Origin of the sequence: Desulfosporosinus acididurans, assembly GCF_001029285.1 — a bacterium.
Classification (GTDB): domain Bacteria; phylum Bacillota; class Desulfitobacteriia; order Desulfitobacteriales; family Desulfitobacteriaceae; genus Desulfosporosinus; species Desulfosporosinus acididurans.
Genome location: NZ_LDZY01000002.1, coordinates 230,686 through 287,723, shown reverse-complemented (window position 1 = coordinate 287,723; position 57,038 = coordinate 230,686). Strand labels below are relative to the sequence as shown.

Sequence of the window (57,038 nt, the reverse complement as noted above, 5' to 3'; positions counted from 1 at the left end):
TTGTGAGCCAACTCCCGGAAGCAAACCCGGCATATACCAAACTTCCGAATATAAGCATGGGGACGTCCACAAAGCTTACAACGGTTATGCGAACGTACGGCGAACTTTTGCCCGCGATTTTGGCGGACAACCATCGATGTTTTAGCCACGCTCTTGAACCTCCCTTTCTTTAATCACGATACGGCATTCCGAATCCGCGAAGCAACTCTCGCGCTTCTTCGTCGGTCTTTGCCGTCGTTACGAAAACTACATCCATACCACGGAGCTTATCGATCTTGTCATACTCAATTTCTGGGAAAATCAATTGCTCCTTGATCCCTAAAGTGTAGTTTCCTCGTCCGTCAAACGCCTTACCTGAAATTCCATGGAAGTCACGAACGCGGGGTAATGCCACACTTAAAAGGCGATCCATAAATTCATACATTCTTTCACCGCGAAGAGTTACCTTGCATCCGATAGGCATACCTTCACGAAGTTTAAAAGCTGCAATCGATTTTTTTGCTCTGGTCACAATAGGTTTTTGCCCTGTAATAATCATCAGATCTCCTACAGCAGAATCAATCGCTTTGGAGTTTTGAACAGCTTCTCCCACACCCATGTTGACCACAATCTTTTCAAGTTTAGGGATTTGCATAACATTTTTATAAGCAAACTTCTGCTGCAGCGCAGGAGCAATTTCACTAATGTATCTGTCTTTTAGACGAGCCACTGGGGTCCCTCCTTTCGCGATTAGTGTTTATCTGGAAGATTCACTCCGCAATGCTTGCAGACGCGAACTTTTCCGTTATCCGTCAACTTGAAACTTACACGAGTCACGGAATTACACTCTTGGCAATATAGCATAACGTTGGAACTGGCCATCGGAGCTTCCTTGGAAATAATGCCGCCTTGAGGCATCGCTTGAGAGGGTTTTGTATGACGTTTAACAATATTAGTCTTTTCAACGACAACGCGGCCCTTTTTCGGGAATACTTCGATTACTTTACCTTTTTTACCGGCATCTTTACCGCTGATGACCATGACATAGTCGCCTTTTTTAACGTGTAGTTTATTAGGTTGTACTTTATGCTTAGTAGCAGTCACTTTCTTCACCTCCATCTGTCATGGGGTCTTAGATAACTTCCGGTGCCAGGGAAATAATTTTCATATAATTATCACGCAGTTCACGTGCAACAGGTCCAAAAATACGTGTTCCACGAGGACTCTTGTCATCTCTGATAATGACGGCAGCATTCTCGCTGAAACGGATATATGAACCGTCGGGACGCCGAATTTCCTTCTTTGTGCGGACAACAACTGCCTTAACGACGTCACCTTTTTTAACAACGCCCCCTGGCGTTGCCTCTTTAACAGAAGCTACAATAATATCTCCAATTGATGCATACCGACGCATTGAGCCCCCGAGCACCCGAATACACATCAATTCTTTTGCACCAGAGTTGTCTCCAACCCGAAGCCTGGTTTGTACCTGGATCATTCCCTTTGACCCCCTTCCGAACTAAATATCAATTGATTAGAGCGCAATAGCCCTTTCCAGAACTTTAACCATGCGCCAGCATTTATCCTTGCTTAAACGGCGAGTTTCCATGATTGTAACAGTGTCACCGATATGAGCTTCATTATTCTCGTCATGAGCTTTAAATTTCTTTGTGCGAGTAAATGTCTTTTTATATAGAGGGTGGCTTTCAGTAATTTCTACAGAGACAACAATAGTTTTATCCATCTTGTCACTGACTACTTTGCCAATCCGAACTTTACGCTGGGCTCTTTCCACGCTAAAAAGCCTCCTTTCTCAACTTAAGAACGTTCAATCTTTAATTCACGTTCGCGCAAAATCGTCTTGCCACGAGCAATTCCTTTGCGGATTTCACGGATTCGCATCGGGTTATCAAGTTGTCCCGTTGCCAACTGGAAACGCAAATTAAACAGTTCGGTTTTGTAATCATCAATCTGCTTAACGACTTCATCATCTGTCAGATCACGGATATCCTTAGTTTTCATTTGCGTCACCTCCTAGTAAATCTGCACGGGAAGCGATCTTACATTTGATCGGGAGTTTGTGCATTGCTAAACGAAGAGCTTCGCGAGCGACTTCCTCAGCAACACCATCGAGTTCAAACATGACACGACCTGGTTTGACAACGGCTACCCAATATTCCGGGGAACCTTTACCACTGCCCATACGAGTTTCAGCCGGTTTAGCCGTAATTGGCTTATCTGGGAAAATCTTTATCCATACTTGACCGCCCCGTTTAATATATCGAGTCATAGCAATACGTGCGGCTTCAATCTGACGATTAGTAATCCAGCCGCTTTCCAGGGCTACGAGACCGTATTGACCAAAAGTAATCGTGGTACCTCGAGTTGCCTTACCAGTCAAGCGACCACGATGCTGTTTTCTATGTTTCACTCTGGTTGGGACTAACATTTAGTTTCCTCCTTCCACCTGAGCGACGACCTTCTTCGCTGGAAGAACCTCACCTTTATAAATCCAAACTTTGATACCAATTTTACCGTACGTAGTATTAGCTTCGGCAAAACCGTAGTCAATATCAGCACGTAAGGTATGAAGGGGCACTTTACCTTCATGATACCATTCTGTTCGGGCAATTTCGGCTCCAGCCAGACGGCCGCTGCATTGAATTTTAATTCCCAATGAACCTTGACGCATGGTCCTGCCGACCGTTTGTTTCATGGCACGACGGAAGGATACGCGTTTTTCCAGTTGTTGGGCGATATTTTCGGCAACTAATTGCGAATCCAACTCAGGCTTTTTAATTTCAACGATGTTAACTGCAACTTGCTTGCCAGTCATGGCTTCGAGCTGCTTCCTTAAATTTTCGACTTCTGCACCGCCGCGACCGATGACAATCCCCGGTTTAGCAGCATAAACTGATATCTTAATACGGCTTGCCGCACGTTCAATCTCAACTTTGGGACAGCCAGCTTGTTTAAGCTTATTTTTAACGAATTCACGAATTTTTAAGTCTTCGTGAAGAAGTTCTACGTAGTTTTTATCTGCATACCATCGGCTTTCCCAATCACGGATTATCCCGATGCGGAGGCCTTTGGGATTAACCTTTTGACCCACAGTTTTAGTCCTCCTTCTTCTCGCCGACAACAACGGTAATGTGACTTGTCCGTTTGCGGATTTGGTCAGCACGTCCCATAGCTCTTGGCTTAATGCGTTTTAAAGTCGGTCCTTCGTCCACACAAATTTGAGTGATTATAAGTTCATCCGTATCCATGTCATAATTATGCTCTGCATTTGCAACTGCTGATTTGAGAACCTTTGTTACATCAGCACTTGATCCCTTAGCAGTAAATTGAAGAATGGCGAACGCATCACTAACCTTTTTGCCGCGGATCAAATTTACAACTTGGCGCACCTTACGAGGAGAGATACGTACATATTTTGCCACTGCTTTTGCTTGCATGTGTCTTTAGCCTCCTCTCGATTTATCGTAGACCGCTGGACTTTTCACTGCCAGCATGACCCTTATAGGTGCGAGTCGGCGCGAACTCGCCAAGTTTATGCCCTACCATATCTTCGGTAATATAGATAGGAACATGTTTCCGTCCATCATGAACTGCAATAGTAAAACCAATCATTTGAGGAAATATTGTTGAGCGTCTGGACCATGTCTTGACAACGCGCTTGTCACCGGATTCGTTCATCGCGTCAACACGTGCGAGGAGACGAGCTTCGACGAAAGGTCCTTTTTTTACAGATCTGCTCATTCATGGGCCTCCTTTCGACTACTTACTGCGCCGTTTCACAATAAAGCGATTCGACAAATTCTTTTTCTTCCGAGTCTTGGCACCAAGGGCTGGTTTTCCCCAAGGTGTAACAGGGTTACGACCGATCGAGTTACGACCTTCACCACCACCGTGAGGGTGATCACATGGGTTCATAACAGAACCACGGACCGTCGGGCGTATTCCCAACCAGCGCGATCGTCCAGCTTTACCAATGTTAATGTTTTCGTGGTCCAAATTCCCAACTTGGCCAATGGTAGCTCGGCATTCGAGCCGAATCATGCGCATTTCTCCAGAAGGGAGACGTAGAGTGGCATAAGCGCCTTCTTTAGCCATTAATTGAGCCGCAGCTCCGGCAGTTCGAACCATTTGGGCTCCCTTGCCGGGTTTCATCTCAATGTTATGCAATAAAGTACCAACCGGTATATTTTTCAGTGGTAATGTATTTCCCACTTTAATATCTGCCTCAGGTCCGGATACGATCATTTGATCGATTTCCAATCCATTGGGGGCAAGAATATAGGCTTTGAACCCATCTCTGTAATTGAGTAAGGCAATATTGGCAGATCGATTAGGATCATATTCAATACTAGCTACCCGAGCTGGAATACCATCTTTATTTCGTTTGAAATCAATTTCGCGATACATTCTTTTATGTCCGCCGCCTTTGTGGCGAACGCTTAAATGACCTTCGCTATTGCGACCGGCCTTCTTGCGCAACGGCTTTAACAAGGAACGTTCCGGCTCAGTTCTAGTAATTTCTTCAAACGTCGATACAGTCATTTGACGTCGACTAGCTGAAGTTGGTTTAAATGACTTCAGTGCCATAGGTTTCTTTCCTCCTTTGCTTTAAGCTGCTTACAGGCCTGCGAAGTTTTCGATTCTATCTCCAGCTTTAAGCGTAGCAATCGCTTTTTTACGATTCGGGGTTTTACCGGCATACTTGCCAACCCGTTTCATTTTTCCACGAACGTTGATCGTGCGAATTTCAACCACTGAAACTTTGAACATTTTTTCCACTGCGGCTTTAATTTCAATTTTATTGGCAGCCGGATTAACCCAGAAGGAGTATTTGTTTTCCTCTACAAGGCCTACGGATTTTTCAGAAATAACCGGGCTTTTGAGGACCTCACGTGCGTCGCGCATTACGCAAACACCTCCTCTGTTTTTGATACGGCAGCCTTGGTCATTACTAAGACATCATGATTGAGTAAATCCAAAACATTCATTCCGGCAACATCCATTGAAATTACACCCTCGATGTTGCGAGCCGAACGGGATACCGCTTCGTCAACCTCATCTGTAACAATCATAGCCTTCTTGTTAACCTGAAGGGCTTTAAGAAGTTTGACGATTTCACGAGTCTTCACTTCCGAGAGGTTCAAATCGTCCAAAATGATGAGTTGCTGTTCTATAACCTTCGAAGAGAGCGCCGAATGCAAAGCCAATCGTCGAACTTTCTTCGGTAATTTAAATCCATATTTCCGTGGTTTCGGTGCGAATATAACACCGCCGCCTCTCCATACCGGGGAGCGTGAGCTACCAGAACGCGCACGGCCAGTTCCTTTTTGACGCCAAGGTTTACGGCCGCCTCCGCGCACTTCACCACGCAGCAGAGCAGATTGTGTTCCTTGTCGAAGAGAAGCCAATTGGGAAACTACGGCTGAATGAAGAACCGGAACATTCGGTACTATTCCAAAGACATTATCACTAAGTTCAATTTCACCAACAGGTGCGCCTTGCATATTTACTACTTGAACTTTAGGCATTGCTTATTCCTCCTTTCTCAGTGCTACTTCGCTTTGTTCGCCTTGACAGAAGGCTTCAGAATGAGCAATGATTTTTTCGCTCCTGGAACAGCCCCTTTGATCAAGATCAAATTTTTATCTAAGTCAACTCGGATAACCTCCAAGTTTTGTACAGTTACACGTTCGCCACCCATTCGGCCTGGCAAAACACGACCTTTAAATACTCGAGCCGGGCCCTTCGCGCCAAGGGAACCTGAACGGCGATGATACTTTGATCCATGAGCCATCGGTCCGCGACTGGCACCATTGCGCTTAATCATACCTTGAAAACCTTTACCTCTTGAAATGCCAACAACATCCACTTTATCGCCGACTGTAAAAAGGTCCGCATTGACTTCTTGACCAATTTCATAATTATCAATGTCATTAACCTTAAATTCGCGGACATAACGCATAGGCTTTAAATTTGCCTTTTGAAAATGTCCTTGGCGAGGCTTGTTCGCCAGGCTTTCACGAAGTACGGAAAAACCCAATTGGATAGCATTATATCCGTCTGAGGCAACCGTTTTCTTTTGAACCACCGGGCAGGGACCTGCTTCCACGACTGTGACCGGAATAACTTTACCTTCACTGGTGAAGACTTGGGTCATTCCTATTTTCTTACCTAGAATTCCTTTTGACACGAATGCCACCTCCTAGACGCTTTGAAGTGCGCCAGAATACTCTGGTGCACGAGAGCGCCGCCTTATTTATCTTACCGCGAATTTCTACACGCTACCGGGTGTTTCTCGCGACAAGCACATCCTATTATATCATAAGTTTTTTCATTAAGCTACAAAAACTTATGATTTTAAAGCTTTAATTAAAGCTTTATTTCAATGTCCACACCTGCAGGCAGATCCAAACGCATTAAAGCGTCGACAGTTTTTGAGGTTGGTTCAAGAATATCGATTAAACGTTTATGGGTCCGCATCTCAAATTGTTCCCTTGAATCTTTATTAACGTGGGGTGAACGCAAGATCGTGTAAACATTCTTCTCCGTCGGGAGCGGAATCGGGCCACTGACCTGAGCTCCGGTACGTTTTGCTGTGTCTACAATACGTTCTGCAGATTGATCTAAAGTTTTGTGATCGAAAGCTTTTAAGCGAATTCTAATCTTTTGACTCATTGTTTCTTCTACCTCCTTAATTCCCGTTACACGGGTCGAGCGCAAAAATTCCCCAGACAAGCGGAGTCACCTACCCAGCAACCTTTTGCACCATGCCAGATATCAGAGATCAGATGCCGGAAATCAGATAGGCGAGTATAACTCACACTATCGACGTTCCTTCACCTGACCTTCACAATTAGAGAGGAAGAATTCCTTCCTCTCTAATTCTAATTCTTTGCAAACAATAATTAAGCGTAAATCTTAGCAACGATTCCTGATCCAACGGTACGTCCGCCTTCACGGATAGCGAAACGAAGTCCTTCTTCCATAGCGATTGGGGTGATGAGCTCAACGTCAATCGTTACACGGTCTCCAGGCATAACCATTTCAGTTCCTTCAGGAAGGTTGATAACACCGGTTACATCCGTTGTACGGAAATAGAATTGGGGACGATAGTTGTTAAAGAAAGGAGTATGACGTCCGCCTTCTTCTTTATTCAGGATGTAAACCTCACCGGAAAATTTGGTGTGAGGCTTGATGGAACCTGTTTTAGCCAAAACTTGACCGCGTTCAATGTCTTTACGCTCAACACCACGAAGAAGCGCACCGATATTATCACCGGCTTGAGCTTGGTCTAAGAGTTTGCGGAACATTTCAACACCGGTTACAACTGTCTTACGAGCAGCTGCGCTTAAGCCAACGATCTCAACTTCGTCTCCGACTTTAACTGCACCACGCTCAACACGGCCAGTAGCAACAGTACCACGACCAGTAATCGTGAATACGTCCTCGACAGGCATTAAGAACGGTTTATCAGTATCGCGTTCTGGAGTAGGAATGTAGGAATCAACGGCATCCATAAGATTCCATATCTTACCACACCACTCACACTCACGTTTTCCGCAGCCGCATTGAAGAGCTTTGAGTCCGGAACCGGGAATGATGGGAATGTTGTCACCATCAAATTCATACGAACTTAAAAGTTCACGGATTTCCATTTCAACAAGCTCTAAGAGTTCAGCGTCATCAACCATATCAGCTTTGTTAAGCCAAACAACAATGCTGGGAACACCAACTTGGCGAGCCAAGAGGATGTGTTCACGAGTTTGCGGCATCGGGCCGTCAGCAGCTGATACAACGAGAATTGCGCCGTCCATTTGAGCAGCACCGGTGATCATGTTCTTAACATAGTCAGCGTGCCCTGGGCAGTCAACGTGAGCATAGTGACGAGTTTCGGTCTCATACTCAACGTGAGCTGTGGAAATGGTAATACCACGTTCGCGCTCTTCTGGAGCCTTGTCAATTTGGTCAAAGGCAGTTGCAATAGCACCGCCGACTTTAGAAAGAACAATTGTGATTGCAGCAGTAGTAGTAGTTTTACCGTGGTCTACGTGACCGATGGTTCCAACGTTAACGTGTGGTTTTGTACGTTCATATTTTGCTTTTCCCATGTTTTTCACTCCTTTAAATTATTTCAGGGATTTTATAATTCAGTGAGGTGCCGAGGTTGCGATCATAACTTATCGTCTTGAATCGCAGCCTCAGACTTCAAACCTCGCTTACGAACCTTGTCGTTTAGCAATAATTCCATCAGCGATGGTCTTGGGAACTTCTTCGTAATGGTCAAATTGCATCACGTAAACACCGCGGCCTTGAGTGGCTGAACGCAAATCAGTCGAATAGCCAAACATTTCGGCAAGAGGAACAAAACCGCGAACAACCTGGGAATTTCCGCGGGCTTCCATACCTTCAATCCGTCCGCGGCGAGAGCTGATATCACCGATAACATCGCCCATATATTCCTCAGGAACCGTTACTTCAACTTTCATTACAGGTTCCAAAATTACCGGATCAGCTTTTAGGGCACCGGCTTTGAAAGCCATAGAACCGGCAATCTTAAAGGCCATTTCTGAAGAGTCAACATCGTGATAGGAACCGTCAACGACAGTAGCCCGGATATCGAGAGCAGGATATCCTGCAAGGATACCATTTTGCATAGCTTCTTCGATACCATCGCCAATCGGGTTGATATATTCGCGAGGAATAACCCCTCCGACGATCTTGTTGACAAATTCAAAGCCAGATCCTGGTTCCAACGGTTGAAATTCAACCCAGCAGTGTCCATATTGTCCACGGCCGCCCGACTGCCTTACAAATTTACCTTCAGCTTTAACTGTTTTGCGGATGGTTTCCTTATAAGCAACCTGCGGACGTCCAACATCACATTGAACCTTAAATTCACGCTGCAGACGGTCAACAATAATCTCCAGATGGAGCTCGCCCATTCCGGCAATAATTGTTTGCCCTGTCTCAACGTCTGTACGCATTCTGAACGTCGGATCTTCTTCAGCCAAACGCGAAAGCGCGCCGCCCATTTTTTCCTGGTCGGCTTTTGTTTTCGGCTCAATAGCGACATCAATAACCGGTTCAGGGAAGACCATTTTTTCAAGAATAATCGGTATTTTTTCGTCACATAGAGTATCTCCGGTCGTCGTTTCTTTCAAACCGACTGCGGCAGCGATATCTCCTGAACGAACCTCAGGAATATCTTCACGGTGGTTAGCGTGCATTTGAAGAATACGTCCAATGCGTTCCTTCTTGCCTTTCGTTGAGTTGAAGACATAGGAACCTGCACTCAGCACACCGGAATAAACTCGGAAGAAAGCCAGTTTCCCGACAAAGGGGTCTGCCATGATCTTAAACGCCAAGGCGGAAAATGGTTCTTCATCAGATGCTGTTCGATGATCCTCTTCGCCTGTATCCGGATTAACCCCTTTAATGGGGGGAACATCCAAAGGTGACGGCATATAGTCTACTACTGCATCCAAAAGAGGTTGAACCCCTTTATTCTTAAAAGCGGAACCGCACAATACCGGAATAAAGGTATTGCTGATAACTCCTTTGCGGATGCCGTTACGTATTTCATCTTCCGTCAATTCTTCGCCTTCGAGATATTTCATCATGAGTTCTTCGTCAGTCTCTGCTACTGCTTCAACAAGCTTCTCGCGATACTTATTCGATATTTCCTGCAAATCTTCAGGAATCGCGTTATGCTCTGCAGTTGTACCCAAGTCATCCGTGTAAATGATCGCCGTCATTGTTACCAAGTCCACGACACCTTTAAAGTTGTCTTCCACTCCGATAGGCACTTGAATTGGTACAGGCTTAGCGCCCAATCTGTCCGCGATCATGGAAACACCACGGAAGAAGTCGGCTCCCATCCGGTCCATTTTATTAATATATGCAATACGCGGAACTTTGTATTTGTCCGCTTGACGCCAGACGGTTTCAGACTGCGGTTCAACTCCACCGACTGAGCAGAATACTGCTACAGCGCCATCAAGCACCCGCAGAGAACGTTCAACTTCTACGGTGAAATCCACGTGCCCTGGTGTGTCAATGATGTTAATTCTATTATTTCTCCATTGACAGGTTGTTGCTGCTGAAGTAATTGTGATACCGCGTTCTTGTTCCTGAACCATCCAGTCCATTGTTGCTGCGCCATCATGTACTTCACCAATTTTGTGCACGCGTCCTGTATAGAATAGAATACGTTCCGTCACCGTCGTTTTACCAGCATCAATATGGGCCATAATCCCAATATTACGCGTATTTTCAAGTGAGTTTTGTCTTGCCACTGCGATTCCCCCTTTCTGTCAAAATCAGTGTGCCTCAAACTACCATTTGTAATGCGCAAAAGCTTTATTCGCTTCAGCCATTTTATGCATATCTTCCTTCTTTTTGACAGAACCGCCGGTATTATTAGCGGCATCGAGCAACTCGGCAGCAATTTTCTCCTGCATCGTTTTCTCGCCCCGCTTACGAGCCATGGACACAATCCAGCGGAGAGCGAGAGTCGAACGACGTTCTGCACGTACTTCGATAGGAACTTGATAGTTGGCTCCACCGACACGACGGGCCTTAACTTCTAAAACGGGCATTACGTTTTTCATAGCATTATTGAAAACTTCCAGCGGATCTTTGCCGGCTTTCTCCTGAATCATATCAAAAGCACTGTAGCAAATAGCCTCTGCCGTCCCCTTCTTGCCGTCTAACATAATCTGGTTTATGAACTTATTTACTGTCTGATTTTTATAAATTGGATCAGGCAGAACTTCTCGTTTCGCAATATATCCCTTACGTGGCATTAGTTTTTTCCCTCCTTTATAGCGTACTCAAGCACTCTAAGGCATAATTAAGCTTTTTTCGGACGTTTTGCCCCGTATTTCGAGCGGCCTTGTGCACGTTTTTGCACTGCCGTTGTATCAAGGGCGCCGCGAATCACGTGATAACGTACGCCAGGCAGATCCTTAACACGACCTCCACGGAGAAGAACCACGGAGTGCTCTTGCAGATTGTGACCAATACCCGGAATATATGCAGTAACTTCCAGTTGATTTGTCAAACGTACACGAGCAACCTTACGAAGGGCAGAGTTAGGCTTTTTAGGAGTGGTGGTATAAACCCTTGTGCACACCCCTCTCTTTTGTGAGGAGCCTCCAGACGGGAATTGCTTACGTTTTAAAGAATTATAGCCCCACTGTAATGCCGGAGCTGTCGACTTTTTCTCAACTGAAGTACGACCTTTGCGAATGAGTTGGTTAATTGTCGGCATGACTTTACCTCCTTTCTGATCAAATCAATATACAAGGAATTGCTTGCTTCAGCATTTAGCAAGCAATTCCAAAACCAGCAGTGAATCATTCAGTCCTTCAAAACAGCCGCTACGGCCGTTCCTACTTCAATCCCGCATGCTTTGCCAAGTTCCTTCATTGTAGGCACCTCAAGACGTTCAACATTATGAGAGCGGCACCATTCAACCAGCGGACGCAAAACGTGGGAATCCGCATCTTTAGCTAGATATACGCGCTGAACCAGTCCTTTTTCCAAGGCGCGCTGAGTCTGCTTTAAGCCAACGGTTTTGTTTTTAGCCTGTTTAAAGGTTTCATCAAGCAGCAATATGCTTTCCTCCCTTAGCACACACTATAGTAGTTTAGCATTTGCATTCAAACGTGTCAATATTTTCAAACCAGATTTGTTTCAGAGGTTTTGATATTGCGGTAACGAGCCATTCCCGTACCTGCAGGAATGAGCTTGCCGATGATGACGTTCTCTTTGAGTCCCAGGAGAGGATCCACCTTTCCTTTAATCGCTGCCTCTGTGAGGACACGAGTCGTTTCTTGGAAGGAAGCCGCAGACAGGAAAGAGTCTGTCGCCAAAGAAGCCTTGGTAATTCCCAGCAAAACGGCATGAGCAACAGCCGGTTCTCCTCCATTGGCAATCGCTTTAGCATTTTCATCTTGGAAATCAAATATATCTATGAGACCACCTGGAAGCAGGCTTGTGTCTCCAGCATCATCTATCTTCACCTTACGAAGCATCTGGCGAACCATGACTTCAATATGTTTATCATTAATGTCAACCCCTTGAAGGCGATAAACACGCTGAACTTCACCCACGAGATAAACCTGTACCCCTCTCAGACCCTTTACCTTCAGCATATCGTGGGGGTTAATACTTCCTTCTGTCAGTTCATCCCCTGCTTCAACAATCTGCCCGTCCCGAACTCTGAGGCGTGATCCATAAGGTATTGTATAAGTTACATGTTCATCGGATTCGGTAGTGATCTCCACTTCTCTGCGTCCCTTAACTTCACTGACCGCTACTTTTCCTTTGACTTCAGATATTATCGCTTGGCCTTTCGGTTTACGGGCTTCGAAAAGCTCTTCTACCCGCGGAAGACCTTGAGTAATATCGTCACCGGCTACACCTCCGGTATGGAATGTCCGCATAGTCAGCTGAGTACCTGGTTCACCGATGGACTGCGCTGCGATAATCCCTACTGCTTCGCCCATTTCAACCGGACGTCCTGTAGCTAAGTTTCGTCCATAGCATTTCTTGCAAACTCCAAAACGTGAAGTACAGGCCAGAACGGAACGAATAACGACGGAATCAAACACGGAAGCTATTTCTTTCGCTTGTTCTTCCGTCATCTCCTTATCTGGAGAAGCAAGAAGTTTTCCTGTTGTAGGATGATATAAATCTTCCAGCACGAAACGGCCCACGAGTCGTTCTTCCAAGGACTCAATGATTTCCGGACCATCCTTGATGTCTTCCACAATAATACCAGTCGTTGTTCCGCAGTCCTCTTCACGTACAATGACATCTTGAGAAACATCGACTAGACGACGGGTCAGATATCCTGAGTCTGCCGTCCTTAGAGCTGTGTCAGCCAAACCTTTTCGAGCACCGTGGGAGGAGATGAAGTATTCTAAAACCGTCAATCCTTCACGGAAATTCGCCTTAATCGGCAACTCAATGGTACGTCCGGACGGATCAGCCATAAGGCCCCGCATTCCGGCCAGCTGCCGGAGCTGTTGAATATTACCCCGTGCTCCCGAAGTTGCCATCATATAGACAGGATTGAACTGATTTAAGCTTTCCATCAAAGCATCGGTGACCGTCTTAGTCGCTTTAGCCCAAGTATCAATAACTAAATTATAACGCTCTTCATCGGTAATTAAACCTCGGCGATACTGCAATTCGGTTTTGGCAACGGCCTGGTCGGCGTTGGAGAGAATTTCCGTTTTCGCTTCAGGAACGGTGATATCCATTAGACCAACAGTCATCCCTGCACGGGTCGAAAACTTAAATCCTTGACTTTTTAGTCCGTCCAGCAATGCGGCGGTTGCTTCATATCCGGCAATTCTGTAGGTCTTGGCCACAATCTCACCTAGACCCTTTTTGCCGACAACTTCATTGAAGTAGCCGATCTCTTTAGGGATTACAGAATTAAAGATCAGACGACCGACTGTTGTCTCTAAAAGTCCATCATCACGGCGAACCTGAATCTTCGCTTGTAAATGAACTTCACCCGAATCATAGGCTAAAACTGCTTCATCGAAGTCTTTGAATATCTTTCCTTCACCAAAAGCCCCCGGTCGTTCCATCGTCAAATAATAGGAGCCTAAGACCATATCCTGGGTAGGAGTTTGTACGGGCCGGCCATCCTTAGGATTTAAGATGTTATGAGAGGCCAACATTAACAAACGTGCTTCGGACTGAGCTTCTGCAGACAATGGGACGTGAACAGCCATTTGGTCTCCGTCGAAGTCAGCATTATAGGCTGTGCAGACGAGTGGGTGGATCTGTAAGGCACGTCCTTCAACCAAGCTAGGCTCAAAGGCCTGAATTCCCAAACGGTGAAGGGTCGGAGCACGATTCAAGAGGACCGGATGATCGGTAATAACCTCCTCCAAAACGTCCCAAACTTCCGGACGTACGCGTTCAACCATTCGTTTAGCGCTTTTTATATTATGGGCATGCCCTTCATTAACTAGCTTCTTCATAACAAAGGGTTTAAAGAGTTCTAAGGCCATTTCCTTAGGAAGGCCGCATTGATGCAATTTAAGGTTTGGCCCAACTACAATAACGGAACGTCCTGAATAGTCTACGCGTTTTCCTAAAAGGTTTTGACGGAAACGCCCTTGTTTTCCTTTCAGCATATCGCTCAGAGACTTCAGCGGACGGTTTCCCGGTCCTGTCACTGGACGTCCACGCCGCCCATTGTCAATCAGAGCGTCAACCGCTTCTTGGAGCATTCGTTTCTCATTGCGAACGATGATATCCGGAGCCCCTAAATCCAAAAGACGCTTCAGTCGATTGTTACGGTTGATCACGCGTCTGTAAAGGTCATTAAGGTCTGAAGTAGCAAATCTGCCGCCGTCCAATTGAACCATAGGCCGCAGTTCAGGCGGGATTACCGGAACCACATCCATAATCATCCATTCCGGACGATTACCTGATTGCTTAAAGGCCTCAACGACTTCTAAGCGACGAATAGCGCGAATTTTCCGTTGCCCGGAAACCTCTTTCAGTTCTCCGCGCAGCTCATCGTTAAGTTTATCTAAATCCATTTCTGCGAGTAGAAGTTTAATGGCTTCAGCACCCATACTTGCTTGAAAACGATCACCATACTTCTCCCGGTATTCACGATATTCCGTTTCAGTCAAAAGTTGCTTTTTCATGAGGGAAGTATCCCCAGGCTCGGTAACAATGTAGGAAACAAAATAGAGGACTTTTTCCAAAGCTCGGGGTGACATATCTAAAAGCAGACCCATGCGGCTTGGAATCCCTTTAAAATACCAAATATGGGAAACGGGAGCAGCAAGAACAATATGCCCCATCCGCTCACGGCGAACCTTCGATCGAGTTACTTCAACTCCGCAGCGATCGCAGACAATACCTTTGTAGCGGACCCGTTTATATTTTCCGCAATGACATTCCCAATCCCTTGTCGGACCAAAGATCTTTTCACAAAACAATCCTTCCCGTTCCGGCTTTAAGGTCCGATAGTTAATGGTTTCAGGCTTCTTTACTTCTCCATAGGACCAATCTCGGATCATATCCGGGGAAGCTAAGCCGATACGCATACGGTCGAAGTTATTGACGTCTAGCAATCCTTATCGCTCCTTTCCTCCGGGGGACTATTTGAGATCGTCAAAGTCTATTTCCTCTTCTTCAAGGACTTCTTCATTCAAATCTTCAAGAGGGTCCTCTTCATCCACGGTTTCTTCTTCATCCTCATCTTCAGTTTCTACGAGACGAGGGCCTGGAGCAGGAAGTTCCTCATGCAGATCGATACCAAGTTCTTTAGCAGTTTCCGCGATATCCTCATCCGTATCATGAATCTCAATTTCCTGATCATCTGAGGAGAGCACTCGAACATCCAATCCCAAACTCTGCATTTCTTTAATCAATACTTTAAAGGACTCAGGAATTCCCGGTTCGGGGATATTTTCCCCTTTAACAATAGCTTCGTAGGTCTTAACGCGGCCGACAACATCATCAGATTTAACGGTTAGGATTTCTTGGAGAGTATATGATGCTCCATAAGCTTCCAGAGCCCAAACCTCCATTTCTCCAAAACGCTGTCCGCCGAATTGCGCTTTCCCTCCCAAGGGTTGTTGGGTTACCAGGGAATACGGACCAGTCGAACGGGCATGGATTTTATCATCAACCAAATGGTGCAGCTTCAGTACATACATATAGCCTACAGTAATCTTACTGTCAAAAGGTACTCCCGTACGTCCGTCGTACAACATCGTCTTGCCGTCTTTGGGAAGCCCGGCCTTCTCCAAGGTTTCAAAAATATCTTCTTCCCGCGCACCATCAAAAACCGGAGTAGCAATGCGAATACCCAGAGCTTTGGCCGCCCAGCCTAAGTGGGTTTCCAAAACCTGACCGATATTCATCCGCGAAGGAACGCCCAGAGGATTCAATACAACCTCGATCGGAGTGCCATCCGGCATGAAGGGCATATCCTCCTGACGCATAATCCGGGAAATAACCCCTTTGTTTCCATGCCGGCCTGCTACCTTATCACCAACAGAGATTTTACGTTTCTGAGCAATATAGACACGTACCAGCTGGTTAACGCCCGGTGACAATTCATCTCCGTTTTCGCGGGTAAAGACCTTGACATCAACAATTTTTCCGGCCTCACCGTGAGGAACCCGTAAAGAAGTATCCCGGACCTCGCGGGCCTTTTCGCCGAAAATAGCACGCAGCAAGCGTTCTTCAGCTGTCAGTTCCGTTTCTCCCTTGGGAGTAACTTTACCGACTAAAATGTCTCCAGGACGAACCTCCGCACCAATGCGAATGATTCCACGTTCATCGAGATCCTTCAGAACATCTTCTCCGACGTTAGGGATATCTCGAGTAATTTCTTCAGGCCCTAGCTTCGTATCACGCGCGTCGGATTCATATTCTTCAATATGAATTGACGTATAATAATCTTCTCGGACAAGCTTTTCGTTAATCAGAATGGCGTCCTCATAGTTATACCCTTCCCAAGTCATGAAGGCCACTAAGACATTTCGTCCCAAAGCAAGTTCACCATAGTCGGTGGAGGGTCCGTCAGCAATGATCTGACTCGCCTCGACTTTCTCGCCCTTCTTGACGATCGGTCTCTGGTTAATACATGTTCCTTGGTTCGAGCGCAAGTACTTAAGCAGTTTATGCCGTTCCGTAGTGCCATCGTCATGAAGGACTACGATCTCATCCGCTGTTGCCCGTTCGACAACCCCAGCTTGTTTGGTGATCGCACAAACCCCTGAATCTTTAGCAGTCTTATATTCCATCCCAGTTCCCACATAAGGAGAGTCTGTGCGCAAGAGGGGAACAGCTTGACGCTGCATGTTTGAGCCCATTAGTGCCCGGTTAGCATCATCATGCTCCAAAAATGGAATCAAAGCGGTAGCAATTGAAACCATTTGCTTCGGAGATACATCCATGTAGTCCACTTGGCTCGGTGAAACATGCACGAAATCGGGGCCGTGCCGCCCGTCAATTTTATCTAAGAGGAAATTGCCGCTTTCATCAAGAGGCGCATTAGCCTGAGCGACAACGTACTTTTCTTCCTCATCTGCCGTTAAATAGTGAATCTCATCAAGAACTCTGCCGTTTTCTTTATCCACCTTACGATATGGAGCCTCGATAAAACCGTAAGGATTAATACGGGCAAAGGTACTTAAGGAACCGATCAAGCCAATGTTTGGACCTTCAGGGGTTTCTACAGGACACATCCGCCCATAATGGGAGTGATGAACGTCACGAACTTCAAAACCGGCCCGTTCACGACTCAAGCCACCTGGTCCCAAAGCACTTAAACGCCTTTTATGAGTTAGCTCGGCTAAGGGATTCGTTTGATCCATGAACTGCGACAATTGGCTGCTGCCGAAGAATTCCTTAATAGCCGCCACAACAGGACGGATATTTATTAAAACTTGTGGAGTTATGACTTCGACGTCCTGAATAGTCATTCGTTCACGGACAACACGTTCCATTCGCGATAAACCAATACGAAATTGATTTTGGAGCAATTCTCCTACTGAACGCAAGCGGCGATTTCCTAAGTGGTCAATGTCATCCTTAAATCCTCCGCCTTCCATCAGGTCTAACATTCGTTGTATACTCGCCACGATATCCCCGCGGGTCAGATGACGAACCTCCATGGGAATGTCTAAACCTAACTTCTTATTAAGCTTGTAGCGGCCAACCTTTGCCAGATCGTAACGCTTAGCATCAAAAAATAAGGCTTCTAACAGCGAGCGGGCACTGTCGACAGTTGGAGGTTCTCCTGGCCGTAATCGTTTATAGATTTCAACGAGAGCTTCTTCGGTAGATTCCGAATTGTCTCTTTCCAGGGTAGCACGAATGTATTCGTTATCATTGAACAATTCCAGAATTTGTCCATTGCTGGAATATCCCAAGGCCCGGATGAGTACCGTGCCCGGAAGCTTACGTGTACGATCAACTCTTACAAAAATATTATCATTAATATCCGATTCGAATTCCAACCACGCTCCACGGTTTGGAATCACTGTAGCCCCATAAAGTTTCTTACCACTCGGATCAATTTGTTCCGCATAGTAAACACCAGGTGAACGAACAAGCTGACTAACAATAACACGCTCAGCACCATTAATAATAAAGGTGCCTTTGTCTGTCATTAGCGGGAAATCACCCATGAAGACTTCCTGTTCCTTAACTTCCCCGGTTTCTTTGTTAATAAGGCGTACTTTTACCCGTAGAGGAGCCGCAAAAGTTACATCTCGCTCTTTACACTCCTCAACCTGGTACTTGGGTTCTCCTAAGCTGTAATCAATAAATTCCAAAACTAGATTGCCCGTGAAGTCTTGAATCGGAGAAATATCGCGAAACATATCGCGCAATCCTTCATCAAGAAACCAACGATAGGAGTTCTGCTGGATTTCAATTAGATTTGGCATGTCAAGGACTTCCCGGATTCTGGAATAACTCCAGCGCTCCCGTACCCCGACCTTAACAGGATAGAACATTAACGCTTCACCCCTCAGTGCGCATTTCTCTCATTGAGGTATAATATATTGACATAAACAGCCAAAAGCAAGGCCTTTAAATAAAACCTCGCTTAACTATCTATGGTATTCCGCATCATCGTGACAATTCCAAACTACTATCTCCTTATTATCCAATGCTTTCTAGTAATTGCCATAGCATGGAAGAATCGAGCAAATACCTTCACCTATGTATAGTAACAGTTATAAATTATACCAAATTCATCGTACAGTGTCAAGAAAATCTTCAGAGTTAGAAGAATAAATAATGAAGATATGACACTAATAATGGCGTTGGCAGTAAAGGATTGCCGCTTTGCGGCACGGAGGTCTGATAACATAAACATACATGGACATTTTCGGTTCCCTAAGTAGGATAAATGTATTTGCGCCAGGAAAGATAGCCTGCCTGTAATTAAAGAAGGCACTCTCTACTTAGAGAGCACCTTCTTATATTCTCTAAACTATTTAACTTCGACAGTTGCGCCAGCTTCAGTTAATTTAGTTTTTACAGCTTCAGCTTCGTCTTTAGCGACCTTTTCTTTAATAGGTTTCGGAGCATTATCTACGAGATCTTTAGCTTCTTTTAAGCCCAAACCAGTTACTTCGCGAACAACTTTAATAACATTGATCTTTGATGCACCGCAGTTGGTGAGGATAACATCAAATTCAGTTTTTTCTTCAGCTGCTTCACCTGCAGGTGCTGCCGCTCCGCCAACAGCTGCTACAGCTACAGGAGCTGCAGCACTGACACCGAATTCGGTTTCAAAAGCTTTAACGAGTTCAGAGAGTTCGAGGACAGTTAAACCTTTAACTGCTTCGAGAATTTCATTAACTTTAGACATGTTTTATTTCCTCCTTAAACTATGAAACATTTTATGTTTCTGTCATTAATATTATTGAGCTTCTTTAAGCTTACGCACTTCTTCGAGAGCGTAACCCATTTTGCGAATAGGCCCTTGAAGAACATTGGCCATACCTGCCAAAGGCGCTTGCATACCGCGCAGAACCATGGCCAGCAGTACTTCCCGCGACGGAAGATCGGCAAGATTTTTAACGCCGTCAGGTCCGATAACTTTGCCCTCTAAAACTCCAGCTTTAATGGCAAAGCTCTTAAGCTTATTTGCTTTGGCAAAGTCCAATAAGATTTTAGCAGGTGCAACAGGATCATTGCTGAAAGCAAGCGCTGTTGGTCCTTCTAAATAGGACTCAAGCCCTTCGACACCTACTTCTTGAGCCGCTCGTCGTACAAGGGTGTTTTTCAACACCTTATACTCCACGCCAGCTTGACGAAGCTGTGCCCGTAATTGGGTCACCTGAGCTACTGTTAGCCCGCGGTAATCAGCTAAAACAACCCCTGAAGATTGTTGAAACTTCTCTTTAATCTCTGAGACAACCTGGCTTTTTTCCTCGATATTAGGCATTCTGTGTACCTCCTTCCTATAGGGCAACTCAGCAAAAAACCTCCGCAGCTGCAGAGGTTAAGAATGCCAAGTATATCTTTCGGCACGTTTTCCAACCTCGGCAGGAAATTAAGCCTAACGGCACCTGCTATCTACAGCGGATATTTAATTCCTGATAAGTGTACCCTCATTGTAGAATACTGTCAAGAGAACTTTAGAGAGCCTTAACCGGATTGATTCTTACGCCAGGGCCCATAGTCGAACTAACCGTTATGCTGCGGATATATTGACCTTTAGCAGCAGCAGGTTTTGCTTTAGCGATGGTTTCCCCTAACGTACGATAGTTCTCTAACAGCTGCTCTGCACTGAAAGATGCCTTGCCAATGGGAGCATGGATAATTCCAGCCTTTTCGGCACGATATTCAATCTTACCAGCTTTGATTTCCTTGATGGCACGAGTTACATCCGGGGTAACGGTTCCTGTCTTAGGGTTCGGCATTAAGCCTTTAGGTCCAAGTACACGGCCTAATCTACCGACCATTCCCATCATATCCGGAGTAGCTACTACGACATCAAATCCGAACCATCCTTGATCAATCTTCGCGATCATGTCTTCAGCGCCCACAAAATCTGCGCCAGCAGCTTCTGCCTCTTTCGCTTTGTCTCCCTTGGCGAAAACCAAAACAGAACGAGTTTTTCCTGTTCCATTAGGGAGCACAAGAGCACCGCGAATTTGTTGGTCTGCATGACGAGTGTCAATTCCTAATTTAAAAGCAACTTCGATCGTCTCATCGAATTTTGCTTTGGCATTAGCCTTCACGAGCGTTAATGCTTCAAGGGGTTCGAAATATCCTGTGCGATCAAAGGTCTTTACGGCCTCTTGATATCTTTTTCCAACCTTAGCCATTCTTTTACCTCCTTGTGGTTATGCGGGCTAAACCCTCCCACAATTCATCTTAACCTTCAACAACATCAATGCCCATGCTTCGAGCTGTACCTTCAACCATCCGCATTGCTGCCTCTATACTTGCTGCATTCAGATCTTTCATCTTAATATCCGCAATTTCGCGAACTTTGGATTTCGGGATCGTGGCAACCTTCTTGCGATTGGGTTCAGATGAACCGGAATTAATATTGGTCATCTTTTTAAGCAGGACAGAAGCAGGCGGAGTCTTGGTAATAAAGGTAAAGGAGCGATCTTCATAGACCGTAATTTCCACCGGAATAATAAGCCCAGCTTGATCCTTTGTGCGCTCATTGTACTCTTTACAGAAGGCCATAATATTGACCCCATGTTGACCAAGAGCCGGACCAACCGGAGGTGCCGGTGTAGCTTTACCTGCAGTGATTGCTAATTTGACCAAACCAATTACTTTCTTTGCCATAGTTTAACACCTCCTTGATAGAATAATCCCTATTTTAGTCGAGTTTTTGAACCTGTCCGAAATCTAATTCCACAGGTGTTTCTCTTCCAAACATTGATACTTCCACACGCAATTTGCCCTTATCGGGGAGTATTTCTCGGACTACTCCTACAAAGTCTTTAAACGGCCCAGCTATAACCTGGACAGTTTGATTAACCTCGAAATCAATTTTAGCACGCAGATCATCCATCCCCATTTGCTGGAGAATCTGAACAACCTCTTGTTCAAGGAGCGGAATCGGTTTAGTTCCCGTACCCACAAAACCTGTTACCCCCGGCGTGTTGCGAACAACATACCAAGAGTCATCGGTCATTTCCATTTCAACAAGAACATATCCCGGATAAACCTTACGCTTCGTTACTTTTTCCTTCCCATTTTTGAACTCAACCTCGTCTTCCATGGGAACAAGAACGCGAAAGATCTTCTCCTCCATATTCATGGATTCTACGCGTTTTTCGAGATTCATTTTAACTTTATTTTCATAACCCGAGTACGTATGAATTACGAACCAGTCTTTAGCCATTTCTCAGGGACCTCCTCAGACACTGCCGCAGAAACTCGCAGTTTAGGGCACTAGCTTGGTTAAGGCAATACTTAAACCGCCGTCCACAGCCCACATGAGAACAGAAACAATCCCCACCGCAACAAATACTACACCCGTATAGGCAAGCAATTGCTTACGGCTTGGCCAGTGAACTTTTTTTAATTCACTCAGAACTCCGCGAAAGTAGTCTTTCGTCTTATCCGCTTGCTTCTGAGTATTAGCAGGTTTTTTTAACGCGCCCATCGCTTCACATCCTTAAACGACATCGGTGTCCTCGACATTGTGACAACGCTTCCTGGCGTACAGTTTAAAACGTCACAAAAAATTATTTGGTTTCTTTATGGAGAGTATGGCTTTTGCAGAACTTACAATACTTTTGGACTTCTAAACGATCAGGATTATTCTTCTTATTCTTCATCGTAGCATAGTTACGGTGCTTGCAATCCGTACACGCTAAAATAATGCCCACACGCACTCACGAACACCTCCCAGACAACAGTAGGACGCTGCATTTATTCCATTACTCAAGTACTGTATCACAAGATAATTACCCTGTCAAGAAAATACGGGATGAAGCAACATGTTCAGCATCCTTAGTGGATAAAACAAAAGACAGCAATGCTGCCTTTTAACTTCAAAATAAATGGAGCCAACGATGGGACTCGAACCCGCAACCTGCTGATTACAAATCAGCTGCTCTACCAATTGAGCTACGTTGGCATTTTGTTAGTACGTCTCTTGTTGAGAGGCACTCATATACTCTAGCACTTTTTATAAAAAAATGCAAGCATTTTCTTTCCAGGAATTTATGTAAAATCACCCATCCCGACGTTCAAGATAACGTTCAAGTTTCCTCTTCACTCTTTGCAACGCGTTATCGATTGATTTCACATGTCTTTTCAAGTCAACAGCAATTTCCTGGTAGGACTTCCCTTCCAAGTAAGACATCAGTACCTTCCATTCTAAGGAACTGAGAATCTCACCCATCTTTTCCTCAATGTCATCGAATTCCTCTCGGCTGATGATCAGTTCCTCCGGATCCGTAATACGAGTTCCAGAGATAACATCAAGCAACGTCCGATCAGAATCTTCGTCATATATCGGCTTATTGAGTGAGACATACGAGTTAAGGGGAATGTGTTTCTGCCTTGTAGCTGTTTTAATAGCAGTAATAATCTGGCGGGTTATACATAACTCCGCAAATGCCCTGAACGATGAGAGCTTATCGCCGCGAAAGTCTCTTATGGCCTTATAGAGTCCAATCATTCCTTCTTGAATAATATCTTCGCGATCCGCACCTATGAGAAAATAGGAACGAGCCTTTGCCCGAACGAAGTTCTTATATTTGTTGATTAGATACTCTAGTGCTGTAGCGTCGCCTTCCTTGGCAAGCTCAACCATCTCTTCATCTACGATAATGTCGATGATTTCGCACTCTGGTAGTTCTGGTTGGGCTTGAAAAGTCAAGTTGATCCCCCCTACAATGTCGTCATGAAGAAGACGCAATCTCGCCTAGCCCTTGTCCACGGGAACATTCTCATTATACCCGACCCCTAAGAAAAGCGTCAAGGCGAAGTTTTGGTTGTTCTGTCGCATAGGCGTCATTTGAGACCTGATATTCAAAGTCCGAAGTTCAATATTGGGTGAAAGCGACTCTTTTAGAAGTATCATAACCAGTGACGTCCAATCTTTCAAGTCTAATTTTTATCCAATCGTATATCTTCGGTGAAGAACGGGTCCTCCACCGAAGCGTTTAAGCCGTCCAATTTCCCATTTCACATTCCTGCAGCTCTAATTTATGGCCTTACAGTTCTTTGTCTCAAGACCTCATAGAGCATCACGGATCCTGCGACACTGGCGTTAAGCGAAGTTACTCTGCCTTTCATAGGCAAACTGACAATCTCGTCGCAATTCTCCCTTAAGAGACGGCTGATCCCCTTGCCTTCACTGCCAATGACGATAACTCGCGGGCCTGTGAGATCTGCTGTAAATACATGACCTCCTCCGGCTTCCGCTCCGGACACCCAGCAGCCCCTCTTCTTTAAATCCTTAATGGTTTGGACTAAATTACTTACACGAGCAACCAGAACATACTCAACTGCTCCGGCTGATGTTTTAGCAACAGTTCCAGTCAAAGATACACTTCGGCGTTTCGGAATAATAACTCCATGGGCCCCCACAGCATCAACGGTTCTCAGCAAGGCCCCCAGATTATGCGGATCTTCAATTTCGTCCAGCATCAAGATAAAGGGATCTTCCTGCCGTTCTTCAGCCAGTGCCAAAATGTCCTCAACTTCGGCGTATTCTCTGGCAGCAACATAAGCCAAGATACCTTGATGACTTTCCTTCTGCACTAAGCGGTCTAGAACCTGTCGTTTTACAAACTGATAGGGAATGTTCCGTTCCTGCAGGAGAGTGAGGATTTCATGATTCCTCTCGCTCGTATTCTCCGAAACCATAAGTACTTTATTGACAGGTTTACCGCTCCTCAGCAGTTCAATAACCGGATTTTTGCCATAAACAATCTCATCGTTCAACTTGTTCACGTCTTCTTTCCTTCTAGGGTTTTTAATCTTCCGCAGCTATAAGCGCCCTGATGGCATACTCCCTGAGTCACACAGGTCGGTCCCGCCTCGCTGAAAAGATTTGGAGCTGCGCCCCGTACCAGCTCCAGCATCTTCTCTGCCAAAGTGCGAATTTCCCATTGTGCCCTCATGCAGGTTCGATGTTCAAAGAAATTTAATAACGAGCGAGCATTAAAGGTCGCCATTAAAGAGGTGGTACAGGCGTTGGGCAGAACAAAACGAGCATCTTCTGCAGGCACCATAGCCTGAAGGGCTCGATATTCTTCTTGAAGGTTTGTCATAACCTTTGCAAAACGCTCCATAGCCTCAGGGCTGCGCTGAATGCTGGGGGGAACGACATATTCAAAACCATTCTCTTTGACATAACGCTGAGAGCGCTGAGAATAACTGGCGATTCTATGACGCACTAATTGATGGGATAAGACCCGCGAGACACCGTCGATTGAAAACTGAAAGCTCACATGTTCAAAGGGCGATAAATGTCCCATATCACGCAGTTTTCGCACAAAGCGCGCCACCGTCTCATCTTCTAATCGATCCAAAAGTTCAGGCACAGGATCTGCCGAATAACACAAACGAGCAGCAGCAGCCACCACTTTTTCCGGATCTGGCGTGTATTGAATTAGATCCACTCTCATCTCGACAGCCTTCTTTCCACTTTATCATTCTTCTTCAAAATCGATTTCGCCCGGTCCCTTGCTGATAACCCCATCGACTTGATTAAAGGCCCATTGCATACGTTGAGTTTGTCCGCTTAATTGCCAATATCCAACTAAACTTTCAAAGGCTGTAGCATAACGATAGGTTACAACGTCAACATTTTTCGGGTACCCGCCTTTAGCATTTCGCCCACGCAAAACAACCTTCCGCTCAACATCATCAAGTTCCGGAAAAAGGGCTTGTAAAACCTTCGCTTGAGCCCCCGCCCGAACATAACTAATTGCTTGTTTGTGAAGTTCCTTAACTTTTTCATTCCCTAACTCCAGCAAATGGGTTCGAACCCATAATTCATAGACAGCGTCTCCCAAATACGCCAGGGTTAAAGGATTCATTTCTTGCCAACTGCGCATACGGTCACCTTTCAACCTATTTAATCTTCCACCTTGCACCTTGTGGAGTATCTTCAATTACAATTCCCTGAGCCTTAAAGGCATCTCGGATAAAATCCGACATTTCCCAGTCTTTCTTCTGTCGAGCTTTAGAGCGAATCTGAAGAACGAGATCCATTACTTTAGAAAGCATCTCTTCATTTTCTACCTGAACTTGAGCCGGATGCAGAAAATCGAATCCCAATACTTCTCCCAGTTCAATGAGAGTTTTTTGAGCTTTAGCAAGGCCTTCCGAAAAAACAGGATGTTCTTGTACAGATCCATTCATCGTCTTGGCTAATTCAAAAAGCGCCGCATAAGCCAAAGCTGAATTGAAATCATCATCCATCGCCTTTTCAAAGGCTTTACGTGCTTCTTCTGCGGCCTTCAGCAGTCCTTGCTCAACCTGTTCATTTTTAACGGATTCCGTCCTTTCCAAGGCCTGTTGGGCTAAACGAACGCTTGTCTGTAATCGTTCAAGCCCTTTTTGGGCCATTCCCAGATTCTCGTCGTTAAAATCCAGAGGACTGCGATAATGAGTTCCAAGCAAATAAAAGCGAATCACTTCTCCGGAATTATTGTCCAACAGTTCCCGAGTCGTAAAGAAATTCCCTAGGGACTTAGACATCTTTTCCTGATTAATCGTCAGGAAAGCATTATGCATCCAATAATGTGCAAAGGTTTGACCATCTAAATACCCTTCCGTTTGAGCGATTTCATTTTCATGGTGCGGGAAAACCAAATCTCCGCCCCCGCCATGAATGTCAAAGCCCGCTCCCAAGTATTTCAGAGACATAGCCGTACATTCAATATGCCACCCGGGGCGTCCCATACCCCAGGGACTTTTCCACGCTGGTTCTCCCGGTTTAGCCTTTTTCCAAAGTGCAAAATCCATAGGATGCTGTTTGCGCTCATCCACTTCAACCCTTGCACCGGCCTTCATATCTTCTAATGTTCTGCCCGAGAGCTTTCCATAACCGGGAAATCGATCTACGGCAAAATACACATCCCCATCGACGTCATAGGCAAGCCCTTTATTAATCAAACCCTGGATAATTTCGAGCATTTCCTGTATATGTTCCGTGGCTTTGGGATGAACCGTAGCCGGAAGAATATTAAGAGCTTTAGCGTCTTTAAAATACTCATCGATATACTTTTGCGCTAAAGCCAGAGGGTCCATTCCTTCCACATTACCCCTCTGAATAATTTTGTCATCAACATCCGTAAAATTTTGTACGTAGCGGACCTCATAGCCTTTATACATAAAGTAACGTCTTATCATGTCAAAAACGACAAGCATCCGTGCGTTTCCCGCATGAAAGTAATTATACGTCGTCGGACCGCAGACATACATCGCAACTTTCCCGCTCTCTCGAGGCTTGAACTCCTCTTTCTGCCGGGTCATGGTGTTGAATAATTTCAAAGACATTGTATCGACTCTCCTCTTCTTTTAAACGTTTTTCCAAAAATTCTACTCGCTGCATTAAACATCGCAGCATTTCATTGACTGGATCCGGAAGATCGTCATGTCTCAAATCAGGTTTTTTAATGGGCACCCCATGATGAAGGACAATCTTGCCTGGTATACCTACGACAGTTGTATCACTGGGAACAGATTTATTTACAACGGAGCCCGCTCCTATTTTAACATTATCTCCAACTTTGAACGAACCTAAAATCTTAGCCCCCGCCCCGATTACAACATTATTGCCAATGGTCGGGTGCCGTTTGCCTTTTTCCTTTCCGGTTCCTCCAAGAGTAACCCCCTGATACAAAGTAACATTATCACCTACCTCCGCGGTTTCGCCAATCACTACGCCGCTGCCATGATCAATAAAAAAACCCTGCCCAATTGTAGCGCCCGGATGAATCTCAATTCCCGTGAGAAACCTTGAAAATTGAGAGATCATCCTCGGTAAAATTACAAAATTGCGTTTATATAACCAATGAGCTAGGCGATGAAAAAGCACCGCATGAAAACCCGGGTAACAAAAGATAACCTCTAGTATACTTTTAGCAGCAGGATCCCGTTCAAAAATAACGCGAATATCGCGCCGAAGTTGCCCAAATATCATCGCTGGCAGACACCCCTTTCCTTTTTCATCGTATTCTCTCAGCCAAAAATTGGGCACAAAAAAGCGGAATCTCCGTCCAGAGACGAAAGGTTCCGCGGTTCCACTCTGATTGAACGACCCAAGTCATTCCAGCTTAAAACTTTAACGCAGTTAACACGGAAAGACATACTCTAATTCTGCCTTTCAGCTCAGAGATGCACTTCCAAAAATTCCTGCCGATGGCTTACACCAATCCCATCTTCGCTAAGGGCAATTCCTTTTTGTACTCTTTCTCATCATAGCCTTAATTATTAATTAATGACCAATTATAGGACAGATTCCCGCCGCTGTCAATAAAGTGTCATGCCATTTTTAGACATTGTTCCATATAGCTCTAGGTTAATGTTATGCTGATAATTTACTGATCCCAATGTCTAGTCTGCGCAGAGTTTCTGTTTTACCCAATATTTCAGCCAATTCTACACCGCCGCCCGGGCTTGACTCCTTACCAGAAAGAGCAGTTCTAAGAGGCCAGAGAACTTGTCCGTTTTTGACCCCAAGTTGGGAAATGACATCAGCCAGTGATTCCTCCAGTTCAGACAGGTCCCAGTTCTCCAGAGCAGTTAAGGCCTCACGGGCTGCCTTTAAATTACTTAAGGAATTGACGACGTCTGTTTTCATTTTCTTATGGACGAATAGGTTAATATCATAATCCGGGAGGCTCTTGAAGAAATCAATCTTCTCAGGGATTTCCTTGAGAATCTCTATTCTCTTTTGTAATAAAGCACTGACCTTTTGGACATCAATACCTGCGCCAAGCGCATCTTGATAATAAGGCAGGGCTAAAGCATTAAATTCTTCCAGACTTAGTCTTCGCAGATATTCGCCGTTCATCCACTTTAATTTATTGACATCAAAGATTGCCGGAGACTTGCTTAAGCCTTCGACATTAAATAGTTTCTCAAGCTCTTGGAGCGTGAAGAATTCTTCATTAGTCCCCGGATTCCATCCCAGCAAGACAATATAATTCACAATAGCTTCCGGCAGGTACCCTTGAGAAATAAAATCTTCAAAGGAGGCATCACCTTCGCGTTTGCTTAATTTCTTCTCAGCCGTTTTCATGATTGGCGGTAAATGAATATACTCTGGAATGTCCCAGTCAAAGGACTTATAAAGCAAATTATATTTCGGTGTGGAGGAGAGGTATTCCGATCCCCGTACAACATGGGTGATTTCCATCAAATGATCATCGACTACATTGGCAAAATTATAAGTAGGCAATCCATCAGACTTTAAGAGTACTCCCTCATCGAGTTCAGAATTGGCAACAGAAACCGTTCCATAGACAAGATCATGAAACTCTGTTGTACCTTCCTCAGGTATCCATTGCCGCACAACATACGATTCATTATTGCTTAGCTTTTCCGAGATTTCTGCTGATTTTAAATGTTTACATTGACAATGATGCTTGGTCGGTGCAGCTGCAGATTGACTGCTGTTTTCTAAGCCTTCGCCTCGCTCTTTCGAACAAAAGCAGTAATAAGCACCCTTTAATTCAACAAGCTTATCGGCATATTCCTTATAGATTGATCTCCTTTGACTTTGGACATAAGGTCCATAAGGTCCTCCGATGTCAGGGCCTTCATCGTACTTTAAACCAACAATATTCAGTGTTTTTAAAATCACTTCAACAGCGCCCTCGACAAAACGGGCTTGATCCGTGTCTTCTACTCTTAATAAAAATTTTCCGTCCTGAGATTTCGCAATTAAATATTCATAAATTGCAGTTCTTAAGTTGCCGATATGCATATAGCCTGTCGGGCTTGGAGCAAATCTTGTCCTAACTTCTTTCATACAAACCACCTTAAAAAAATTCTCTGAGGATTTCCCTCTCTTAGGACAAAAGAATTTTAAAACATTTTTATCTCTTATCCTTTACGACATTAACAATAGCTTGGGCTCCAATGCCTTCACTTCGTCCTTCGAAGCCCAGTCGTTCCGTAGTTGTTGCTTTCACTGATACACTTTCAATGTCAACATCTAAAGCCCGAGCGAGATTTGAGCGCATCTGGGGTATGAAAGGAGCAAGCTTCGGACGCTCTGCCACAATAAGACTGTCAACATTTCCAACGCGGTAACCTTGACCTTTAATCAGTTCGGCAACACGTTCCAATAAAAGAAGACTGGAAATTCCTGCATACTGGGGATCATGATCAGGAAAATGAGAGCCTATATCTCCAAGCGCCAATGCCCCTAACAACGCATCCATAAGAGCATGAATTAAAACATCCGCATCCGAATGTCCAAGCAAACCTCTTTCATAGGGAATTTCCACTCCCCCTAAGATCAAAGGCCTCCCCTCAGTCAAGGCATGAACATCATAACCTATTCCAACTCTAATTTTCAACACCCCAATCTATGTTTCGCGCATTGTTAAAATTCGTTCCGCTAACCAAAGGTCCTCAGGCGTAGTAACCTTGATATTCTCCTGAGAGCCCTCAATTACCTGTACTGGATACCCCATCCATTCTAACAAAGATGCGTCATCTGTGCCATAGTACCCGTTTGAAGCAGCACGGAGGTGTACAGTTTCTAACGTCTGACGATCAAAGATCTGAGGTGTTTGTACTGCCCGTAAACGTTCTCTGGGCAGGGTATCTGTCACACTTCCGGAACTATTGGTCTGTTTAATAGTATCCTTGACCGGAATCCCCATGATCGCTGCCGAAAACCCCTCGGCAGCTTGCAAAAAGTGATGAAAATCCTTCAACGTCAAAAGGGGCCTAGCCCCATCATGAACCACTACTCGTTGAATAGTAGGACTGAGCGCTAGTACCCCTAAGCGAACGGAATCTTGACGTTGGACTCCGCCTTGACAAATTCTTGCTACTTTATCTAAATTATACCGACTAACAAGATCTTCGATCAAGGCAAGATCATTTTCTGCCCCAACAATCACTATTTCCGAGACGCAGTCGGACATTTGGAATACTCTTACCGTATGGACTAAAATTGGTTGTCCCTTTAAGCTAAGAAATTGTTTATTGCCTTCGGCCCCCATCCGTTTACCTTGGCCCGCTGCAGGAATAACGATGCCTATTTCAGCCAATCGCATTCACCTCATCCGTTGGACGAAGACCCATCGACTTTTTTTCCAGAGAACTTTTAGGTTTTGCGAAAATCATACGACCGGCAGCTGTTTGCAAAACACTGGTTACTAATACGGTAATATTTTGCCCCATATAACGGCGGCCAGTATCGACTACAATCATCGTTCCGTCATCCAGATAGGCCACACCCTGACCCGGTTCCTTTCCTTCTTTCATGACTTGAACCAGCATTTCTTCTCCCGGGAGAACAATTGGTTTCAGGGAATTGGCTAATTCATTAATATTCAAAACCTTGACGCCTTGGAGTTCAGCGACTTTATTCAAATTATAATCATTGGTTAAAAGAGGAGAATCTAAAACTTGACCTAAACGAACCAGTTTACTGTCTACCTCGTTAACATCTTCGAAATCCTGTTCGTGTATATGAACCCTAATGGCTGTTTCCTTCGAGATCTGATTAAGAATATCCAGCCCTCGGCGACCTCGATTTCGTTTCAACAGATCAGAAGAATCTGCGATATGACGAAGTTCTTCTAATACAAAGCTTGGAATAAGTAACGTTCCCTCAATAAACCCTGTTTTAACAATATCTGCGATTCTGCCGTCAATAATTACACTTGTATCAAGAATTTTATAGTGAGGAGCCTCAACAACGATACTCTCCCCAGCCTCTAAAATCTCATCATCCTTTACTTCCTTCTGTTTTTCTCCGCGATCTCTAAACCTAGGAATGAAATTAAGGAATCCCAAAACATCCTCTTTACGTTTCATACCTATCGTTACGCCAAGATAACCTAAGAAAAGGCTTAAAAGTACCGCAAGGAGTGGTCCAAAAAAGGTGATACTAATAAATGAATTACTAAATAAACTTGAAATAATAAGTCCAATAATTCCGCCAATAGCCCCACCCATCAGATCATGAGTCGGAACTCTGGTTAAGCGGGAATCCAGCCACCGCATCAGTTTAAGAACAGAACGAATAGTCACAGGTGCCACTAGAAAACCCAGGCAAGCAAAGAGGAAAATCATAGCAGCATAGGTCCAAACCGGGGAAAAGTTCCATTTGACCGATTGTAAAAGGTCAAGACGCAGTAATAAGTAATCTACATAAAATCCTAATGCGCCAAATAATAGGGTGATGATCCCGCGAATTAAATTGCGAATCATCATTTCACCTCCTTTTCTTTTATCATAGTTTGACTAAAAGTCTTTCCAATTATACAGTTAATTCCATTTATTTTCAAGCAAAGAGAATATAACCCTTTAAGCCAGGGCTTTAGAAACCCATTGCCTAACCGCGGCCTCTTCAGATCCTTCCGTCAGAACAAGCTCACTAATCAAGATCTGGCAAGCGTTTTCATACATCTTTTTTTCCCCGGTTGAAAGTCCCTTTTCGCTTTCTCTTTGAGCAAGGCTGCGCACTACATTAGCTACTTCAAAAAGTATATTATGACCGCTCTTAATCTTTTCCAGATTGGCACGATAGCGTCGATTCCAGGCTAGGGTCGTTGCCGTGTCTTTTGTCTTTAACACCTCTAAGACGTCTTTAACCATGGACGGAGATATAACTTGCCGCAAACCCAAGTTTTCAACATTCTTTAAAGGTATAAATAACTTCATATTACCCACAGGCAAATGCATGACATAATATTGGCTTATTTCACCGAGAACTTCCCGTTCCTCAATGGATTCAATGATCCCGGCACCATGCATTGGATAAACAACTTTATCACCAACATTAAACATTCAGCCACCCCCTTCTTAACATTATAACAAGTTACAATGTCCCGGTCAAAATTTTAAAATTATATCACACAAGTCTTAAGCCTGTCAATTTTCCCTTTTGATCTCTTGGACTCCCGAAAATTGACAACGACCTAACCATCTCGTTATAATAGAAAAGGCAGAAAGGAGTGAGGATACTCGTGGAACAACTCACTGACCAATTCCAAAATATCGTGAAATCTCTGTTAATCCGACACCAAAGTATTTTGGACATCCTGTCCAAAGGCCAGGAAACCTCAGCACGTGTTAACAGAGCCGTTGTCAAATCGGTAACCAATTGCGGTTGTCATTCAGTGAATGCGCACAAGAAGTCAATCCCCCCCGATGCAAGCCTTGCCGATCTAAAAGACCTCTTAGACAGCCAACTCGAAGGGAAACTCTGCGATAACTGCAGAGACATTATAGAGGCAGAATTGGGTAAACAGCTCTTTTACATAGCTGCCTTAGCTAATGTCTTGGACATTTCCCTGTCTGATGTCCTCAACCTGGAATGCAATAAATTACAGACACTTACTATTTTCAATTTAACTTAAAACAGCGTTCATTGAGCTCCTGCTTAGCAGGAGCTTTTATAGTTTGCTCCTAAGCACTAAGTGAATAAATAATTATTACTGCCAGATTCTTTTAAATCACAAATTTTGCTCCTTTCACATAGGATAACTTGATGTGAAAGGAGTGAAACGGATGTTTCTACAGGCTCTTCTAGTCGGTTTTGCCCTCTCTGTCCTAAAAGGCGCCAGTCTGCTCGTTTCCTATGTCAACAATAACGCATTCCCACATCCTCTTAACAAAGACGAAGAATTGCACTACCTACAAGTATTAGAGACAAGTCGCGCAAACCCTTCTCCTGAAGACACAGCTCTCAGCAGGAGCATTGAAACTGCTCGCAATAAATTAATCGAGCACAATTTACGTTTAGTCGCTCATGTTGTCAAAAAATATGAAGGTCCTGAAGAAAGAACCGAGGATTTGTTTTCCATCGGTATTGTTGGCTTAGTTAAAGCTATTAATACTTTTAATTTAAAAAAAGGAGCTAAGTTAAGCACCTACGCAGCCCGCTGCATTAATAACGAAATCCTAATGCACTTTCGCATCTTAAAAAAACGCCGCGGTGAAATGTCCATCTATACACCCATTGGTCAAGATAATAGTGATGGCGAATTGAGTATTTTAGAAAGTCTTTCAGCTGATACCACCCCCATTCCCGAACAAATTGCTGACGAAGAAGATCAGCGTCTATTACTGGAAAACGTCAAAAAACTCCCGCCTCTTGACCGTCAAGTTCTTCATTTAAGATTTGGATTATTGGAAGAAAACGAACATTCACAACAAGAAATAGCCGATATTCTCGGGATATCCCGTTCTTACGTCTCACGAATTGAAAAAAGAGCCATCCAGACCTTAACTCTGGAAATGAAAGACAGCCTCCCCTAGTCTAGCAAATTGCTAACGATTATTAATTATGTAAGCAGCGGTAAAACTTGAAAAAGGTTTTACCGCTGCTTACATAATTGGATCAATCTAGAACCATACTTAGCTATATTAGGTTAAAATCCATTAGACTATAAACTGTCAAAAAACACGGATTCCAAAAAGGAGGAACTATACCTTGAATCAAAACGAAAATAAAGTTTCGCAGCAAACGACTAATAACCATGTCTCTATGCAAAATACTAAAAACTCACCCTCTAATGCCAACGAAAAAGAGAGAGATAACTTAAACCCTGCCAAAGACAAAAGTCCGGATGATTTGGAAATATTCTAGTTTGTAAACCATAAACAATAACCTTTAAAAAACAAGGCCGGCTTCAGCCTTGTTTTTTTATCCTCATAGTTGGGCAAGGGCTCAATGCCACTTCTATATCAAACTGCCTTCACTTTCCAGCTTTGTTAAGGCATTAAAAAAAAAGCAAGAGAGATAATAACTCTCGGGAGGTGATAAGTATGACAGTTGCTTCTCAGGTAAAGCAAACCTTAGCAACCTTAAAAGGAGTTCAAGGTACATTAAGAACCTATAACGTTCAAGCAAAAAATGAAAATGCTCAGTCCGTTTATAATAATTCCTTAGAAATCACTAATGTGATCATTAAGGATCTGGAAGATCGAATCAAGGTCCTTGAATTTGAAGAGCCACAATACAAAGGCAATTAAAAAGGCGGGTAAGGTATGCAGGAAACTCTTTATTTAATATTAAAAACGCTCGCGTTATTTTGTATAGCTTGGTTATCTATGCGGCTTATTGGAAAACGCAACATTACTAAAGTGAAACCTTTTAATTTTATATCCTATATTATTATAGCCGTTGCGGTAACATTAATGTCCTTAAACCTTATTAACCTGAGCTCGGGATTTGTCGTTTTAATAACCTGGGTTGTTCTTCCGCTGGCCCTTGATTTTCTTGGTATCAAGAGTCAGGTAATTCACGAGTTTATTAACGGAAAGGAAACTGTTTTAATTAAACATGGAAAGATTATGGAAGAAAATCTTCTCCAGCTCCGGATGACAGGAGAGGACCTGTTGGCCGAACTACGGTCAAAAAATATTTTCAACCTCACTGATGTTGAATTCGCTGTAATGGAATCTAACGGTAAAGTTAACGCTTATCTAAAAGCTGACAAGAAGCCGATTACTGCCCATGATGTTGGACAGAAGGTGGCACCTCAAGCTGAACCTCAAACCGTTATTATGGACGGGAACATCCTTGCCGAACCTCTTTCCTCCCTGGGACTTAATCAAACTTGGCTAAAAACTGAACTTGACAAAATGGGAGTAGTTCTTGAGAACGTATTTATTTGCCAGGTTGATTCCTCCGGCGAATTATTCCTTGACCTCTTCAACGATGCTGTTGAACTTCCCCAGCCTAAAGTTAGGGAATTACTCTATGCCAACCTGGAAAAAATTCAGGCAGACCTCTTAGCCTTTTCTTTGCAAACGGAAAACAAAAGCGCTAAAGGTATGTATCTCCGCAATTCTCAGAAGCTTGATCATCTTATTAATAAATTACGTCCTTACTTATTACATTAAGAGGTGTTACCATGTCCGACAAAAAGAAGAAAAAATTGTCTCCCACTCAACAGGAGTACCAGAAATTCGCCCAGGACAGAGAGCCTAAGCGGCCTATTGTTCTCAACTGCGTAAGGGCTTTCTTCGTAGGAGGTCTGATTTGCGTCATTGCTCAGGGGATACAAATGTTTTTTATGACCTATTATCATTTTTCCCAGGAGAATGCCGGAAATCCCACTGGGGCAGTTATTATTATAATCACGGTCTTGCTTACCGGTTTTGGCGTTTTTGATCATATCGCTCAATGGGCAGGAGCCGGCACCATAATTCCTGTGACCGGTTTTGCCAATACCATAGCTTCGGCTTCTATTGAACACCGAAGTGAGGGATTTGTTCTCGGAGTAGGCGGCAATATGTTTAAATTAGCCGGGCCTGTTATTGTCTATGGTGTTTTTTCTGCCTTTGTAGTTTCATTAGTCGTCATAATGTTAAGAGCATTGGGTGTGATGTAAATGTTGCATGGTCATCAGTCATGGATTTTTGATTCCAAACCTACCATAATTGCTTCGGCTGCTGTCGGCGGGCCTCATGAAGCCCGTGGTTCATTAGCCGACGATTTCGATCTTCTTCACGAGGATATATGGCTGGGACAAGAAAGCTTTGAAAAGGCTGAACGAAAACTGCAAGAACAGGCTTCTGAGTTAGCGATTAAAAAAGCAGCATTGAAAAAGGAAGATATTCAGTTTTTATTAAGCGGAGACTTAATCAATCAGACAGTCCCCAGCAGTTTTGCAGCGCGCACTCTCGGAGTTCCTTTTCTCGGGCTTTATGGCGCCTGTTCAACCTCAATGGAAGGCTTAGCCCTGGCCGCTCAGCTTGTCGACAGCAAATTTGCCAAACATGTTCTTGTATGTACGTCGAGCCATAATGCTGCCTCAGAAAAGCAATACCGATACCCCACGGAATACGGGGCTCAAAAGCCTCCTACAGCACAATGGACCGTTACAGGGGCTGGAGCGGCTTTAGTATCCGATCAGGGAGAAGGCCCAAAAGTTACGTCGGCAACCATTGGCAGAGTTATCGATATGGGATTGTCCGACCCCTTTAATATGGGGGCTGCCATGGCACCGGCAGCAGTAGATACGATTGAAGCTCACTTTAGAGACTTAAACAGAGAACCATCCTATTATGATGTCATCGCTACCGGTGACCTGGGCAGAGTTGGACATAGGATCGCCGGTGACTTATTAAAAAAACATGGTTTAGAAATACCGGAAGAAATTTTTACAGATTGCGGAATTCTAATCTATAAAGAAGACCAGCCTGTCGTTTTAGCAGGAGGAAGCGGATGTGCCTGTGCAGCGACAACAACCTTTGGACATTTCTTAAAGCGAATGAGAAAAGGCGACTTAAAGAAGCTTTTAGTTGTTGCTACAGGGGCCTTATTATCCCCTATGTCCTTTCAGCAAAAGGAAAGTATTCCTTGTGTTGCTCACGCAGTAAGTATTGAACTATAAGGAGCGCGGTACAATGGAAAAATTTCTCTGGGCTTTTCTGATCGGAGGAGGCATTTGTGTCATCGGACAGCTCTTATTAGATGGGCTTAAACTAACTCCTGCTCATACAACATGTGCTTTAGTTGTAGTTGGAGCAATACTTGGAGGGCTGGGTCTTTACGATCCTCTGATTAAATTTGCCGGTGCCGGCGCATCTATTCCGATCAGCAGTTTCGGAAATTCCCTGGTCAAAGGAGCGTTGAATGAATATGCGGGAGTGGGTCCCATCGGAGTCCTTACGGGCATATTTGAAGTTACAAGTGCAGGAATATCGGCGGCGATCATCTTTGGCTTCATGGGAGCACTTATTTTTAGGCCTAAAGGGTAAGAACTAAAGCAAGCATACAAGAATTTTTACAAAACTCTGTGGGGCCTTAGTGTACTTAGCCTTTGAACATTTTATAAGGAGGTGATGAGAAAATGACTGTTGGAACACAAATGACACAAGCGATTGCTACAGTTCAAAGCGCAGCAGCAACCATGAAAACATTTGCTTTAGAAACCCAAGATCAGGAAGCAAAAAAGACCTTTGAACAACTTGCCCAAACCTTTGATTCTGCTCTTACCGTTTTAAAAGGCAGAGAGCAATACATTCAACAACAAGAACCTCAATATAAACAATAGCCGTGTATCAAAACAATTAATAACCCTAGGCCAACTGGCTTAGGGTTAACTGCACTCAATTAAATTGCAATTGTCATTGACATCATCCAAAGCAACGCTGCTTTATGCTTTTACAATCTGTGACTTTAGCTTTTCTGCCAAGGGGATATCTGCCGGAGAAAAATCATAGTTGTCCAATTCGTCATAACTAATCCAAGCAATCTGGCTATGAACATTTAACGTAAAGATACCCGAAAACCATTGGCACCTAAATGCAAGCAGTTTAATAGTGCCATGTGGATAATCATAAATACTTTCTCCAAAAAAATCCTGAACTTTGATTTCTACCTCAAATTCTTCCCGGATTTCACGTCTCAAACAATCTTGCGGAGTTTCACCGGGTTCAATCTTTCCTCCCGGGAACTCCCATTTCCCCTCTAAATCCTCACCCGCTGCCCGTTGAGCAATCAAAACTTTCTTGTCCCTAATGATAATGGCAGCGCCTACTTCAATCGTAGTCTTCATCGTATTTTCACCTTCCCGGCCGTCGATTAGGCAAAACTTACAGTGCACCATTTAAATCCTTGATAAAAGCTAACACTTTTTCTTCTTTGGTTGCCCAAGAAGTAACGAGACGAACTGCCGAATGATCGGGGTCAACCTTTGACCAAACATAAAACGCGTAGTTCTTTTGTAGTTCGGAAATTATTCTATCCGGTAAGATAGGAAAAATTTGATTCGATGGTGAATGAACCAAAAAGTTAAAGCCTGCTTTCGTTATTTCATCCCGAAGCAAACCGGCCATTGTATTGGCATGTCCGGCCATATCAAAGTACAAATCATCTTTGAAAAGCTCCAGGAATTGAATGCCAAGGACCTTACCTTTAGCAAGCATAGCTCCTTTCTGCTTCATATGGAATCTAAAATCTTCCTTAAGTGATTCGCGACAAATTACCAGAGCTTCTCCTAAAAGTGCTCCATTTTTAGTTCCGCCGATATAAAAAGCATCTGCAAGATCTGCCAAGGCAGAGAGCTCCAGGTCATTTTCATCTGAACACAAGGCTGAGCCCAGTCTTGCTCCATCTATGTATAGAAATAGATTATTCTCGTGACAACAGACACTGATCTCTTCAAGTTCCTTCTTTGAATAAATCGAACCAATTTCTGTCGGATTTGAAATATAAACTAATTTTGGTTTTACCATATGTTCATCTGTATGTAAATCAAGAACAGATTTAATATGCAAAGAATTAAGTTTTCCATCCCCTACTTCAACGGAAATAATTTTATGTCCCGTTGCTTCGATAGCTCCCGTTTCGTGAACCAATATGTGTCCAGTGTTGGCCGCAATGATTGCTTCATGAGGTCTTAAGAAGGCTGAGATAGCGGTAAGGTTTGTTTGTGTTCCCCCCGAAAGCAGGTGAATGTCAATGTCATCTCTCCCTATTGTTTGCTTTAGCAATTGAACAGCTTTTTGCGTATAGAGATCTTCCCCGTAACCATCAACCTGTTCGAAATTTGTTTCACTCAAAGCTTTTAATAATCTTGGGTGGGCACCTTCACTATAGTCGTTTTTAAAACTGTACATTACTAAGACTCCTTTGTATATTCTTTGGAAGGTATGGGCTTAATATCTCAATTATTGTTAGTATATACCTGCAGGATATTTAATATCTTAACCCTCCAAGCAAACTAATTCAACGGCTGGTTGACAATCATTGCAAAAGTCTCTGCCAGACACAAAACAATGAGGCCCGTTCTTCGCATCGCAAAAAACGAGCCCTCGTTATTGTGGGATTTGGAAAAATGCCTAACTATACCTTCTTAACCCGCTGAGCCACAGAAGCAAATTTGTCCTTCTTCAGATAAGTCATCCTTAATATTCCCCTCATTGATAACTGCATGGCTAAAATCCGGTTCCCCATTACCAAATATCGCATCGCAGGCGCTGTTATTATTGATCATAATGTTGGAGATTGCCAGTGCCACTTCCGCCGGGAGATTTAATCGTCCTATCCACTTAAAGCAATAAAAATTGGTAACTGGATGAGGTGAGCCATCTTTGGCAGGAGTTGAAAACCATACTGTATAACTATACCCATCATAGGACTCTTCTTGGCAATGGTTAACGATAGCCGTATCAGGAATCAAAATTCTATTTCCTAATCTCATTGCAGCCTTACGGGCATCGCGAATCTTATGGGCATCAATATTCTTTTTAAGGAAATTAATGACCGTTGCATCGGCCAGAGTCGTGGTATCACCCATGGCTCGGCCCTCAGCAATATCTTTGAGAAGCCGCCTCATAATCTTTCCGCTTCGGGTCTTGGGTAATTCAGCTGTTAAAAAAACATCGTCAGGTCGGGCTAGTGAACCAATTTTCATCACCACATGAGATTTGAGTTCATTAATAAGTTGATCTCCTATCTCAATTCCCTCTTTGACACTGACAAAGGCAAATACTGATTGACCTTTGATATCGTGAGTTTTGCCAACACAAGCAGCCTCAGCAACCGATGGATGATCAACCAAAGCGCTTTCTACTTCGGCTGTTCCGATTCTATGCCCCGAAACATTGATAACATCATCGGCACGCCCGATTATCCAGAAGTATCCATCTTCATCCCACTTTGCTTCGTCTCCCGTGAAATAAGCGCCTGGAATATCGCTCCAATAGGTATCCACATAACGTTTATCATCGCCATAGACTGTTTTCAGCATTGCCGGCCATGGCTCGCAAACTACTAAATACCCGCCCTCACCCTTAGGAACAGGTTTACCTGACGGATCTACTATTTCAACACAAACACCCGGAAAGGGGGTTGTGCATGACCCCGGCTTTAAAGGAGTAATCCCCGGAACAGGCGTCATCATAATCATACCGGTTTCTGTCTGCCACCAGGTATCAACAATTGGGCAGTGCTCTCCCCCAATATGTTTGTAATACCACATCCAAGCTTCAGGATTAATTGGTTCCCCTACCGACCCTAAAAGCCGTAAGCTTGAGAGATCCCTGCCCGCAGGATAGTTTTCCCCCCATTTCATAAAGGTGCGAATCGCAGTTGGTGCCGTATATAAAATGGTTACTCTGTATTTCTCAATAATTTCCCAATAACGGTCCTTTTCAGGGTAATCGGGTGCTCCTTCGTACATCACAACTGTTGCTCCATTTGACAAAGGGCCATATACCAAATAACTATGCCCTGTTATCCAGCCAACATCAGCGGTACACCAATAAACATCCTCATCTTTAATATCAAATACCCATTCGTGAGTTGTCGATACGCCTACCATATAACCGCCGACAGTATGAACCACCCCTTTAGGTTTACCGGTCGTTCCGCTGGTATAAAGAATAAAGAGCATATCATCGGCTTCCATAGGTTCTGCGGGACAAAGATGAGTCACATTCCTGATGACTTCATGATACCACACATCCCTTTCAGCTTTCATGTCCACAGGGTGTCCCGTCCGCTGAATAACCACAACTTTTTCGACACAGCTAACACCACGTAATGCTTGATCCACACTTTCTTTTAAAGGTATAATATTTCCACGACGATAGCTTCCATCTGAGGTAACAACCACTTTTGCCTGAGCATCAAGAATTCTATCCTTTAAAGCATCAGAACTAAAACCCCCAAAAACGACACAATGGGCAGCACCGATTCGGGCACAAGAGAGCATCGCAATGACAGCCTCAGGAATCATCGGCATATAAATTGTCACACGGTCGCCCTTTTCTACCCCAAACGACTTCAGAACATTAGCAAACTGAGATACCTCACGTTGAAGATCTTGATACGTTAAAACTCTCCGGTCTCCCAATTCGCCTTCGAAAATCAAGGCGGCTTTATTTCTGCGCGCACCTTCCAAATGCCGGTCCAAGCAATTATAGGCCGCATTTAATTTTCCGCCAACAAACCACTTGGCGAAAGGAGGGTTCCATTCTAAAACTTTGTCCCAAGGTTTAAACCAGTGCAGCCTTTCCCCTTGTTCGCCCCAATATTTCTCCCGATCACGAGCAAGTTCATGAACTTCCGAATTTTGAATAACGGCTTTAGAACGAAACTCTAAAGGAGGGAAAAACAACCGCTTTTCCTCCAATAATCCCTCACGGCGTTTCTCTTCCATACTATACTCCTCCTGTCATTTATTTGTTTTGTATATAATACACTAAATTATTTAGAATGTTAAGAATATTTAGTCTATGGCTTGATAATAAGCACTTATCGTTATTTTCTTATTGTAACTTCTTTCGTCCATACTCAACCTAATTACATTTCTTTCTGGTCATGTCTGCAAAAAACATACAATTTCATGCAACTCTACCCCCCCAAGCCCGTACTATAATATAAAAGGGGGAGTATCATTATGCCCGAACAGTTAACGTTATTTAACAGCGGGATTATTTCAGAGGGAAACTACGATAAATTAGCATCTATGCCTGATGAGACAGGGAATAAAACACTTGATGAAATAATAGAGATTTCCGGTTATTCCTATGATCCTAACCAGGATATTTTTTATTCAAATATGGACCCCTGGCAGAGGAAGATTGGCTATTGTCATTTTTTCGATGTGGCAGCAGCACCTATGGGAATGATCATTGACTGCGAACCCATTTTCTTTGACTATAATGATAAGCAATGGATGATCGGCTTTTGGAAGGGGCAATATGATTTAGTTTCAGGAGCAGAAATCGGGATCTATACAAGGACTTCAAATCGTAATCCCCTGAGTTATATGTTGGGTTCTTATTATAAAAGTGCTGACAACAATGAGCTCTTGCCAATGTCCTTTACGTTAAGAAAAAACGGGAAAGTGCTTTTTACCAGAAAAGACCTCCACTGGTGGTTAACGGGTTTCAAACTGGGCGAATTCTCTCAGCCATCGGAATTATCCATGGCCATAACTATTACTTTAGATAACCCAATTATGCGTGATGCCTTTATTGATGGATTGAGAAATGCCGGCTATTCTGCTGAGGAATTTACTCATTTTGGAACAACCGTGAGTTTAAATTTTGACGTTCCTCATACCCCCCAGCCGATCACCCGAAACAAAGTCTTTGAGTGGATTATTCAGTGGAAAAATGAGCAATTATGCCACGAATTCCAAGACATTACAGGAGAATCAAATACTGTACCAGAAAAATTGAAAGTTCTTGAAGAATTAGCACCAGAACTTTACAAACGAATCCTCAGAATGGGGAGATCAAAACCATTGTATAACTTGTATCAAAGTATTTTAACAGCAGCTATAGCTTTATTGGTTATTATTATCGGTACCTTTTTCTCAAATTTTGTTTTACTCTAGCTGTCCGAGACACCCAAATGAATAACAAACGAAGGCCATGAACTCTGTCAAGGCCCTCGTTTGTTATTCTATAATATACTCTACAAATAATGTTCGTTCTTCGACAAGATCGCGTTCAACAACTCGCACTTGCTTGAGATTAACTTTTCCTTCGAAAACACGCACGATAGGACGAGTTGGCAAGCCTTTATTTTGACCTACAATGACTCCTGTTTCTCCATTATTAAGCTTGACCGTGTATCCGGTAGGGTAGGCTGCTATGTGCCTTAAAAAGACATTTATTAATTCATGCCGAAAACGGACACCGGCGTTAGCCATCATTATTTCGCAAGCCACATGGGGCAATACCCTCGGAATAGCAGGACAACCATGAATCAGACAATCATAGAAATCGGCAACGGCAATAATTTCCGCCAAGGGATGAATTGAGGTACCTTTCAGCTGACGAGGATAACCCTTCCCGTTAGTCCATTCATGATGCTGATAAGCCATGTGGGCGGTTATTATGCTGCTTTCAGGCCTTTTACGGATAAGTTCATATCCTTGAATTGTATGAGTCTGGTATATCTCTTGTTCTTCCTTTGTCAGGGATCCTCGTTTATTAATAATTTCTTTTGGCAAAGTGATAATTCCCACATCATGGAGCAGAGCACCTTGAGCAAGATCATTAAGCTTCTCCACCGGCAGACCGAGCCCTTTTCCCAGGACAGTAGCCAGTACACAAACATTGACAGAATGGAAGTACACCCGATTATCCAAACTTCGCATATCCATTAGGCTAATCATTATATCCTTTTGAAAGAGAATATCCTGTACGATATTGCTTACAGATTCTTTGATATCTATTTCTTTATCTTTGTCTTTATCTTTATCACTTTGAATCGTTTTACAGGAGGTCTCGATTGCTTTCAAAGCATCGAAGCGGTGTTGATCGGAAATAACATCCTCTATGATAACATCATTTGTTAATTCATCTTCAATATATATGCTATAAATCCCCATATCTTTTAAGCGCTCAATGTAGGGCTTTTTTAGCACAACACCTTTTCCAAGTAGTATTTTGCCATAGGAAGTGTAAATTTCTTTTGCCAGAATATCGCCATCATTAAGACGTTCAACACTTATTTCTCTCACGTTGTTTCCTCTCTTCTTTCCCACGTCCTAAATTTCGCAAACCCCGCTGCAAACTATAACTAATCAGCGAAGTGAATACAAGCATGAGAAAACTCTGAAATGAATTTCCAAAGCCAAAACCTATGATCATTTCTGATCACCTCAATACCGGTCTTTATACATTTTACCATAGGTTTAAGCATAGATATGCGAAAATTAACGTGAAGATTTTGTTTACCCAGTTTAATCAATTCTCAGAATAAAACCTTGAAAATTATCAGCATGAACTCCCGGATTTAAATAGTCACTGCAATTCTCCAAAAAAGTTATAATACTTTTTTCCTCTTCTATTTTTTTATCAGGGGTCATATTTCCCCTCCCTAAACGATCACATAACCCTAAAAGAGCGACCTCATGGATAGAAACCTCTGACGACATTTTTCCTATATCGGCAAAAGGCAATTTCTTGGTAACAAATAAAATTTGCATATGCCAACGTACCAATTTGGAAACTTGGCTTATAAAATCCCTATCATTTGTCAGCTCCTGAAGAAATTTTACCGAAAGACTCTCCCCCAATTTATCATGGTCGTAAGAAGTAATCCGCCCCTTTTTTAACTTGGTTGCAGGGGCTTTGCCTAAATCGTGGAGCAATGCTGCCCACATAAATGCCTTTGGATTTTGGCTTAGATCTTTTCTTTCCGCGGCGTTGTCCAGAACCATCATGGTATGGTTCCAAACACTCCCTTCGGGATGATGTTTTGGTGATTGAGGCGTGCTCATTAGGTCACCGATCATTGTATAAGGATATTCCTGAGAAAATATCCCTGTTCTACTTAATTCATTAAAATACTTGGAGGGTTTACGATCATTTAACAAATGGTTCTCAAATTCATTAAATATCTGCATGGTATTTTCTCCATTTTAAATAGTTTAGTTTATAGTTACCCAAATTCCTCAAATCTACTCCTCAAATTACTTAATCACAAAATGATTACTTATTAAGGTTATTTCAAACTACTTACAGCTTCACTCGTTAACTTTTAGTACCGCCGTGGCCTTCCGTTGTTTTGTTATCGTTCTCGAAAACCCGATTTTGATATAGAACATTGATATCCGATAATATTAAGATTACTTCAGAATAAAAATGTAACTACTATGACATTGTTAAATGCTAGAAAAAGAAGTATTATAATTAGAATCTAATTATCAGAATTCAATTAATAGAGGTGTAAACTATGATCAACGATCCCATAAAAACTTTCGTTACCGTAGTTGAGCTCAAAAAATTCTCTCACACTGCTGAAGAACTTTATCTTGCCAATACCGACGTTAATTCGCAAATTGGCCGTTTAGAGCAAGAACTCGATGCAAAACTCTTTAACAATCCTTCCAACTCGTCCAGCCATCTGGAACTTACGCTCGCTGGTGAGATTTATTATAAATACGCTAAACAAATTATTAATTTACAGGATAAGGCGAGAGAAGAAATTAAAAATTTGACCAACATGGTTACAGGCAGCTTGAGAGTCGGAGGAAGCTATACTATTGGAGAATACATTTTGCCTTTTGCCGTCACTGAATTCGCTGCCCACTATCCTGGAGTAGAAATTGAAACTTCCATCGCTAATACAGAAGAAATTATTCAAGCAGTTCGAAGGAATCAATTAGACGTTGCTCTTGTGGAGGGAGAAGTCAATCATACAGACATTCAAATCCATTCTATTATGGAGGATGAAATTATCCTGGTTGTTCCTAACCAACATCCTTTAGCCAAACTTCCTATTGCAACCTCTGAGCATCTCCAAGATCAAGTATGGATACTCCGGGAAAGCGGTTCAGGAACTCGCGCTTTTAGCGACAAGCTTATTAAAGAATGGGGTATCAATGTCAGAAAAAGTTATGTTTTTGGAAGTGGTCAAGCAGTTAAACAGGCTGTTATTGCTGGTCTAGGAATTGCCCTTGTCTCACGCTGGATCGTACGAAAAGAATTAAATGCCAAAGAATTAAAGTCTCTGAGAATCAAAGGGAAACGACTTACTCGTTCCTTTTACTTAATAGAACCGAAGAATCAAGAAGCAAATGAAGTAACGGAAGCGTTCACAGAACAGCTCCTTGGTCAAGATCTTATTACATCGTGGAGAAAATTAACCAAAAAGGGAATTGATCTATAAAAAGAGAATTCCAACAGAATTCACAGCATATTATTGATGGGTTTCGGGAGGAAAATAATGCCATTTATTCTTAACAATGATATAAGAATCAATTATGAAATTGAAGGAACAACAAAGGGAGAGTGCCTAGTTCTGCAGCATGGCTTTTTCGGCAGTATAGAGGATTGGTATGACTATAACTACGTTGAAAAGCTTAAGAAAACCTTTAAATTAATAGTAATTGATGCTAGAGGGCATGGCAAGAGCGATAAACCTCATCGTTCAGAGCAATACTCTTTATATCTACGGGCCCAGGATGTAATTAAGGTACTTGATGCTGAGAACATTGACAAATGTCATTACTTCGGTTATTCAATGGGAGGCTGGATTTCCTTTGGATTAATGAAGTGGTTCACGGCGCGCTTTAAATCTTTTATTCTGGATGCCATCCATCCTTACGAGAATGATATGCTTTCTTTACGGGACTCTGTCGTAAACCTTGAACATTGGGTCCCGAAACATAACATCTCTGTGGAGCATAAACGAAGGTTTTTATTAAATGACAGAAAGGCGTTATTAGCGGCAGTCGAAGAACCAAGAACTAATAGCACTGAGCTCTTAAAAACCATGTCGGTGCCGTGCCTAATGCTGGCTGGAGAAAATGATCCAATTTATGAGAAAGTAAAAGAAAGTTCGAAATTATCCCCATTCATTGAGTTTGCAACAATTCCTGAAGCCGATCATTGGTTTTCTTTGTATAAGAGTGACTTCATCATTCCACAAATAGAAGGATTTATTCACTGAAAAGGTGACATTTAAATCTCATTTTCGCAAAAACTATAATTCAGATAATCAGCCTTAATCTATGTTGTTTCAACAGAACTAAAAGAAAGGAGTCAATACTTTGTTAAACTTTGATTACTCAATCCCCACTAAAATTTTCTTTGGCAAAGACCAGATTCAGAAACTACCAGAACAAATATTAGAATTTGGTTCACGGGTACTTCTTATTTACGGCGGAGGAAGTATTAAAAAAATCGGATTATACGATCAGGCAATAAAGCTATTAAGGGAAACAAACATCCCCTTTTGGGAACTTTCCGGAGTAGATCCGAATCCAAAAATTGAGAGTGTCCGCCGCGGAATTGACCTTTGCCATAACCATCAAATTGATTTCGTCTTAGCTATTGGAGGAGGAAGTACCATTGATTGCGCGAAACTAGTTGCCGCGGGTTATTATTATTCCGGCGATCCTTGGGATTTAATGATTGGTAAAGGGCAATTTGAAAATGCTCTGCCCATCGGTACAATTTTAACCCTAGCTGCGACAGGCTCCGAAATGGATCCTATCGCAGTCATCAGCAATCCTGAGACAAACCAAAAACTTGGAATGGGACATCCCTTAATGGCGCCTAAGTTCTCAATTCTTGACCCGACTTACACCTATTCTGTCCCTAAAAATCAAACTGCTGCAGGCATTGCCGACATTATGAGTCATGTTTTCGAAGCCTATTTCAGCAATATAAAAAGTGCATATGTACAGAACCGATTAGCTGAGGCTATCTTAAAAACATGTATTCATTATGGTCCCATTGCTCTGGAGGAACCCAATAATTATGAAGCTCGGGCTAATTTGATGTGGGCCTCCAGTTTAGCTATCAATGGGCTTCTGTCTTATGGAAAAATGCGGAAGTGGAGCTGCCATCCTATCGAACACGAGCTGAGCGCTTATTATGACATCACACATGGGGTGGGACTTGCCATTATCACACCGCATTGGATGGAGCATGTCTTAGAAGATAGTACCGTTGAAGTCTTTAAGAACTATGGTGTCAACGTTTGGGGCTTAAACCCTAATGAAGATAATTATGCTATAGCGAGAACGGCCATCTCCAAAACGAAAGAATTCTTTATCACCTTAGGGCTTCCGACAACACTAAGATCAGTTAATATTGATGAAGAAAAGCTTAAACTCATGGCCGATGCCGCCACAAAAAAAGGGACTTTAGGTGAATTCCGCCCCATTAATAATCAGGACGTCCTCCAAATCCTAAAGTCCGCTTTATAAGTCCGCTTTATATGCCGCTTTAACCTTTAAAAGGTATAACTTATGGAAATCCCTCATTCGTAAAGGATTTCCATTTTTGTTCAGCTTTAGCTGGACGAGTTCACTTCTTCCACTTCTAAGAATGGGAACAGTTCCCATACCAGATTCACTCGCCTACTTGAAAAGCTCCCATCGGACAATATTTCACGCATTTTTTACACCCGATACATTTATCTTGATTAATTACAGGAGCATTAAAACCAATTTGTACAATCGCCCCCACCGGACAGACCCTTATTGAAGGACAAGGATGATTTTGAGGACATCTATCTTTGTTAATGGATACATTCATGAAAGCACCTTCCTTGCAAATAAATAATAGCAACGACTATACCATTCTACGGTATACCCCTAGCAGGTATAAGTGTACTTGAATTATGGTATCCTGTCAAGAGGCTGGTACAATTCCGGCCGCTTCAATTCAGTGTTTAGGACTCTACCCCACCTGAAGTTTACAAAGGGCCCACCCTCACTTACAAAAAGTGGAGATGTTAAAAATTGAATAATTACTGTAAAAAACTTTATTTGATTTTTTAAGGCAATCAAGTTATTCTTGTTATTATTATATTTTCGTAAACTTACAAGGAGTTTTTCATGGAGGGAGGGAGTATTTATCATATGCAGCTTTTAAAGGATAAAATCAGAAACGACGCAAAAATTATTGAAAATCGCATTATTAAGGTTGATAACTTTTTAAATCACCAGTTAGATATTTCGCTATTCAATGAAATAGGCAAGGAATTCAAACATAGATTTGCCAATAAAGAAGTTACAAAAATAGTTACCATTGAAACCTCTGGTATTGCTATTGCAAGTATTGTTGCTCAATACTTTAACTTTGTACCCGTTGTATTTGCTAAAAAACATGCTGGCATTAACATGACTCAAGATGTTTACGAAGCAAAAATTTATTCCTATACAAAAGAGCAGGAATATACGATAAAAATATCAAAGGAGTTCCTAACTTCTAATGACAAAGTATTAATTATTGATGATTTTTTAGCTAGCGGAAGTGCACTCATTGGATTAATTAACTTGCTGTCCCAGAGTGATGTGGAAATTGCCGGTGCAGGAGTCGTTATAGAAAAAACATTTCAAGAAGGCAGACAACGCGTTCTCGAAAAAGGTATTCAATTAGAATCTTTGGCCATCATCGACTCAATCGAAAATGGACAAGTGATTTTTAAGTGAACTCGTTCAGCTAAAGTTGAACATAACCCATAACTTAAATAGATTCTGCCAATAGAAAGAGACCACTCTCTTATGAGTGGCCTCTTTCTATTTACGAGCTTTGGATAATAATTGAAATCGTTCGGCAGATTTAGCTTTTTCATATTCATTTTTTTCAGCATTAATAATATCGGTTGAAAGATGATTGGCAATTAGTTCAGCCTGCATCGCATCCAGAGTTCGGTAGAATTGATTGTCCACGCTGGCCTCAAGCATGTTCCCAGCCTGAATATATTTTTCAGCAAGCGCAGAGCGATTTAATGTCCCGGATTTTTCACCTTGTTTATACTCTTGCACAGCCGCTGCGTACAAAGCGTTTAAGCGGCTTAGGGCGAGATTTTGCAGATAACCAAACTGCGGCGTATACTTTTTAATAATCTCATCTTGAGTAACCCCTTTGGCACTCGTGGATGCATTCCCAAACGTTGAGGTTAATGTTTTTTCAGCATCTTGCTCTGTTGCCGTATGCGACTGAGAATTTTCTCTTATATCACTCTGCCTGGTCTGATCGCTATCCGTTTTGCCATTATCAGCTGCATTTGAACCGGTTATCTCTTTGGGAAGGGCAATGTTAAAAAAATCAGTCCCAAACTGATTTTGCAGTTGCTTCTGAATTACAGGGTTGAGTCTGAAATATTTATTGTATCCCCATATTCCTCCAAAGCCTATTAGCACAAGAATAACCCCAGAAATTAGCAAAAGCTTTTTTTTCATAACTCCTCCTACCATTTGAACACATTTACATATTCATCAAAGAGACAGTTTCTTAGGTTAATAGGCTAATTTTAAAGCAAAGAGTGTTCTTTAGCCGTTTTCATACAATTTTATGTTGTAATCTATTTTTAATATGATACCACAATTTGGTTTGTCAGTATATATTTTCATACAATATCCAATCGTGAGACTTCCACTTCTATAAGTGGGGGTGGGTCCCTCGTTAACTTCAGGTGGGGTAGAGTCCTCCTTCGCCGCCAAGTATTCCTATTGGGAAAGGCGGCTCGGCAATAATGTCCACTGGACATTATTGTATCTGAAGACCCGATGTTCAGCTTTAGCTGAACGAGTTCACTAGTTTTTCAGAAAGATACATACCCAGTCCAATAATACTCTCAATATGCAAAAAATCTTTAACAGAGGGATCGAATAGAATTGTGGCGTTTGCCTGAACTTCCTCGTCCCCTTCCCAAACGATTACACACATGGGAATCTCGGGAAAGGCTTGAAAAGTCACAGATGCGTCACCTAAGTTTGTAGGTTTTCCATTCATGGCGGCAGCACTTACTAACAATTTCTGAGATTGCCAACCAAATGCCTTGATAAGAGGAATAATCGAGTTCTTCTGAAATGCTGGATAAAACAATGCTCCGCCATTAGCGATTTCTTTAAGGCTAACCCACCTGTTTTCCTTTTTTCTAAATGGCCCTGCATAAGCTAAATAATTCAGCATAATTATTGATCCCATAATATCGGGAACATACTTGTCACCCTTACGACAAATCCTTTCACTGAGACAGTCGAAAACATATGCCGAACCAAAGAAGTTCAGTTCAAATTGATGGTTGATGCTGTTAAATGTTACAGCACGATAGGCAGAAACCTCCTCAGGAAGCTTCTTCTTTATGTCATTCCAATATTTGTCGTAGGCAGCTCGATAATTAGTTTCCAATTTAATCCCTCCGCAATCTAAATGCTTTTTATTGCGAATCGAAAATGAGTATTCTAAGACCACTCTAACAAAAACGAGAAATTGCATCTGTATAATGAAACGTACTTTTGAGATATTTGCATTTGATATATGATTGTTGCAATAAATTCATGACAAAAAGCACTATTCTAATTTAAAGAAACAAGTTAAAATAAAATATGCAAGAAATATAAGGAAAAGACCGCAAAGGAGACGAATATATTGGAAGATTAGACATTAATTTGAAATCTATATAATTATCGGAATGATAAATAGCAATTTTATAACAAATATATTATATTTTTAGTTATATATAACATAAAACTTTTTCCAATCGTACGGTTCCCACTTCTTAAGTGGGAGTGGGTCTCCCGTGCTCTGCTATTCTTAAAAATGCAACCTTATATTGCTTTGCGATTTGACGAAGGACGATATAGAATAATTGGAGGCGAACCCATGAAAGGGTCCATGCAGCGAAAATTAGTAGGCTTAATTCTGGTCTTGTCCCTGGTGCCAACTTCGATTTTAGGTTTCTATAGTTATGAGGATGCTAATTCTGTTCTTGCTTCAGAGCTTAAAACCTCCGCCTCTCAATCGGTCACTAAAGTCGAAGAAACAACGAACATGTTTATGAAGGGTATTGAGCAGGACGTTAACCGCTTAAGCAACGATCCCAGCGTTATAGGAATTACTCCAGGAAGCAACGGATCTCAGGCCTTAGCCGTTTTTAAAGCCTACAAAGAATCTAACAGTGATGTCCTAAATGTTTATTTTGGTACTGCAGACAAGCGCATGATTCTCTACCCGTCAACTCAACTTCCAAATGGATTTGATCCGACAACACGTCCCTGGTACACGCAGGCTGAGAAGGCAAAAGGGATTGTTTGGACTGATCCCTATGTAGATGCAGGTACTAACCAATTGGTCATTACTGTTGCTAAACCTGTTTACAATCCACAAACAAATGAACTTCTTGGAATTATGAGCATTGATATATCCTTAAATTCACTCACTCAGATTATCTCACAAATGAAAATCGGTCAGCAAGGTTATTTAATTATGTTGGACAAAAATAATAAAATCATGGTGGATCCTGACAAGACTCAATTAGGAAAAGATCTTTCGGTCCCTGAACTCAAGATTGGTTTGGCAAACGGTGCATCCGGAGTTGCAGACTTTAAGGCAAGTGGCAGTCGGTATTTCGGAAGCTTTGACACCTTTAAGAAAACAGGCTGGAAATTTGTTGGCGTTGTAAGTTATGCTGAAATTCAGACCTCGACCTCCCAAATTCTCCATCATACCGTCATAGCTTCAATACTTTTAGCTATTTTGGCTATCGTTGTAGGAATTCTTTTTTCCAAAACTGTTACCAAAGCTTTAAATCTATTGGTTGAAGATGCCCAAAAAATCGGAAATGGAGACTTTACCGTACGCTGTAAACTGACCTCAAGCGATGAAACAGGAATTCTAGCTGCAACCCTTAACGGAATGGTTGAAGAGCTTGGAACTCTAATGAAAAACATTCAAAATCTCTCCCTGCACGTCAGTACGTCGGCCCATGATTTAGCAAGTACCGCTATGCAAACGAGCAAATCTGCGGAAGAAGTATCGACAACCGTTAGCCAAATTGCCACCGGCGCCTCAGATCAAGCAACTCAGGCAGAACAGGGATCTCTGTTTGTGGAACATGTATCTAATAATTTTCAGTCATTGGAAATGAGCAGCAATAATATGCTTGAAGCCTCTCAAGAGGCCGCTCAAGCTAATCAAAGAGGTATCGATTCGGTTAACGAGCTTACAACAACATCTCAAGCCAATAAAGATTCCATCGACAAAATCGAAAGTGTAATTTCTCTCCTCAATAATAAAGTGCAAGCTATCAGTACCATTCTCCAAGCTATTACCACAATCTCCGAACAGACAAACCTCCTGGCACTTAACGCCTCGATTGAAGCTGCACGTGCCGGCGAAGCGGGTAGAGGATTCTCTGTAGTTGCCGAAGAAATCCGAAAACTTGCAGAACAGTCCTCAGATTCGGCAAATGGCATCCGACAAATTGTTTTAGATATTCAAACTGAAAGTCAGCATACTGTCGGTGTTATGCAGGAGGTTCAAACACAAACTGTTGCCCAAATGTCTGCGGTAACTAAAGTCAATTCATCATTTGCGGATATTTCCATAGCAATTGAGACGATTCACGGAATTATACAACAAAATACAGATCATATGAAAGAAGCTTCAACTAATAGCGCTAAGGTCGTTGAAGTTTTACAAAACATATCGGCTGTTTCCGAACAAACAGCAGCAGCCTCTGAAGAAGTTACAGCTTCAATGCAACAAACGTCAAACGCCGTTGAGCATGTTGCTGAAACCGCGGAAGCGCTGGATAAAGTCGCTAAACAGCTTACTGAAGAAATTCTTAAATTTAAAGTTGATGACTAGTCAGCCAAAAAACTTTAAACCAAACAAGGTGCTTTGCCTCAATGGCAAAGCACCTTGTTATTATTAATGATCACCCAACTCCTGTAATCTTGAAATTATTCCAGTATAAATTGAAGAAATAAGGCAAATCATAAAGAGAATTCTAATTTAAGCAGGGGGGATTAGGGTGGCCAAACCAGATAATCGTGCCGATAACGATGTCCATTTGCAAGAACATATCAACCATACTCTAGCAAAATTGCATGCCGCAGAAGAATATCTTAATGAACATGCCGAAGAACTATCTGCAAAAGACAAACAAGATATCGAAACCAAAAACGAGCGGCGCAAAGAGAGTATTAATGCCTTTATTTCAGAAAAAAGAGACGAGTCTCAGAAATAATACCTCGGTACCTTTTAATAAGAATGACAGTCTATCTCTTCCATGAAAAGGGCTGTCATTCTTTATTTAGTATGATTGGCTCTTATGACCTTAATAATAAGAAACTATAGATTAAAAATTTGGGAATACTAAGCATGAATTTTAAAGGAGGTAATTGAAATGGCTGAAAATAAGTCCAAGGAAAAGTTTATTGCTAATCCTATTGAAAGACACGACACAGCAGCTTGGCGGGGACATATCGAAAACGTCAAACCGGAATCGAATGTTCCTATCCCCAGTGAAGAATCCGTACTCAATGCCAAAGAATGGGTAGATACAAATTCTCTTTCTTAAGTATTACCCTGGGCAAGGCCAGAAAGCCATAACACATCTGTCGTGAACTTTATTGTCTAATAGTGAATGAACTCCGTACCACTTTCTTCCCTTGGAAAGCGATACGGAGTTCTTGTTTTTTATGAGTAAATTTGTTAAGCGGCTGATTATAGTTTTTCCAGCTTCAGGCCTGTCTTATGACCATTAAGATTTTGTTTCTCCAAACTCGGATCATTAACCTTTCCAATAGTGACGGCTAGAGTTTCCCGTTTAATATAGTTTTCAAACAACTTGACGGCCTCGCTTATTTCCTCATCGCCATCAAAGAAGATATTAATCCTGTCCATCATTTCGTAGCCGTTATTTTTTCGCATTTGTTGTACCTTGGAAACAAACTCCCTCGCATATCCTTCATTAATTAACTCTTTCGTCAGTGTTGTATCCAGAATTACGAATAAATTGTCCTCCACGGTCATTGTGAAGCCTTCTTTGGCAGAAATCGAAGTAATCACATGATCTTTAACCAGTTCTACGTTTTCTCCCTCTACCTCAAGCGAAACAGTTTCCCCCGCTTCTAATTTAGGCACGATCGAAGAAGCGTCTAAGGCTGCCAACACTTTGCTTAAAGACTTTATTTTCGAGCCAAAGATAGATCCTGCTACTTTGAAATTGGGTTTGAGACTAAAGCTCATATACTGATTTAAATCCTGAGCAAAAACAACTTCTTTAACATTTAGTTCCTCTTGAATTAAGGGAAGCATATAGTCTATTAATTGTTGATATTTGCCATCGATTAAAATCCTTTGAATTGGCTGCCGCACTTTAATCTTAACTTGTTCCCTGGCCGCTCTGCCCAAGCCTACAAGATTTCTTACCAAATCCATTCTTGTTTCCAGCTCGTTATCAAGCAACTGCACGTCAGCGACAGGATAATCAGCCAGATGAACCGACAGTTCATCTGTTAGTCTCTTAAAGAGCTCTTCAGAAATATAAGGTGCAAATGGCGCTACCAGTTTGGACAGTCCTACAAGAATTTCATAGGTGGTATTGTAGACAGCTTTCTTATCATCTGTTAGTTCTGTACTCCAGAAACGACGGCGTGCACGTCTGATATACCAGTTGGAAAGATCTTCATTGACAAACTCCTGAATTTTTCTGACAGCTTTGGTTAGGTCAAAAACATTTAGATCTGACTCAACAGCTCGAAGGAGACTGTTATATTTCGACATGACCCACCGATCGAGTTCTGGGCGATCCTTATACTCAATGAAGAACGTTCTCGGATCAAGCTTATCTGTATTGGCATACAAGGAAAAGAAAGCATAAACATTTCTGAGAGTGCTGAAGAATTTACTTTGTACCTCTTTCAGCCCTTCAATATCAAATTTTGTTGGAGTCCAAGCCGGAGATACATAGAGCAAATACCATCGTAAAGCATCGGCTCCGTATTGATCAAACAATTCAAAGGGGTTGACAGTATTTCCTTTGGACTTGGACATCTTATGACCGTCCTTATCCAGGATCAGATCATTAACGAGAACACGTTTATAAGGGGCAACACCTTTGACAAAGGTCGAGATCACGAGCAGCGAATAAAACCATCCCCTCGTCTGGTCAATCCCTTCACAGATAAAATCTGCCGGAAAGACTTGATCAAAGGTCTCGCTGTTTTCAAAGGGATAATGCTGCTGGGCGAATGGCATTGATCCACTGTCAAACCAGCAATCGATTACATCCGTAACACGAGTCATCGTTGCGCCGCATTTCTCGCATTTTAGATGAATGCCATCAACAAAGGGCCGGTGCAATTCCACTGTTTCATCCAAGGGTTCCAGAGATTTCTCTATTAACTCTTTGCGGGAGCCTATGGATGTGGTATGACCACATTGGCATCGCCAGATATTAAGCGGTGTGCCCCAATATCGGCTGCGGGACAGTGCCCAATCGTTGACATTCTCCAGCCAGTTGCCAAACCTTTTTTCTCCCACATAATCAGGATACCATTCAACACGGTTGTTGTTTTCGACTAATTGGTCTTTAAATTTGGTAACTTCAATATACCAGCTCGGTTTAGCATAATAGAGCAGCGGAGTATGACATCTCCAGCAATGGGGATAATTATGATCTACCTTTTCCTTTTTATATAATTTTCCTTCTCCGTGCAGCCATTTGATGATCTCCAGATCGGCATCCATAACAAAAGTGCCTGCCCAGGGTGTGGTCACAAATTTCCCGGTTTCATCAACTGGTTGAAGCACAGGCAGGTTATATCTTCTCCCGGTATTGTAATCATCTTCGCCAAAAGCCGGAGCAGTATGAACAATTCCTGTCCCATCCTCCGTCGTTACATAATCGCCTAAGGTAACAAAGAAGGCCTTTTTATCTGATTTTACAAAGGGCATCAACTGTTCATACTCTACATACTCAAGGTCCCGACCAAGGATTTCGTCCAAAACCTCAAACTCTTCTCCCAGCACTTTGTTGGACAACGTCTTAGAAACATAATAGACCTCATTATTTTGTCTAACCTTCAGGTACAATTCCTGAGGATTTACTGTCAGGGCTACATTTGAGGGCAGCGTCCAGGGCGTGGTCGTCCAGACTA

General features: G+C 42.8%; 66 protein-coding genes, 1 tRNA gene and 2 other annotated features (2 of these 69 only partly in view). Of the genes, 17 read left to right on the top strand and 50 right to left on the bottom strand.

Annotated features, from left to right (window positions below; all coding sequences use genetic code 11):
• The 41 genes from DEAC_RS03460 to DEAC_RS03260 form a co-directional block, all read right to left on the bottom strand.
• Positions 1–149, bottom strand: partial view of a type Z 30S ribosomal protein S14 gene (locus DEAC_RS03460; RefSeq protein WP_083995860.1) — the 5' portion only. Its footprint begins 37 nt before the window's first position; only the first 149 of its 186 coding nucleotides appear in the window; it begins with the start codon at positions 147–149; its stop codon lies beyond the left edge, outside the window.
• 20 nt (positions 150–169) lie between these two features.
• Complete coding sequence (gene rplE / locus DEAC_RS03455) at positions 170–709, bottom strand: 50S ribosomal protein L5 (RefSeq protein WP_047808637.1); 540 nt, start codon at positions 707–709, stop codon at positions 170–172.
• Between the two features lie 20 nt (positions 710–729).
• Positions 730–1,098 carry a 50S ribosomal protein L24 gene (rplX, locus tag DEAC_RS03450; RefSeq protein WP_047808636.1) on the bottom strand — a complete coding sequence of 123 codons (369 nt, stop codon included), beginning with the start codon at positions 1,096–1,098 and terminating at the stop codon, positions 730–732.
• A gap of 13 nt (positions 1,099–1,111) precedes the next feature.
• The gene (rplN, locus tag DEAC_RS03445; RefSeq protein ID WP_047808635.1) at positions 1,112–1,477 is read right to left on the bottom strand and encodes a 50S ribosomal protein L14; all 366 of its coding nucleotides are present in this window, start codon (positions 1,475–1,477) and stop codon (positions 1,112–1,114) included.
• A gap of 36 nt (positions 1,478–1,513) precedes the next feature.
• Entirely contained in the window at positions 1,514–1,774 is a 261-nt protein-coding gene (gene rpsQ, locus DEAC_RS03440; RefSeq protein WP_053006266.1) for a 30S ribosomal protein S17, read from the bottom strand.
• Between the two features lie 23 nt (positions 1,775–1,797).
• On the bottom strand, positions 1,798–2,001 hold the full coding sequence (gene rpmC / locus DEAC_RS03435; RefSeq protein WP_047808634.1) for a 50S ribosomal protein L29: 204 nt from the start codon (positions 1,999–2,001) through the stop codon (positions 1,798–1,800).
• On the bottom strand, positions 1,991–2,428 hold the full coding sequence (rplP, locus tag DEAC_RS03430) for a 50S ribosomal protein L16 (RefSeq protein ID WP_014825576.1): 438 nt from the start codon (positions 2,426–2,428) through the stop codon (positions 1,991–1,993). The genes rpmC and rplP overlap by 11 nt, the downstream gene beginning before the upstream one ends.
• Positions 2,429–3,091, bottom strand: a complete 663-nt coding sequence (gene rpsC, locus DEAC_RS03425; RefSeq protein WP_047808633.1) for a 30S ribosomal protein S3 — start codon at positions 3,089–3,091, stop codon at positions 2,429–2,431.
• Between the two features lie 4 nt (positions 3,092–3,095).
• A complete protein-coding gene (gene rplV, locus DEAC_RS03420; protein ID WP_047808632.1) occupies positions 3,096–3,437 on the bottom strand; it encodes a 50S ribosomal protein L22 in 342 nt (113 codons plus the stop codon).
• Positions 3,438–3,459: 22 nt separating this feature from the next.
• Positions 3,460–3,741 (bottom strand): 30S ribosomal protein S19, encoded by a 282-nt coding sequence (gene rpsS / locus DEAC_RS03415; protein ID WP_047808631.1) that lies wholly within the window; start codon positions 3,739–3,741, stop codon positions 3,460–3,462.
• A gap of 18 nt (positions 3,742–3,759) precedes the next feature.
• Entirely contained in the window at positions 3,760–4,587 is an 828-nt protein-coding gene (gene rplB / locus DEAC_RS03410) for a 50S ribosomal protein L2 (RefSeq protein WP_047808630.1), read from the bottom strand.
• A 30-nt stretch (positions 4,588–4,617) separates the two neighbouring features.
• Entirely contained in the window at positions 4,618–4,905 is a 288-nt protein-coding gene (locus DEAC_RS03405; RefSeq protein ID WP_047808629.1) for a 50S ribosomal protein L23, read from the bottom strand.
• Positions 4,905–5,528, bottom strand: a complete 624-nt coding sequence (gene rplD, locus DEAC_RS03400) for a 50S ribosomal protein L4 (protein WP_047808628.1) — start codon at positions 5,526–5,528, stop codon at positions 4,905–4,907. The genes DEAC_RS03405 and rplD overlap by 1 nt, the downstream gene beginning before the upstream one ends.
• Positions 5,529–5,551: 23 nt before the next feature.
• Positions 5,552–6,190: a 50S ribosomal protein L3 gene (rplC, locus tag DEAC_RS03395; protein WP_047808627.1), complete on the bottom strand. Its 639-nt coding sequence runs from the start codon at positions 6,188–6,190 to the stop codon at positions 5,552–5,554.
• A gap of 179 nt (positions 6,191–6,369) precedes the next feature.
• A complete protein-coding gene (gene rpsJ / locus DEAC_RS03390) occupies positions 6,370–6,675 on the bottom strand; it encodes a 30S ribosomal protein S10 (protein WP_047808626.1) in 306 nt (101 codons plus the stop codon).
• A gap of 230 nt (positions 6,676–6,905) precedes the next feature.
• Complete coding sequence (gene tuf / locus DEAC_RS03385; RefSeq protein WP_047808625.1) at positions 6,906–8,108, bottom strand: elongation factor Tu; 1,203 nt, start codon at positions 8,106–8,108, stop codon at positions 6,906–6,908.
• A gap of 108 nt (positions 8,109–8,216) precedes the next feature.
• On the bottom strand, positions 8,217–10,295 hold the full coding sequence (gene fusA / locus DEAC_RS03380; RefSeq protein ID WP_047808624.1) for an elongation factor G: 2,079 nt from the start codon (positions 10,293–10,295) through the stop codon (positions 8,217–8,219).
• A gap of 39 nt (positions 10,296–10,334) precedes the next feature.
• Entirely contained in the window at positions 10,335–10,805 is a 471-nt protein-coding gene (rpsG, locus tag DEAC_RS03375) for a 30S ribosomal protein S7 (protein ID WP_047808623.1), read from the bottom strand.
• Positions 10,806–10,852: 47 nt separating this feature from the next.
• Positions 10,853–11,272, bottom strand: a complete 420-nt coding sequence (gene rpsL / locus DEAC_RS03370) for a 30S ribosomal protein S12 (RefSeq protein WP_047808622.1) — start codon at positions 11,270–11,272, stop codon at positions 10,853–10,855.
• An 89-nt stretch (positions 11,273–11,361) separates the two neighbouring features.
• Positions 11,362–11,613 carry a ribosomal L7Ae/L30e/S12e/Gadd45 family protein gene (locus DEAC_RS03365; RefSeq protein ID WP_047808748.1) on the bottom strand — a complete coding sequence of 84 codons (252 nt, stop codon included), beginning with the start codon at positions 11,611–11,613 and terminating at the stop codon, positions 11,362–11,364.
• 68 nt (positions 11,614–11,681) lie between these two features.
• Positions 11,682–15,116 (bottom strand): DNA-directed RNA polymerase subunit beta', encoded by a 3,435-nt coding sequence (gene rpoC / locus DEAC_RS03360; protein WP_047808621.1) that lies wholly within the window; start codon positions 15,114–15,116, stop codon positions 11,682–11,684.
• 27 nt (positions 15,117–15,143) lie between these two features.
• Complete coding sequence (rpoB, locus tag DEAC_RS03355; RefSeq protein ID WP_047808620.1) at positions 15,144–18,518, bottom strand: DNA-directed RNA polymerase subunit beta; 3,375 nt, start codon at positions 18,516–18,518, stop codon at positions 15,144–15,146.
• 482 nt (positions 18,519–19,000) lie between these two features.
• Positions 19,001–19,381 carry a 50S ribosomal protein L7/L12 gene (gene rplL, locus DEAC_RS03350; protein WP_047808619.1) on the bottom strand — a complete coding sequence of 127 codons (381 nt, stop codon included), beginning with the start codon at positions 19,379–19,381 and terminating at the stop codon, positions 19,001–19,003.
• A gap of 51 nt (positions 19,382–19,432) precedes the next feature.
• Entirely contained in the window at positions 19,433–19,960 is a 528-nt protein-coding gene (gene rplJ / locus DEAC_RS03345; RefSeq protein ID WP_047808618.1) for a 50S ribosomal protein L10, read from the bottom strand.
• A gap of 24 nt (positions 19,961–19,984) precedes the next feature.
• Positions 19,985–20,115 (bottom strand) — a sequence feature (ribosomal protein L10 leader region).
• Between the two features lie 38 nt (positions 20,116–20,153).
• On the bottom strand, positions 20,154–20,846 hold the full coding sequence (rplA, locus tag DEAC_RS03340; RefSeq protein ID WP_047808617.1) for a 50S ribosomal protein L1: 693 nt from the start codon (positions 20,844–20,846) through the stop codon (positions 20,154–20,156).
• Positions 20,847–20,895: 49 nt separating this feature from the next.
• Positions 20,896–21,324: a 50S ribosomal protein L11 gene (rplK, locus tag DEAC_RS03335; protein ID WP_047808616.1), complete on the bottom strand. Its 429-nt coding sequence runs from the start codon at positions 21,322–21,324 to the stop codon at positions 20,896–20,898.
• Positions 21,325–21,358: 34 nt separating this feature from the next.
• The gene (gene nusG, locus DEAC_RS03330; RefSeq protein ID WP_047808615.1) at positions 21,359–21,886 is read right to left on the bottom strand and encodes a transcription termination/antitermination protein NusG; all 528 of its coding nucleotides are present in this window, start codon (positions 21,884–21,886) and stop codon (positions 21,359–21,361) included.
• A 42-nt stretch (positions 21,887–21,928) separates the two neighbouring features.
• Positions 21,929–22,150: a preprotein translocase subunit SecE gene (gene secE, locus DEAC_RS03325; protein ID WP_047808614.1), complete on the bottom strand. Its 222-nt coding sequence runs from the start codon at positions 22,148–22,150 to the stop codon at positions 21,929–21,931.
• A gap of 82 nt (positions 22,151–22,232) precedes the next feature.
• Positions 22,233–22,382 carry a 50S ribosomal protein L33 gene (gene rpmG, locus DEAC_RS03320; RefSeq protein ID WP_014825554.1) on the bottom strand — a complete coding sequence of 50 codons (150 nt, stop codon included), beginning with the start codon at positions 22,380–22,382 and terminating at the stop codon, positions 22,233–22,235.
• 169 nt (positions 22,383–22,551) lie between these two features.
• Positions 22,552–22,627, bottom strand: a tRNA-Thr gene (locus DEAC_RS03315).
• A 96-nt stretch (positions 22,628–22,723) separates the two neighbouring features.
• Complete coding sequence (sigH, locus tag DEAC_RS03310; protein WP_047808613.1) at positions 22,724–23,374, bottom strand: RNA polymerase sporulation sigma factor SigH; 651 nt, start codon at positions 23,372–23,374, stop codon at positions 22,724–22,726.
• 329 nt (positions 23,375–23,703) lie between these two features.
• Positions 23,704–24,453 carry a 23S rRNA (guanosine(2251)-2'-O)-methyltransferase RlmB gene (gene rlmB, locus DEAC_RS03305; protein WP_200903082.1) on the bottom strand — a complete coding sequence of 250 codons (750 nt, stop codon included), beginning with the start codon at positions 24,451–24,453 and terminating at the stop codon, positions 23,704–23,706.
• Positions 24,450–25,130: an FAD-dependent thymidylate synthase gene (thyX, locus tag DEAC_RS03300; RefSeq protein WP_047808612.1), complete on the bottom strand. Its 681-nt coding sequence runs from the start codon at positions 25,128–25,130 to the stop codon at positions 24,450–24,452. Before thyX ends, rlmB begins: the two co-directional genes overlap by 4 nt.
• A 24-nt stretch (positions 25,131–25,154) precedes the next feature.
• Complete coding sequence (locus tag DEAC_RS03295; RefSeq protein WP_047808746.1) at positions 25,155–25,562, bottom strand: Mini-ribonuclease 3; 408 nt, start codon at positions 25,560–25,562, stop codon at positions 25,155–25,157.
• A 16-nt stretch (positions 25,563–25,578) separates the two neighbouring features.
• Positions 25,579–27,009, bottom strand: a complete 1,431-nt coding sequence (gene cysS / locus DEAC_RS03290; RefSeq protein ID WP_047808611.1) for a cysteine--tRNA ligase — start codon at positions 27,007–27,009, stop codon at positions 25,579–25,581.
• Positions 26,906–27,655 carry a serine O-acetyltransferase gene (cysE, locus tag DEAC_RS03285; protein ID WP_047808745.1) on the bottom strand — a complete coding sequence of 250 codons (750 nt, stop codon included), beginning with the start codon at positions 27,653–27,655 and terminating at the stop codon, positions 26,906–26,908. Before cysE ends, cysS begins: the two co-directional genes overlap by 104 nt.
• 75 nt (positions 27,656–27,730) lie before the next feature.
• Positions 27,731–27,943, bottom strand: a binding site (T-box leader).
• Between the two features lie 96 nt (positions 27,944–28,039).
• Complete coding sequence (gltX, locus tag DEAC_RS03280) at positions 28,040–29,488, bottom strand: glutamate--tRNA ligase (RefSeq protein ID WP_047808610.1); 1,449 nt, start codon at positions 29,486–29,488, stop codon at positions 28,040–28,042.
• A 67-nt stretch (positions 29,489–29,555) separates the two neighbouring features.
• Positions 29,556–30,041 (bottom strand): 2-C-methyl-D-erythritol 2,4-cyclodiphosphate synthase, encoded by a 486-nt coding sequence (ispF, locus tag DEAC_RS03275; RefSeq protein ID WP_083995856.1) that lies wholly within the window; start codon positions 30,039–30,041, stop codon positions 29,556–29,558.
• 9 nt (positions 30,042–30,050) lie between these two features.
• Positions 30,051–30,743: a 2-C-methyl-D-erythritol 4-phosphate cytidylyltransferase gene (ispD, locus tag DEAC_RS03270; protein ID WP_047808609.1), complete on the bottom strand. Its 693-nt coding sequence runs from the start codon at positions 30,741–30,743 to the stop codon at positions 30,051–30,053.
• A complete protein-coding gene (locus tag DEAC_RS03265; RefSeq protein ID WP_047808608.1) occupies positions 30,736–31,911 on the bottom strand; it encodes a PIN/TRAM domain-containing protein in 1,176 nt (391 codons plus the stop codon). The genes ispD and DEAC_RS03265 overlap by 8 nt, the downstream gene beginning before the upstream one ends.
• 96 nt (positions 31,912–32,007) lie before the next feature.
• Positions 32,008–32,490, bottom strand: coding sequence for a CarD family transcriptional regulator (locus tag DEAC_RS03260; protein ID WP_047808607.1), 483 nt, complete (start codon positions 32,488–32,490; stop codon positions 32,008–32,010).
• A 179-nt stretch (positions 32,491–32,669) separates the two neighbouring features.
• On the opposite strand from DEAC_RS03260, the gene DEAC_RS03255 reads away from it, so the two are divergent.
• The 9 genes from DEAC_RS03255 (at position 32,670) to DEAC_RS03220 (ending at position 37,712) form a co-directional block, all read left to right on the top strand.
• The gene (locus DEAC_RS03255) at positions 32,670–33,062 is read left to right on the top strand and encodes a nucleoside triphosphate pyrophosphohydrolase family protein (RefSeq protein ID WP_047808606.1); all 393 of its coding nucleotides are present in this window, start codon (positions 32,670–32,672) and stop codon (positions 33,060–33,062) included.
• Positions 33,063–33,213: 151 nt separating this feature from the next.
• Positions 33,214–33,963, top strand: coding sequence for an RNA polymerase sporulation sigma factor SigK (gene sigK, locus DEAC_RS03250; protein ID WP_047808605.1), 750 nt, complete (start codon positions 33,214–33,216; stop codon positions 33,961–33,963).
• Positions 33,964–34,138: 175 nt separating this feature from the next.
• Positions 34,139–34,294 carry a hypothetical protein gene (locus tag DEAC_RS23465; protein ID WP_161796412.1) on the top strand — a complete coding sequence of 52 codons (156 nt, stop codon included), beginning with the start codon at positions 34,139–34,141 and terminating at the stop codon, positions 34,292–34,294.
• A gap of 179 nt (positions 34,295–34,473) precedes the next feature.
• Positions 34,474–34,680: a DUF1657 domain-containing protein gene (locus tag DEAC_RS03245; RefSeq protein WP_047808604.1), complete on the top strand. Its 207-nt coding sequence runs from the start codon at positions 34,474–34,476 to the stop codon at positions 34,678–34,680.
• A gap of 78 nt (positions 34,681–34,758) precedes the next feature.
• Positions 34,759–35,553, top strand: a complete 795-nt coding sequence (locus DEAC_RS03240) for a DUF421 domain-containing protein (RefSeq protein ID WP_345788148.1) — start codon at positions 34,759–34,761, stop codon at positions 35,551–35,553.
• An 11-nt stretch (positions 35,554–35,564) separates the two neighbouring features.
• Positions 35,565–36,044 carry a stage V sporulation protein AC gene (gene spoVAC / locus DEAC_RS03235; protein WP_047808602.1) on the top strand — a complete coding sequence of 160 codons (480 nt, stop codon included), beginning with the start codon at positions 35,565–35,567 and terminating at the stop codon, positions 36,042–36,044.
• Positions 36,045–37,049 (top strand): stage V sporulation protein AD, encoded by a 1,005-nt coding sequence (spoVAD, locus tag DEAC_RS03230; RefSeq protein WP_047808601.1) that lies wholly within the window; start codon positions 36,045–36,047, stop codon positions 37,047–37,049. It abuts the gene before it with no gap.
• A 13-nt stretch (positions 37,050–37,062) separates the two neighbouring features.
• A complete protein-coding gene (gene spoVAE / locus DEAC_RS03225; protein WP_047808600.1) occupies positions 37,063–37,416 on the top strand; it encodes a stage V sporulation protein AE in 354 nt (117 codons plus the stop codon).
• Between the two features lie 92 nt (positions 37,417–37,508).
• Positions 37,509–37,712 (top strand): DUF1657 domain-containing protein, encoded by a 204-nt coding sequence (locus tag DEAC_RS03220; protein WP_047808599.1) that lies wholly within the window; start codon positions 37,509–37,511, stop codon positions 37,710–37,712.
• Between the two features lie 102 nt (positions 37,713–37,814).
• Here the strand turns inward: DEAC_RS03220 and mutT are convergent, their stop codons facing one another.
• From mutT to acs, 3 genes are all read right to left on the bottom strand, one after another.
• On the bottom strand, positions 37,815–38,216 hold the full coding sequence (mutT, locus tag DEAC_RS03215) for an 8-oxo-dGTP diphosphatase MutT (RefSeq protein ID WP_047808598.1): 402 nt from the start codon (positions 38,214–38,216) through the stop codon (positions 37,815–37,817).
• 37 nt (positions 38,217–38,253) lie between these two features.
• On the bottom strand, positions 38,254–39,279 hold the full coding sequence (locus DEAC_RS03210; protein WP_047808597.1) for a threonine aldolase family protein: 1,026 nt from the start codon (positions 39,277–39,279) through the stop codon (positions 38,254–38,256).
• A gap of 236 nt (positions 39,280–39,515) precedes the next feature.
• Complete coding sequence (gene acs / locus DEAC_RS03205; RefSeq protein ID WP_047808596.1) at positions 39,516–41,825, bottom strand: acetate--CoA ligase; 2,310 nt, start codon at positions 41,823–41,825, stop codon at positions 39,516–39,518.
• 240 nt (positions 41,826–42,065) lie between these two features.
• On the opposite strand from acs, the gene DEAC_RS03200 reads away from it, so the two are divergent.
• The gene (locus DEAC_RS03200) at positions 42,066–43,010 is read left to right on the top strand and encodes a DUF4474 domain-containing protein (protein WP_047808595.1); all 945 of its coding nucleotides are present in this window, start codon (positions 42,066–42,068) and stop codon (positions 43,008–43,010) included.
• A 63-nt stretch (positions 43,011–43,073) separates the two neighbouring features.
• Here DEAC_RS03200 and DEAC_RS03195 read toward each other — a convergent pair whose 3' ends face one another.
• Both DEAC_RS03195 and DEAC_RS03190 read right to left on the bottom strand, forming a co-directional pair.
• Positions 43,074–44,144 (bottom strand): HD-GYP domain-containing protein, encoded by a 1,071-nt coding sequence (locus DEAC_RS03195; protein WP_047808594.1) that lies wholly within the window; start codon positions 44,142–44,144, stop codon positions 43,074–43,076.
• 222 nt (positions 44,145–44,366) lie between these two features.
• Entirely contained in the window at positions 44,367–45,032 is a 666-nt protein-coding gene (locus DEAC_RS03190; protein ID WP_047808593.1) for an HD domain-containing protein, read from the bottom strand.
• Positions 45,033–45,361: 329 nt separating this feature from the next.
• Between DEAC_RS03190 and DEAC_RS03185 the strand changes: the two genes are divergently transcribed.
• The 3 genes from DEAC_RS03185 (at position 45,362) to DEAC_RS03175 (ending at position 48,344) form a co-directional block, all read left to right on the top strand.
• The gene (locus DEAC_RS03185; RefSeq protein WP_047808592.1) at positions 45,362–46,297 is read left to right on the top strand and encodes a LysR family transcriptional regulator; all 936 of its coding nucleotides are present in this window, start codon (positions 45,362–45,364) and stop codon (positions 46,295–46,297) included.
• A 57-nt stretch (positions 46,298–46,354) separates the two neighbouring features.
• Positions 46,355–47,080, top strand: coding sequence for an alpha/beta fold hydrolase (locus DEAC_RS03180; protein WP_047808591.1), 726 nt, complete (start codon positions 46,355–46,357; stop codon positions 47,078–47,080).
• A 100-nt stretch (positions 47,081–47,180) separates the two neighbouring features.
• The gene (locus DEAC_RS03175) at positions 47,181–48,344 is read left to right on the top strand and encodes an iron-containing alcohol dehydrogenase (RefSeq protein ID WP_047808590.1); all 1,164 of its coding nucleotides are present in this window, start codon (positions 47,181–47,183) and stop codon (positions 48,342–48,344) included.
• A 145-nt stretch (positions 48,345–48,489) separates the two neighbouring features.
• Here the strand turns inward: DEAC_RS03175 and DEAC_RS03170 are convergent, their stop codons facing one another.
• Positions 48,490–48,675, bottom strand: coding sequence for a 4Fe-4S binding protein (locus DEAC_RS03170; protein WP_047808589.1), 186 nt, complete (start codon positions 48,673–48,675; stop codon positions 48,490–48,492).
• A gap of 326 nt (positions 48,676–49,001) precedes the next feature.
• Between DEAC_RS03170 and DEAC_RS03165 the strand changes: the two genes are divergently transcribed.
• Entirely contained in the window at positions 49,002–49,574 is a 573-nt protein-coding gene (locus DEAC_RS03165) for a xanthine phosphoribosyltransferase (RefSeq protein WP_047808743.1), read from the top strand.
• Positions 49,575–49,661: 87 nt separating this feature from the next.
• On the opposite strand, the gene DEAC_RS03160 is transcribed toward DEAC_RS03165, so the two are convergent.
• Together DEAC_RS03160 and DEAC_RS03155 are read right to left on the bottom strand one after the other, a co-directional pair.
• Positions 49,662–50,327 (bottom strand): hypothetical protein, encoded by a 666-nt coding sequence (locus DEAC_RS03160; RefSeq protein ID WP_047808588.1) that lies wholly within the window; start codon positions 50,325–50,327, stop codon positions 49,662–49,664.
• 337 nt (positions 50,328–50,664) lie between these two features.
• Positions 50,665–51,279, bottom strand: a complete 615-nt coding sequence (locus DEAC_RS03155) for a DUF3786 domain-containing protein (RefSeq protein ID WP_053006265.1) — start codon at positions 51,277–51,279, stop codon at positions 50,665–50,667.
• 474 nt (positions 51,280–51,753) lie between these two features.
• Here DEAC_RS03155 and DEAC_RS03150 point away from each other — a divergent pair, with 474 nt between their 5' ends.
• The 3 genes from DEAC_RS03150 (at position 51,754) to DEAC_RS22550 (ending at position 54,454) form a co-directional block, all read left to right on the top strand.
• Positions 51,754–53,739 (top strand): methyl-accepting chemotaxis protein, encoded by a 1,986-nt coding sequence (locus DEAC_RS03150; protein WP_047808587.1) that lies wholly within the window; start codon positions 51,754–51,756, stop codon positions 53,737–53,739.
• Positions 53,740–53,905: 166 nt separating this feature from the next.
• Positions 53,906–54,121, top strand: a complete 216-nt coding sequence (gene tlp, locus DEAC_RS03145) for a small acid-soluble spore protein Tlp (protein ID WP_047808586.1) — start codon at positions 53,906–53,908, stop codon at positions 54,119–54,121.
• A 159-nt stretch (positions 54,122–54,280) separates the two neighbouring features.
• Positions 54,281–54,454 (top strand): CDIF630_02480 family spore surface protein, encoded by a 174-nt coding sequence (locus DEAC_RS22550; RefSeq protein ID WP_083995852.1) that lies wholly within the window; start codon positions 54,281–54,283, stop codon positions 54,452–54,454.
• 146 nt (positions 54,455–54,600) lie between these two features.
• On the opposite strand, the gene ileS is transcribed toward DEAC_RS22550, so the two are convergent.
• Positions 54,601–57,038, bottom strand: the 3' portion of a protein-coding gene (gene ileS, locus DEAC_RS03140) for an isoleucine--tRNA ligase (RefSeq protein WP_047808585.1). Its footprint extends 661 nt past the window's final position; only the last 2,438 of its 3,099 coding nucleotides appear in the window; its start codon lies off the right edge, out of view; it ends in the stop codon at positions 54,601–54,603.

What these genes read in the sequence shown, in the direction of transcription:
- rplX (WP_047808636.1), bottom strand. Translation starts at nt 1,098, where the DNA reads ATGGAGGTGAAGAAAGTGACTGCTACTAAGCATAAAGTACAACCTAAT.
- rplN (WP_047808635.1), bottom strand. Translation starts at nt 1,477, where the DNA reads ATGATCCAGGTACAAACCAGGCTTCGGGTTGGAGACAACTCTGGTGCA.
- rpmC (WP_047808634.1), bottom strand. Translation starts at nt 2,001, where the DNA reads ATGAAAACTAAGGATATCCGTGATCTGACAGATGATGAAGTCGTTAAG.
- rplP (WP_014825576.1), bottom strand. Translation starts at nt 2,428, where the DNA reads ATGTTAGTCCCAACCAGAGTGAAACATAGAAAACAGCATCGTGGTCGC.
- rplV (WP_047808632.1), bottom strand. Translation starts at nt 3,437, where the DNA reads ATGCAAGCAAAAGCAGTGGCAAAATATGTACGTATCTCTCCTCGTAAG.
- rpsS (WP_047808631.1), bottom strand. Translation starts at nt 3,741, where the DNA reads ATGAGCAGATCTGTAAAAAAAGGACCTTTCGTCGAAGCTCGTCTCCTC.
- rplB (WP_047808630.1), bottom strand. Translation starts at nt 4,587, where the DNA reads ATGGCACTGAAGTCATTTAAACCAACTTCAGCTAGTCGACGTCAAATG.
- DEAC_RS03405 (WP_047808629.1), bottom strand. Translation starts at nt 4,905, where the DNA reads ATGCGCGACGCACGTGAGGTCCTCAAAAGCCCGGTTATTTCTGAAAAA.
- rplD (WP_047808628.1), bottom strand. Translation starts at nt 5,528, where the DNA reads ATGCCTAAAGTTCAAGTAGTAAATATGCAAGGCGCACCTGTTGGTGAA.
- rpsJ (WP_047808626.1), bottom strand. Translation starts at nt 6,675, where the DNA reads ATGAGTCAAAAGATTAGAATTCGCTTAAAAGCTTTCGATCACAAAACT.
- tuf (WP_047808625.1), bottom strand. Translation starts at nt 8,108, where the DNA reads ATGGGAAAAGCAAAATATGAACGTACAAAACCACACGTTAACGTTGGA.
- rpsG (WP_047808623.1), bottom strand. Translation starts at nt 10,805, where the DNA reads ATGCCACGTAAGGGATATATTGCGAAACGAGAAGTTCTGCCTGATCCA.
- rpsL (WP_047808622.1), bottom strand. Translation starts at nt 11,272, where the DNA reads ATGCCGACAATTAACCAACTCATTCGCAAAGGTCGTACTTCAGTTGAG.
- rpoB (WP_047808620.1), bottom strand. Translation starts at nt 18,518, where the DNA reads ATGTTCTATCCTGTTAAGGTCGGGGTACGGGAGCGCTGGAGTTATTCC.
- rplL (WP_047808619.1), bottom strand. Translation starts at nt 19,381, where the DNA reads ATGTCTAAAGTTAATGAAATTCTCGAAGCAGTTAAAGGTTTAACTGTC.
- rplJ (WP_047808618.1), bottom strand. Translation starts at nt 19,960, where the DNA reads ATGCCTAATATCGAGGAAAAAAGCCAGGTTGTCTCAGAGATTAAAGAG.
- rplA (WP_047808617.1), bottom strand. Translation starts at nt 20,846, where the DNA reads ATGGCTAAGGTTGGAAAAAGATATCAAGAGGCCGTAAAGACCTTTGAT.
- rplK (WP_047808616.1), bottom strand. Translation starts at nt 21,324, where the DNA reads ATGGCAAAGAAAGTAATTGGTTTGGTCAAATTAGCAATCACTGCAGGT.
- nusG (WP_047808615.1), bottom strand. Translation starts at nt 21,886, where the DNA reads ATGGCTAAAGACTGGTTCGTAATTCATACGTACTCGGGTTATGAAAAT.
- secE (WP_047808614.1), bottom strand. Translation starts at nt 22,150, where the DNA reads ATGGGCGCGTTAAAAAAACCTGCTAATACTCAGAAGCAAGCGGATAAG.
- thyX (WP_047808612.1), bottom strand. Translation starts at nt 25,130, where the DNA reads ATGAGAGTGGATCTAATTCAATACACGCCAGATCCGGAAAAAGTGGTG.
- DEAC_RS03295 (WP_047808746.1), bottom strand. Translation starts at nt 25,562, where the DNA reads ATGCGCAGTTGGCAAGAAATGAATCCTTTAACCCTGGCGTATTTGGGA.
- cysS (WP_047808611.1), bottom strand. Translation starts at nt 27,009, where the DNA reads ATGTCTTTGAAATTATTCAACACCATGACCCGGCAGAAAGAGGAGTTC.
- cysE (WP_047808745.1), bottom strand. Translation starts at nt 27,655, where the DNA reads ATGATATTTGGGCAACTTCGGCGCGATATTCGCGTTATTTTTGAACGG.
- gltX (WP_047808610.1), bottom strand. Translation starts at nt 29,488, where the DNA reads ATGAAAGAAGTTAGGACAAGATTTGCTCCAAGCCCGACAGGCTATATG.
- DEAC_RS03265 (WP_047808608.1), bottom strand. Translation starts at nt 31,911, where the DNA reads ATGATTCGCAATTTAATTCGCGGGATCATCACCCTATTATTTGGCGCA.
- DEAC_RS03260 (WP_047808607.1), bottom strand. Translation starts at nt 32,490, where the DNA reads ATGTTTAATGTTGGTGATAAAGTTGTTTATCCAATGCATGGTGCCGGG.
- sigK (WP_047808605.1), top strand. Translation starts at nt 33,214, where the DNA reads ATGTTTCTACAGGCTCTTCTAGTCGGTTTTGCCCTCTCTGTCCTAAAA.
- DEAC_RS03245 (WP_047808604.1), top strand. Translation starts at nt 34,474, where the DNA reads ATGACAGTTGCTTCTCAGGTAAAGCAAACCTTAGCAACCTTAAAAGGA.
- DEAC_RS03240 (WP_345788148.1), top strand. Translation starts at nt 34,759, where the DNA reads ATGCGGCTTATTGGAAAACGCAACATTACTAAAGTGAAACCTTTTAAT.
- spoVAC (WP_047808602.1), top strand. Translation starts at nt 35,565, where the DNA reads ATGTCCGACAAAAAGAAGAAAAAATTGTCTCCCACTCAACAGGAGTAC.
- spoVAD (WP_047808601.1), top strand. Translation starts at nt 36,045, where the DNA reads ATGTTGCATGGTCATCAGTCATGGATTTTTGATTCCAAACCTACCATA.
- spoVAE (WP_047808600.1), top strand. Translation starts at nt 37,063, where the DNA reads ATGGAAAAATTTCTCTGGGCTTTTCTGATCGGAGGAGGCATTTGTGTC.
- DEAC_RS03220 (WP_047808599.1), top strand. Translation starts at nt 37,509, where the DNA reads ATGACTGTTGGAACACAAATGACACAAGCGATTGCTACAGTTCAAAGC.
- mutT (WP_047808598.1), bottom strand. Translation starts at nt 38,216, where the DNA reads ATGAAGACTACGATTGAAGTAGGCGCTGCCATTATCATTAGGGACAAG.
- DEAC_RS03210 (WP_047808597.1), bottom strand. Translation starts at nt 39,279, where the DNA reads ATGTACAGTTTTAAAAACGACTATAGTGAAGGTGCCCACCCAAGATTA.
- acs (WP_047808596.1), bottom strand. Translation starts at nt 41,825, where the DNA reads ATGGAAGAGAAACGCCGTGAGGGATTATTGGAGGAAAAGCGGTTGTTT.
- DEAC_RS03200 (WP_047808595.1), top strand. Translation starts at nt 42,066, where the DNA reads ATGCCCGAACAGTTAACGTTATTTAACAGCGGGATTATTTCAGAGGGA.
- DEAC_RS03190 (WP_047808593.1), bottom strand. Translation starts at nt 45,032, where the DNA reads ATGCAGATATTTAATGAATTTGAGAACCATTTGTTAAATGATCGTAAA.
- DEAC_RS03185 (WP_047808592.1), top strand. Translation starts at nt 45,362, where the DNA reads ATGATCAACGATCCCATAAAAACTTTCGTTACCGTAGTTGAGCTCAAA.
- DEAC_RS03180 (WP_047808591.1), top strand. Translation starts at nt 46,355, where the DNA reads ATGCCATTTATTCTTAACAATGATATAAGAATCAATTATGAAATTGAA.
- DEAC_RS03170 (WP_047808589.1), bottom strand. Translation starts at nt 48,675, where the DNA reads ATGAATGTATCCATTAACAAAGATAGATGTCCTCAAAATCATCCTTGT.
- DEAC_RS03165 (WP_047808743.1), top strand. Translation starts at nt 49,002, where the DNA reads ATGCAGCTTTTAAAGGATAAAATCAGAAACGACGCAAAAATTATTGAA.
- DEAC_RS03160 (WP_047808588.1), bottom strand. Translation starts at nt 50,327, where the DNA reads ATGAAAAAAAAGCTTTTGCTAATTTCTGGGGTTATTCTTGTGCTAATA.
- DEAC_RS03150 (WP_047808587.1), top strand. Translation starts at nt 51,754, where the DNA reads ATGAAAGGGTCCATGCAGCGAAAATTAGTAGGCTTAATTCTGGTCTTG.
- DEAC_RS22550 (WP_083995852.1), top strand. Translation starts at nt 54,281, where the DNA reads ATGGCTGAAAATAAGTCCAAGGAAAAGTTTATTGCTAATCCTATTGAA.